Source organism: Micromonospora sp. NBC_01699 (genome assembly GCF_036250065.1).
Classification (GTDB): Bacteria; Actinomycetota; Actinomycetes; order Mycobacteriales; family Micromonosporaceae; genus Micromonospora_G.
This window is the reverse complement of the sequence record NZ_CP109199.1, coordinates 1,553,968-1,610,839: the sequence shown is the minus strand read 5'-3', so window position 1 is coordinate 1,610,839 and position 56,872 is coordinate 1,553,968. Positions and strand designations below refer to the sequence as shown.

Below are 56,872 nucleotides of genomic sequence, written 5' to 3'. Positions count from 1 at the left end.
ACCGCCATTCGGCCGAGGGTACGGGCCCAGTCGATCACCCCGTGCCCGGTGGCGACACCGATCTCCAGCCGGCCGTCGTCCGGGCGGGCGTCGTCGAACGCCTCGATGCCGCCGGTGATCGTGCTGACGTTGCCGAACAGCACACAGCTCGCCTCGCCGTCGAACCACTTCTCCCCGTCGACCTTGATCTTCACCGGCACGACCTCGTCGCGTACGTGCCGCAGGCCGGTCCAGACGTAGGCCAGTTTCCCCATGCTGTCCTTGAGCTGCCGGTCGGCGTCCGAGATCATCTCCGCGTCGAATCCGGCGCCGGCCATCACCGCGAAGTGCCGACCGTTGACCCGACCGAGGTCGATCCGGCGGCGGTCGCCGTGCAGGGCGATCTTGACGGCCGCTTCGAGGTCCTGCGGGATGCCGAGGTTGGTGGCGAGCAGGTTGGCCGTACCGGCCGGGATGATGCCGGTGGCGCCGTCCCAGCCGGCGAGGGTGTCCACGCAGTGCTGGACCATGCCGTCCCCGCCCCAGACCAGGATCAGCTCGGCTCCCTTGTCCACCGCCTTCCGTACCTTCTTGGGAGCTTTGCGGCTTTTCGGCACCTCGTACCAGAGCAGATCGGTGACGCCCTCGTCGGCGAGCCGCGTACGCAGCTCGTCCAGCCCGCCGCCGAGCGTCTTCCTGCGGTGGGCGATCACCGCAACCCTGGTCATCGGCCTACGGCTCACCTCGGAGTACGTCATGCGTCCGGTCTTACCCAGCGCACGCCCCGATCCACACCCACCCCCGCCGGCACGGCGCCCCGAGCCGGTTGGGTTACCGTGCCGGCATGCCAGCACGGTCGGTACGCCGGGACAGCGGGTCCGTAGGCCCGAACAGCGGGTCGGTACGCCCGAACAGCGGTCAGTCGCGCGAGCGGGCGCCGGTGGAGCCCAAACGACCCGCTTCACTCGACCCGGCCACGGTGGAGGAGCACGACCTCGACCACGAGGCGACGTTCCGCCGGCTGGAGTTCGTGGACCTCGACCTGTCCGGCCGGTCGGCCGACGCGGTGGAGTTCGACCAGTGCCGGTTGCGCGGCACCGACCTGAGCGGTACGCACCTCGACGGGGCGAAGTTCGACGACTGCCTGATCGAGAGTTCGAACCTGGCCAACCTGCGGGTGGAGAAGTCGAGCCTGCTGCGGGTACGGCTGTCGACGGCGCGGATGACCGGCCTGCACTGGGTGAACGGCAGCCTGCGCGAGGTGACGTTCGCGCAGTGCCGGCTCGACCTGGCGTCGTTCCGGTTCTCGAAGCTCCAACACGTGGTGTTCGAGGGATGCAACCTGAGCCGGGCCGACTTCTCCAATGCCGACCTCGGCGGCGTACGGTTCACCGACTGCGACCTGACCGGTGCCCAGTTCAGCCACGCGAAGACGGCGGGAACCCGGTTCACCAACTGCTCCCTGGCCGGTATCGGCGGGGTGACGAGTCTGGCCGGCGCGGTCGTCGCCCGACACGACCTGATCGCGCTGTCGTACACACTCGCGGGCGCGCTCGGCATCCGGATCGAGGACGACGACGCGCCGGAGTGAACCCGTCGGGTCACTCTGACAGGATCAGCGGGTGCCAATCACCGCCTCCCGCGCCCTGGTCCGCCAGGCCGAACGCTGGTTCGTCCGCCACGGCGTACCCCAGATGATCGCCGGGTACGACTTTGACCGGCACATCCTCCCCCGGATGCTGCCGTTCCTCGCCGTGGTCGTGGTGGCCGATCTCGCCTGGGTGATCCTTCAGGCCGGCACCGGCACCGCCCGCTGGGTGCTGCTCACGATCGTGGTGGTCGCCGGACTGGCCGGCTGGTCCGCGCTGACCAGGTTCGGCCGCCGCCTGCCCCACTTCTCCCACCGCGCGATGATCACGGTCCTGGTCGCGTACGCGGTGGTGCCGGCGGTCGTACCGCCGCTGGCGCTCTGGCTGCACGACGGACAGGTGAAGATCACGGTCACCTCGGTGGCCGCGTTCGCGCTGCTGTTCGCCGGGTCCTGGCTGGCCACCAGCTATGGCGTGGTGCCGCTGCTGCGCCGGGCCATCCGGCACGCGGTCGATGACATGCGCAACAGCGTGCGGCTACAGGGCCGGGCACTGCCGCTACTGCTCTTCGTCACCCTGTTCTTCTTCTTCACCGGCGAGCTGTGGCAGGCGATGAACCGGCTGCCCTGGTACCGGTTGGGCCTGGTGCTCAGCCTCTTCACCGCGGTCACCATCCTGGCCGCCGCCGGCCGGCTGCGCGACGAGATCGGCCGGGTCGAGCAGGACCTGAGCGCCGAACGGCTCTCCTCGTCCTGCCAGCGCACCCCGCTGGCCAGCCTGCCGATCGAGGAGGTCGCCCCGGACGGTCCACTGCGTCCGGTGCCGCTCAACGCCCGCCAGGTGGGCAACCTGCTGCTCATGCTCGCCACCCGGCAGCTCGTACAGGCCCTGGTGGTCGGAATCGGGCTGTTCAGCTTCTTCCTGCTGCTCGGCCTGATAGTGGTCCAGCCGGAAACCGCCGAGCAGTGGATCGGCGAGCCGCCGGCGATGCTCGCGGCCGGGTTGCCGGTGCCGTTGGCGCTGTTGCGCAACGCCGCCCTGCTGGCCGGATTCGGCAGCATGTACTTCGCGGTCACCTCGATGAGCGACGTCGAGCACCGCCGACAGTTCTTCGCCCCGATCCTGGACGAGGTCGAACGGACGCTCGCGGTCCGCGCGGTTTACCTCGCCGTACGCGAAATCGTGCTGCCGCCCCAGCCCGGACCGCCCCGGCCGGCGCCGGTCGACCCCGCTCCGGTGGTCGAAGCGGGCCGGTAGTCACACCCGAGGGCTACTCGGCCCCCGGTCGGCGCCGACGGGGGTCGACCTCGCCGACTGCCACAGCCCCGCCGGACGAAGCTGACACCGACCGGCACTAACCCTGACGTTAGTGCCGGTCAGGGCGGTGTTCAGAGCTGCGGGGCCACCTCGGCGGCGATCAGGTCGAGCTGATCCAGGTCGGCCAGGTCCAGGAACTGTAGGAAGAAGCGGGATGCGCCGCCCTTGGCGTACTCGTGTAGTTGCTCGACCACCTCGTCCGGGGTGCCGACCACGCCGGGCCCGGCGCGCAGCTCGTCCAGATCCCGACCGATCGCGTCGGCCCGGCGACGAACCTCGGCGTCGGTACGTCCGCAGACCACGGTGACCGCGGCCGACAGCGTCAACGGGGCCCGGCCGGTCGCGTCCCGGCCCACCCGCTCGCATGCCTCGACCACCGCGGCGAAGTTCTTCGCGGCCGCGTGCGCCGGCTGGAACGGCACGTTGTACTCGTCGGCGAATCGGGCGGCCAGCACCGGCGTCCGCTTCAGGCCGGTGCCGCCGACGATGACCGGCGGTCCCGGCTGCTGCACCGGCTTCGGCATCGCCGGGGAGTCGTAGAGGTCGTAGTAGCCGCCCCGATAGGTGAACGTCTCCCCCGGCGGGGTCCCCCACAGGCCGGTAACCACCTCAAGCTGCTCGGTCAGCCGGTCGAACCGCTCCCTCAGCGGCGGGAACGGGATTCCGTACGCCCGATGCTCGGCCTCGAACCAGCCCGTACCCAGGCCCAGTTCCACCCGTCCGCCGCTCATCTCGTCGACCTGCGCGACCGAGATGGCCAGCGGTCCGGGCAGCCGGAAGGTGGCCGAGGTGACCAGGGTGCCGAGCCGGATCCGCTCGGTCTGCAAGGCGAGCCCGGCCAGGGTCAGCCAGGCGTCCGTCGGACCGGGCACGCCGTCCCCGTTCATGTGCAGATAGTGGTCGGACCGAAAAAACCCGTCGAACCCGAGATCCTCCGTATGCCGCGCCACCCGGAGCAAATCCCCGTACGTAGCACCATCCTGCGGCTCACTAAACACAACCAATCGCATCCCCCCACCCTCCCACCCCTCCCCCCGCCCGCCCCCTCCCCCCGCCCCCTCCCCCGCCCCTCTCTGCGTCGATCTAGGGCAGATGGGGGTGATCGGAGATCAACTAACACGTATTTGCCCTAGATCGCGGGAGAGGGGGTGGGGGGAGGGGGAGGGGAGGGGGGAGGGGGGAGGGGGAGGGGGTTAGCGTGGGGGTGTGGTGGGTTATGGGTGGGTTAGTTTTACTAGTGACTATGGGCTTTTTGATGGGTTTGTGGCTGCCTGTCATGGGGTGGTGGGGCGGTTGGCGCCGGGTGTACGGGTGCTCGATGTGACGCATCTGGTGCCGCCGGGGGATGTCGGGCGGGGTGCGGTCGTACTCGCCCAGACGGTCGTGGAACTGCCGCCGGCGGTGCATGTGGCGGTTGTCGATCCCGGCGTCGGTACGGCCAGGCGCGGGGTCGCCCTACAGACCCCCGGCGGGTTGCTGGTCGGGCCGGACAACGGGCTGCTCTGCTGGGCGGCCGACGCACTCGGCGGCACCACACTCGCGGTGGAGCTGACCAACCCGGCCTGGCTCGCGGCGACCGTTTCGCCCACGTTCCACGGTAGGGACGTCTTCGCCCCGGTCGCCGCCCGGCTGGCGCTCGGTGCCGAGCTGACCGACGCCGGGCCGACGGTCGACCCGACCACCCTGGTACGGCTGCCCGAACCAGTGGTCAGCAGCGGGCCGGGTTGGCTCACCGCCGAGGTGCTCTCGGTGGATCACTTCGGCAACGTGCAGCTCGCCGCCCCGGCGTCCGCGCTGGACGGGCTGCGGTCGGCGCTGCTGGTGGACGGCGTACCGGCCCGTCGGGCGGCGACATTCGGTGACGTACCGACGGGGGCTGTCGCCGTGTTCGCGGACTCCGCCGGCCGGGTGGCGCTGGCGGTGAACGGCGGCCGCGCGGATGCCGTACTTTCGCTGGTAACGGGGCAGGTGCTACGGATAGCGGACGCTAGCTGATGTACTTCCGCATCGCGGACAGGGAGCTGCGACGGATGGACCATTATGGAATGCTTAACCGGTGGGGAAGCATTCGATCGACGTACAAGCATGTCCATGCTGCGGCTTTTTCACCGGAGAAGGTGGGACCTGTCCGGTCTGTTTCTGGACCAACGACGGCCGACAGGGGGCCGAGGACGCCGTCTTCGAGGACGGCCCGAACGGCGACCTGAGCCTGGCCCATGCCCGGCTCAACTTCGCCATCTACGGCGCCAGCCATCCCCGCTACCAGGACATGGTGCGCGCCCCCCGGCTCGAAGAGCAGCCCTGACGCCGAAGAACGGACCTGACAGCACTGGAAGACCATGCCTGACGCCGTTGGAAGCACAGCCCTGACGCAGCAGAGCAGACCTGACAGCACTGCAAGACCATGCCTGACGCGGTTCGAAGCACAGCCCTGACGCAGCAGAGCAGACCTGACGGCACTCGAAGAGCAGACCTGACGTGGAAGGGCGGCCCTGACGGCGCTCGAAGAGCGGGCCTGACAGCGCGTTAGCGGGCAGGATGGAAGCGTGCCCGAAGGCGACACGGTCTGGAACACCGCCCGCGCGCTGCACCGTGCGCTGGCCGGTGGCCGGCTGACCGCCTCCGACTTCCGGGTGCCGCAGCTCGCCGGCACCAACCTGGTCGGCTGGACCGTCCTGGAAGCGGTCAGTCGCGGCAAGCACCTGCTGATCCGGCTCGCCAAACCGCCCGGCACACCCGGCGTGCCGGGCACGCCCGGCACAGCGAGCACGCCCGGCACAGCGAGCACGCCCGGCACGCCGGGCACGAGCAGTGGGGCCGCCGGTGAGGCGCGCCTCACCGTGCATTCCCACCTGCGGATGGACGGGGCGTGGCGGGTCTACCCGCCGGGCGAACGCTGGGCCGCCCGGCCGGCGCACCTGATCCGGCTGGTACTGCGTACGGCGGACGCGATCGCGGTCGGCTACCACCTGCACGAGGTCGCCGTGCTGCCCACCGCGCGGGAGGACGAGCTGGTCGGCGGGCTCGGCCCCGACCTGCTCGGCCCGGCCTGGGACCCGGACGAGGCGGTACGCCGGCTCGCCGCCCACCCGCGGTCCAGTATCGCCGAGGCGTTGTTGGACCAGCACAGCCTGGCGGGCATCGGCAACCTCTACAAATCGGAGGTGCTCTTCCTCCGGGGTGTCGACCCGTGGACACCGGTGGCGGCGGTGCCCGACCTCGCCGGGCTGGTGACGCTGGCCCAACGTCTGCTGGCGGCGAACCGGGGACGCTGGACCCAGAGCACCACCGGCTCGCTGCACCGGGGGCAGACCACCTACGTGTACGGCCGGCGCGGTCAACCCTGTCGCCGCTGCGGCATGCTGGTGGAAAAGGCCGAACAGGGCGACCGGGTGACGTACTGGTGCCCGCGCTGCCAGCCCGCCCCGGACTGACGGCGACAGCCGCGACATCGTCGGCAGCGGGCACCGGCTGGCCGCCGCCGCTGGCGTAACGAACTCGTTTCCGGCTGAACCGGGGCCGGACCGGCCGTATCCAATCGTCGCTTGGCGCGGTTAGTTGCTTACGGATCGTCAGCGATGGCCATCTTGATCGGCTCGACCGACCCACCGGCGGAACCTCCGGTCGAGCAGGTACCGGGGAGGGAGCATGGTCATGTTCAGGAAACTCGCGGCGCACCGCCTGGCCCGCCGGGCGAAGCAGGACGCCGACGGCCGCGTCGATGCCCCCACCCCGGCGCCGGAGGAGTCCCGGCCCGGCATTCCACAGCAGACCCAGACCCGACCGGTCGTCCCGACGCCGCTGCCCACCCCGGACTACTTCGGCTTCGTGCCCAACTACGCGAACAGTCCGCTGCCCCACCTCGACCCCGCCGGTCAGGTCGTGCCCGGCACCGGTCTGCGGAAGTTCGTCGACTCGCTGCCCGGCGTCGGCGAGGGGCAGCGCAACGACCTCGGCAACTATCTGCCGGTCGCCACGCCGGACACGGTCAGCTACCCCGGCTGTGACTACTACGAGATCGGGTTGGAGCAGTTCACCCAGCAGCTGCACGCCGATCTGGGGCAGACCCGGCTGCGTGGCTACCGGCAACTGAACAGCGGGACCGACGCCAACGGGCGCAACACCGTCGGCCCGCCGAAGCGGGCGTACCATCTCGGGCCGGTGATCGTCGCGGACCGTGACCGTCCGGTCCGGGTGAAGTTCGTCAACGGGCTGCCGACCGGCCCGGCCGGGCGGCTGCCACTGCCGGTCGATTCGACCGTACGGGGTGCCGGGACCGGCCCGCTCGGCGGATCGGAGCACTACCCGCAGAACCGAGCCGTGCTGCACCTGCACGGCGCGGCCACGCCGTGGATCAGCAACGGTGGCCCGGACCAGTGGCTCACCCCGGCCGGTGAGCAGACCCCCTACCCCACCGGTACGAGCCTGGCCAACGTGCCGGACATGGCGGAGCCGGAGCCGGGGGCGGTGACGCTGTACTACCCGAACCAGTCCGGCGGCCGACTGCTCTGGTACCACGACCACACCCTCGGCATCGCCCGACTGACCGTCTACTCCGGACAGCTCGGCCTCTACCTGCTGCGTGACGAGGCGGAACGGCAACTGGTCGCGGACGGTGTCGTCCCGGCCGACGAGATCCCGCTGGTGATCCAGGACAAGACCTTCGTGCCCGGCGAGGCGCAGCTCGAAGCGCAGGATCCGACCTGGGACCGGGCCAACTGGGGCGGTCGCGGAAGCCTCTGGTACCCGCACGTCTACATGCCCAACCAGAACCCGTACAACGAGTCCGGGACCAACCCGATGGGGCGCTGGGACTACGGGCCGTGGTTCTGGCCGCCGTACACCGGGACGGCGCACGGGCCGGCCCGGAACCCGTACCACGATCCGGCGGGCGCACCCTGGCAGCCACCGGTGATGCCCGGTACGCCGAACCCGTCGGTGGTGCCGGAGGCCTTCCTCGACACCCCGCTGGTCAACGGGTGCGCCTACCCGTACCTGCGGGTGGCGCCGAAGGCGTACCGGTTTCGGATCCTGAACGCCTGTAACGACCGCAGCCTGAACCTCCAGCTCTACTACGCCGCCTCGGACGGGCCGATGTGGCAGGCGGACGGCACGCTGGGCGACGGCTCCGCCGGTGAGGTGCCGATGGTGGACGCCACCGCGAACCCGGACCACCCGGGTAGCTGGCCGACCGACGGGCGGGCCGGTGGCGTGCCCGACCCGGCCAGTATCGGGCCGGACTGGATCCAGATCGGCACCGAGGGCGGCCTGCTGCCCGAGGTGGCGGTGGTACGCAACCAGCCGATCAACTACGTCTACAACCGCCGGGACATCGCCGCGCTGAACGTCTCCGAGCACTCGCTCCTGCTCGGTCCCGGCGAGCGGGCCGACGTGATCGTCGACTTCTCCTCCGCCCCGCCCGGCTCGAAGATCATCCTCTACAACGACTGTCCGGCGCCGATGCCGGCCTTCGACACCCGGTACGACTACTACACCGGCGACCCGGACCGGACCGCCGCCGGTGGGGCGCCGAGCACCCAGCCCGGTTACGGCCCGAACACCCGTACGCTGCTCCAGTTCCAGGTGGCGGGTGAGCCGGAGCCGCCGTACGACCTGGAGAGGCTGCGCGCCCGGCTGCCGCTGGCGTACGGGGCCAGCCAGCCGCCGCCGATCGTGCCGCAGCCGGCGTACGACACCGCGTTCGGTACCCGTACGCCGAAGAACACGCACGTGCCGATCCACAGCAACACGATCACGTTCACCCCGGCCGGCCGGACCGCCCCGGTGACCCTGCCGCTGCGGGCGAAGGCGATCCAGGAACTCTTCGAACCCGAGTACGGCCGGATGAACGCCACCCTCGGGGTGGAGTTGCCGAAGGTCAGCGCTCTGGTGCAGACGACAACGCCGCTGACGTACGTCGATCCGCCGACCGAGATCCTGGCGCCGGCCGACCCGGCGATCCCGATCGGGTCACCCGGTGACGGCACCCAGATCTGGAAGATCACCCACAACGGGGCCGGCACCCGGGCCATCCACTTCCACCACCTGATGGTCCAGTTGATCAACCGGGTCGGCTGGGACGGCGCGATCCGGCCGCCGGACCCGAACGAGCTGGGCTGGAAGGAGACGGTCCGGATGAACCCCCTGGAGGACACTGTCGTCGCCGTCCGACCGACCCTGCCGGACCCGCTGCCGTTCAAGGTCGGCGACAGCGTACGGCTGCTCGACCCGAACCGGCCGCCCGGTACGACCGACGGCTTCACGCAGGTCAACCCGCGTACCGGGGACCCGGCGGTGGTGACGAACCAGCTGTTCAACTTCGGCTGGGAGTACGCCTGGCAGGGGCACCTGGTCGGCCACGAGGGCAGTGAGCTGAGCCGCCCGTTGGTGCTCCGGGTCTCCCCGGCGCAGCCGACCGGGCTGACCGCGACGGCGAAGCCCGGCTCGCCGACCGTACCGCCGTCGATCGCGCTCGCCTGGACGAACAACGCCACCCGTCCGGTGCCCACGAACCATCTGGTCGAGCGGGCCACGAACGTCACGTTCACCGCCGGTGTCACCACGTTCAGCCTGCCGCCGGGGGTCGGTACGACCGCCGACTCGACCGTCACGCCGGGGACGACGTACTACTACCGGGTCCGTACGGAGACCGCCGTCGGCTACTCCGGTTGGTCGAACACCGCCTCGGCGGTGGTACGCCTGATCGCGCCGAGCGGGCTGACCGCCTCGGTGGCCCCGGCCGCCCCGGTCCGGGTCGACCTGGCCTGGCGCAACCGTTCCTTCGCCACCGGGGTCGAGATCCAGCGGGCGGTGAACCCGACCTTCAGCAGTGGGCTGGTCACCGTCTCCGGGCCGCTGACGGCCGCCTGGAGCGACGGCACGGTGACCCCGAACACGACGTACTACCACCGGGTCCGGACCAGTTACCTCGGTGCCCCGTCGCCGTGGTCGACGGTGTCGGTGGTGACCGTGCCGACCGTACCGGCGGTGCCGCACAGCCTCTCCGCGACCGCCTCGGTCTCCGCCCCGGACTCGGTCAGCGTGCAGCTCAGCTGGTTCGAGAGCGGGGGCAGCGTGGTCAGCGGCTTCACCCTGCAACGGGCCAACGACCCCTCGTTCAGCACCGGTCTGACCAGCTTCACCATCGCCGGTACGGCCCGCTCGTTCACCAACACCGGGCTGCCCCGGGACACCGTGTACCACTGGCGGATCCAGGCGTTCAACGCCGTCGGCACCTCCGCCTTCACCGGCCCGCTGGCGGTCCACCCGCCGGACTGAGCGCTCAGCGTGGGGTGGCGGTACCGGGGTCGCGCAGTTGGGCGAGGCCGCCGGCGACCCCGTGCAGCAGGTCGGTTGCCTCGACGAGCCGTTCCGCCGCCGGGTGCTCGGTGGTCGACCGGGTGTCCTCGGCGAGGTAGCCGGCGGCCGCGACGACCAACGCCTCGTAGGCGGCCACGCCCCGGTCGAGTTGCCCGAGCAGGTCCCGGTGGGCCGATTTCAGCGCCGGCCGGGACTGCTCCGGGGCGAACCGGGTCGCCTTCTCCAGGCTGGCCACCCGGTGGGCCAGGTCGTGCAGCGAGTGCTCCGCGGCGGTCGCCTCCAACACGGCGGGCTCGGCCAGGGCGGGTAGCCGGCCGGCGAGCCCGTTCATGGTGGACGAGGCGCGGGACAGCCGCTCCCATCGGGCGGCCGCCGCCGAGCCGCGCAGGGCGAGCCTGGTCCGCTGTCGGCGTACCTCGGCGACCACGCCGGGCCCGGCGGGCAGCCGTTCGACGGCGGCGACCAGCCGGGCGCGGCTCTGCTCGGCCCGGGCGACCGGGTCGGGCGGCGGCGGAGCCGGTTGCGCCGCCTGCCGGCGCAGGTCGGCCCATCGCCACAGGGCCAACACGGCGGTGCCGCCGGCACCGGCGGCCCAGGCCGCGTCCGGCAGACCCAGCCCCTGGTACGGGGTGAGGACCGCCGCCGCGCCGCCCAGTGCGCCGGCCCAGACGCTCCACCAGCGGGCGGACCGGCGCAGCACACGCAGCCGCCGGAAGTAGCGGGCTCGCTGGTCGGCCATGACCGCCCCTCCCCTGCCCCGCCCGCTCAGCCGGCGGCGCTCTGGTCGCCGGTCGGCTTCTCCTTGGCCATGCTGCGCCGGATCTCGTCGAGTCGGGCCACCCCGGCGTTGTCCGCCGCCCGGTTGGCCTGGTCGACCGCCGGCTGGTTCTGGCCGCCGAGCTGTTCGCCGGCCATGCTGGCCCGGATCTGCTCCAGCCGGGCCGAGCCGGCCAGGTCGAGGCTGCTCTTCTGGACCTCCAGCATCCGGCCCTCGACCGAGTTGCCGGCGAGTTCGGCGCGGCCCATGGCGGTGGCGTACCGGCGTTCGATCTTGTCCCGCACCTCGTCCAGCGAGGGGGTGGTACCGGGCGCCGCCAGCGTCGACATCGACTCCAGCGACTTCGCCACGGTCTCCTGCATCTTGGCCTGTTCGAGCTGGCTGAGCAGCTTGGTCCGCTCGGCCAGCTTCTGCTGGAGAATCATGCTGTTGTTCTCGACCGCGCGACGGGCCTGCCCGGCGGCGCTGAGCGCCTGGTCGTGCAGGGCCTTGAGGTCCTCGGTCGACTGCTCGACGGAGACCAGTTGGGCGGCGAGGGTCTGCGCGGTCTGCTCGAACTTCTGCGCCTCCGCCTCGTCGCCGCCGGCTCGGGCCCGGTCGGCGAGGACCAGCGACTGGCGGGCCATCCCCTGCAACCGCTCGACCTCGGACATCTGCCGGGACAGCTTCATCTCAAGCTGGTGCTGGTTGCCGATGACCGCCGCCGCCTGCTGCACCAGCGCCTGGTGTTGGCGCTGGGACTCCTCGATGGCCTGCTGTATCTGCACCTTCGGATCAGCGTGCTCATCGATCTTGGCGCCGAACAGCGCCATCAGGTAGCGCCATCCCTTGACGAACGGGTTCGCCATCTTCGCGTTATCCCCTCGGTGTCATCCGCTCCGGCCAGCCGCCGCCCGACCGGTCTGGACCGGTGGAACGCGGCATGGTCACCATCGTCCCAGTACGGCGCCACACCGGCAGACAACCGCAGGGATCCCGGCCGGAGACGCCGCTGGAACTGCCCACCCTACGCCGCAGAAAGCGGGCCGAGCAGGGCTCAGGCGGCGCGGACGATGTCGCGGGGCCGGTCGCTGGTGGACCGGACCCGTCGGGTGGTGCGCAGGGTCGCCTTGAGCGGGGAGTCCTGGCGCACCGAGACGGAGACGTTCCCGTCGGTGGCGACCTGACGTACGCCGGACTCGGTCACCGTACGCACACCGGAGTCGGTGAGCACGGTGCGGGCCGGGACGTCGACCGTCGACCTCTCCTGCACCGGTGCCAGCACTCCGGAGACCTGCTCGCCGAGCGCGACCGTGTCGCTGACCTCGCGCAACAGCTCGGACAGGCGTGCACCGAGGGCGTCACAGATGGCGGCGAGCAGTTCGCTCGACGCCTCCTTCTGGCCACGCTCGATCTCGGACAGGTAGCCGAGGCTCACGTTGGCCGCCGAGGAAACCTCGCGCAGGGTGCGGTGTTGACCCTGCCGGCGAGCACGCAACGCGTCACCGATTACCCGGCGTAGCAGGACCATCGCACCTCCCCCTCACGTGGGACCGTAGCTCCGGCGGCAGTCAGCGCAACGCCGCGTGGAGCGACTCCGACCCCCAATCCCGACCGCTGCCGGGACCTTCCCGCAACCGTACCCGTTGCCGGCCCGCACGACATCCCACCCCGCCGGTCCGGATTCCCGCCGGACCCCGTCTGCCGCCCCGCTCAGCCCCGCACCGGCGGCGGCGCCAGGCCGTGCACCTGCTCCGCCAGCAGCCGCAACGCCTCGGTGACCGTGTCCATCCGGATCTGTTGCCGCCCGCCGCGCAGACGCAGTTCCCGGACCTCGGTGCCGCCCGGTCCGGCCGCCGCGACGAAGACCAGCCCGACCGGCCGCCCGTTCTGCGGCTCCGGGCCGGCGACCCCGGTGGTGGCCAGGCACCAGTCGGCGCCGCACCGCCAGCGCCCGCCCTCGGCCAGGGCGGCGGCCACGTCCGGGTCGACCGGACCGCGCGCGGCCAGCAGTTCGGCCGGTACGCCGGCCAGCGACTCCTTCAGATCGGTGGCATAGACCACCAGCCCGCCCCGGAAGACGCTGCTCACCCCGGCGATGTCCACGATCGTGGCGGCCAGCAGCCCACCGGTGAGCGACTCCACGACGGCCAGGGTCTCGCCCCGCTCGACCAGTGGGTGCACCACCGCCGCCGCCTCGGTCGCCGCGGCCCGTGCCCCGGCATCGCCAGTCATACCGCCTCCTTACCGTCCCACCGACCAACCCCCGCCACCCGGTCCCGGTGACGCCCCGTCGGTCGGGGTCGGGCCGATCGGCCGGCGGGCGCTAGCTGGGCCGGCGGCGCAGCCGCAGTGCCCGTACGACGTAGTCCAGACCGGTGATCACGGTCACCACCAGGGCGATTCCCATGATCCACGGGCCGACGAAGGTGGCCGGTTCCGGCACCGGCCAGAGGTACCAGACGATCGCCAGTATCTGCAACGCGGTCTTGGCCTTGCCGCCCCGGCTGGCGGCGATCACCCCGAACCGGATCACCCAGAACCGGATCAACGTGACACCGAACTCACGGGCCAGGATGAGCAGGGTGACCCACCAGGGCAGCAGGTCGTACCAGGAGAGCAGGACCAGGGCGGCGCCGGTCAGCGCCTTGTCGGCGATCGGGTCGGCCACCTTGCCGACCGCGGTGACCAGCTTGAACCGGCGGGCGATCCAGCCGTCGAGCAGGTCGGTCGCGGACGCCACGGCGAAGGTCAGGCAGGCGGCGATCCGCCAGGCCGGGTGGGTCATCTCGGAGACGACCGCCAGCACCACAAAAACGGGCACCAGGACCAGCCGCAGGGCGGTGAGCGCGTTGGCCGCGTTGACGACGGGCACCGGCTCGACCATGGCGGCCGGGGCGGTGGGCTCCGACGCCTCCGTCACGTCGTCACCTCGCGCTGCCCGGCGGGCTCGCCGCCGCGGACACCAGCTCGACCGGTACGGCGACCAGGTCGACCCCCTCGGTTCCGGTGACGGTGGCCCGGACCAGGTCACCGGGGCGCAACGCGGCCAGGTCGACCCCGCCGCCGACCGGCGCCACCAGCGTGGTGGACCCGTCGACCTCGGGCGCCTGGTGCTCGGCGCGTCCCTCGACGACCCCGCCGTCGACCGTGTCGACCAGCACCTCGACGGTCGAGCCGAGCCGTTCCTCGGCACGCTGGGAGCAGAGCTCGTCGGCGAGCGCGCTCAGCCGGTCGTACCGTCGCTTGATCGTGGCCGAGGCGACCTTGCCGGGCAGGCCGGCGGCCTCGGTGCCGTCCTCGTCGCTGTAGTCGAACATGCCGATCGCGTCGAGCCGGGCCTCGGACAGGAACCGGACCAGCTCGTCCACGTCGGCGCGGGTCTCGCCGGGGAAGCCGACGATGAAGTTGCTCCGCGCGCCGGCCGCCGGGGCCAGCTCACGGGCCGAACCGAGCAGTTCGAGGAATCGGGCGGTCGACCCGAATCGCCGCATCCGGCGCAGCACCGGCTCGCTGGAGTGCTGGAACGACAGGTCGAAGTAGGCCGCCACCCCCGGCGTGGTGGCGATCGTCTCGACCAGCCCCGGCCGGGTTTCGGCCGGCTGGAGATAGCTCGCCCGGACCCGGACGATCCCGGTCACCGCGGCGAGCTGCGGCAGCAGCTTCTCCAGCAGGCGCGGGTCGCCGAGATCCTTGCCGTACGAGGTGGAATTTTCGCTGACCAGCACCAGTTCGCGTACGCCCGTGCGGGCCAGCCACTCCGCCTCGGCCAGCAGTTCTTCCGGCGGGCGGGAGACGAACGCGCCCCGGAACGCCGGGATGGCGCAGAACGCGCATCGCCGGTCGCAACCGCTGGCGAGCTTGAGCGAGGCGACCGGACCCGTGTCGAGCCGGTGGCGCAGCACCGGGCGCAGGTGCGCCGGGGTGTGTTCGTCGGTGACGAGGGCGCCGCCGGCCGGGCGTGCGGTCTGCTGCGCGTGACCGGGCACCACCACGCCGCTGCCGTGCCGGTCGACCGGGGTCAGCGGGAGCAGTTCGCGCCGGTCCCTGGGGGTGTGCGCGACGACCTGCTCACCGGCGAGGACCGCGTTCAGCCGGGCCGAGATGTCCGGGTAGTCGTCGAAGCTCAGCACCGCGCCGGCCTCGGGCAGGCTGTCGGCGAGTTCGCGGCCGTAGCGCTCGGCCATGCAACCAGCGGCGACCACCTTCGCCCCGGTGTCGGCGGCGGCGAGCAGGGTCTCGATCGAGTCCTGCTTGGCCTTCTCGACGAAGCCGCAGGTGTTGACGAGCACCACGTCGGCGCCCTCGCCGTCGGTGGTCACCTGCCAACCGTCGGCGTCGAGACGGGCGGCCAGCTCCTCCGAGTCGACCTCGTTGCGGGCGCAGCCCAGGGTCAGCAACGCCACCCGGCGGCCGGTGGTCGAGGAAGAGGAATTGGCAGACACCATCCGAGGGTACCGGGCCGCTCCGGAAGCCCCGCGCCCGCTAGGCGCGCAGCGCCCCGTCCCGGACGCCGACCCCGGCACACCGACCCGGCCGCTAGGCGCTCAGCGCTTCGACCCGGGCCAGCCGGTCGAGCAGGAAGACCTCCGCGCCGGCCAGCCCGACCGAGCAGAACAGGGTCACCTGGTCGGCGGCGGTCCGCCCCGGCTGCTCACCGGTGAGCAGCGCGCCGAGGTGGCGCAGCCGGTCGGCGTACGGCGCGACGGCGGCGAGCATCGGCGGCCGGTAGTCCATCGCCTGCTCCACCGAGTCGGTGACCAGCACCTCGGCCAGGTCGAGCAGGTCCGGCCCGAACTCGGCCCGGCCCTGCTGCTTGAAGCCGACCACGTTGACGTGGGTGCCGGGGGCCAGGTCGGCCGGGTCGACCACCGGGGTCGGGCTGTCGGTGGCGAGCACCACCACATCGCGGTCGCGTACCGCCGCCGCCGCGCTGGTCACCGCGTGTGCGGGTACGCCGAGCTCGGCCCGTACCCGGGCGGCGAACGCGTCCCGGACGGCCGGCGTACGGCAGTGGACGGTCACCTCGCGCAGCGGGCGTACCGAGGCGGTGGCCCAGATCTGGGCCCATGCCTGTCGCCCGGCGCCGAGCACCCCCACCGTGGCGGCATCGGGGCGGGCGAGTGTGTCGACCGCCACAGCACCGAGTGCCCCGCTGCCCCGTGAGCCGATCTCCTCGCCGACCGCGATCGCCCGGATCCGGCCGGATCCCGCCTCGTGCAGCACGACGAGCTGCTCCGCTTCGGGGCGGCCGAAGGTGTCGTAGGAGCGGAACCCGTACCACTCGTCGGCCAACTGCCCGGCGGCCGTGACCAGGCGCCCTCCGCGCAGGGCCGCGGACGCGCGGGGCGGCGCGACCAACCGCCCGCTGTACGCGGCCAGCAGCGCGGCGCGCATCGCGGCGACGGCGGTTAGACCGTCAAGCCGTTCGGCTACCTCGTTGTCGGTGAGAAGCAGGGTCATGGGGAAATCCTGATAGTTGAACCGGACTTGAGGTCAAGTCGGATGGGTGAGGTTCACCACATCCAGCTCGGGCGCCGATCGATGGCTAGACTGGGCCGCAGGTGGACGCTCTCGCGTACACCCCGGACGAGCGCGTGCCGTACCCGGCCAGGCAAAGACGGCGCGCAGATGGTGATGACCACACTCGACCTGATCGAGGTCCTCGGTGCCCTGCTGATCCTGGCCGCGTTCGCCGCCAATCAGCTCCGCCGGATGGACCCGCACTCCGTCCGCTATCTCCTGCTCAACGTCGTCGGCGCCGGCATCCTCGCGGTGCTGGCCGCGATCCACCACTCCTGGGGCTTCCTCCTCCTGGAGGGCACCTGGACCATCGTCTCCCTGATCTCCCTAGCCCACACCCTCCTCCCCCGCCCCCACTCCCCCGACCCCGACAAGCCCTGACCGCTCTTGTAGAGAAAGGGTGGTTGTCGCGCGTCGAATAGCCACTCTTTCTCTACACGAGTGCCTTCGGGGCGGACGAGGGCGCGGCGGGTCAGGCGTCGGGGTTGTCACCCTGGAGGGTGGCGAGGACGTCGTCCAGTTCGTCGGGCTTGATCAGGACGTCGCGGGCCTTGGAGCCTTCGGAGGGGCCGACCACGCCGCGGGTTTCCATCAGGTCCATCAGGCGGCCGGCCTTGGCGAAGCCGACCCGCAGCTTGCGTTGCAGCATCGAGGTGGAGCCGAACTGCGAGGTGACCACCAGCTCGATCGCCTGTACGAGTACGTCCAGGTCGTCGCCGATGTCCTCGTCGACCTTCTTCTTCATGTCCTTCGCCGGGGCGAGCACGTCGGAGCGGAACTCCGGCTCCCGCTGCTCCTTGCAGAACTTCACGATGTCGGCGATCTCGGACTCGTTGACCCAGGCGCCCTGGATGCGTACCGGCTTGGAGGCGCCCATCGGCAGGAACAGGCCGTCGCCGCGACCGATCAGCTTCTCCGCGCCGGGCTGGTCCAGGATGACCCGCGAGTCGGCCAGCGACGAGGTGGCGAACGCCAGTCGGGACGGCACGTTGGCCTTGATCAGGCCGGTGACCACGTCGACCGAGGGGCGCTGGGTGGCCAGCACCAGGTGGATGCCGGCGGCGCGGGCGAGCTGGGTGATCCGGACCACCGAGTCCTCGACGTCACGCGGGGCGACCATCATCAGGTCGGCCAGCTCGTCCACGATCACCAGCAGGTACGGGTACGGCCGGATCTCCCGCTCACTGCCGGGCGGCGGCTTGATCTGACCGGCCCGCACCTTGCGGTTGTAGTCGTCGATGTGGCGTACCCCGGCGGCGGCGAGGTCGTCGTAGCGCATGTCCATCTCGCGGACGACCCAGTCCAGCGAGTCGGCCGCCTTCTTCGGGTTGGTCACGATCGGCGTGACCAGGTGCGGAATCCCCTCGTAGCTGGTCATCTCGACCCGCTTCGGGTCGATCAGCAGCAGTCGTACCTCGTCCGGGGTGGCCCGGCTCAGGATCGAGACCAGCAGCGAGTTCAGGCAGGAGGACTTGCCCGCGCCGGTCGCGCCGGCGATCAGGATGTGCGGCATCTTGGCCAGGTTGGCGACCACGTAGCCGCCCTCGATGTCCTTGCCGAGCGCCACCAGCATCGGGTGGTGATCGCTGCCGGCGGCCCGGGAACGCAGTACGTCGCCGAGCGCCACGTCCTCCCGGTCGCTGTTCGGGATCTCCACCCCGACCGCGCTCTTGCCGGGAATCGGGCTCAGGATCCGTACGTCGGGGGACTTCACCGCGTACGCGATGTTGCGGGAGAGCTGGGTGATCCGCTCCACCTTGACCCCGTGGCCGAGCTCGACCTCGTAGCGGGTCACGGTCGGGCCACGGGTGAAGCCGGTCACCGCGGCGTCCACGTCGAACTGGTCGAAGACGCCGGTGAGCGCGGCGATCACCTCGTCGTTGGCCTTGCTCCGGGTCTTCGGCGCGGTGCCGGTACGCAGCAGGTTGGCCGGCGGCAGCACGTAGTTGCCGCCGAGGCCGGTGAGGGCGAGCTGTTCGGCCCGGCTCGGTGCCGGCGAGTGCTCGGGCGGCTCGGCGGCCTTGCGAACGGTGGGGACCTTCGCGGCCGGCCTGCGCGGCACCGGGACCGGCTCGTCGGGGAGCTCGTCGGCGTCGTACCCATCGGTGTCGCCGGCCCCCCCGACCCGGCTGCCGCCGCGACGGCGGGGTGGGCGGCGGCGGGCCGGGGGTTCCTCGTCGTCGGGCTCGTCGAGTTCGTCGTCCTGGTCGGACGGGGTGCCGCCGCCCCGGCCGGTGATCGCCTCGGCGAACAGGCCCAACCGTTCCGGGACCTTGTTGATCGGGGTCGCGGTGACCACGAGCAGGCCGAACAGGACCAGCAGGACCAGCAGCGGTACGGCCACCCACGGGGTGAACGCGTCCTCCAGCAGCCGGCCGATGCCGGCGCCGATCAGCCCGCCGGCGTAGTCCCGTTCGAGGTTGTTGGTCGGGTGGTGGCCGATGTGCAGCAGCCCGCCGGTGCCGAGAATCAGCGCCGACCAGCCGACCAGCCCCCGGCCCCGGTGCTCCGCCTCGCCGGGGGTGCGCATCAGCCGGATCGCGCCGATCAGCAGCAGCAGCGGCAGGACCACGGAGATGGCGCCGAGGAAGAGCCGGACGGTGTCGGCGAGTCGGGCGCCGAGCGGGCCGGCGGAGGAGAACCAGACCGCGACGGCGGTCAGGATGGACAGGCCGAGCATGAGCAGCCCGGCGCCGTCGCGGCGGTGCTCGGGGTCGAGGTCGCGGGCGGTGGCGGCCTGGCGGCCGGCGGCGCGGAACGCCCAGCCGACGCCGTGCGCCATCCCCATCCACATGGTGTTGACCGCGCGACCGACGTAGACCGCCGGTGGGGTCCGCGCGGGCTTGCGGGCCGCCGCACGGGTACGGGCAGACTGCTGGGCACGCGTGGGTTGCCGGGTACGGGAAGCGGCGGCGCCGCGCGTGGACGACCCGCTTCGGCGCCGGTTCGCCTGAGGGGTACGGCCCGCCATAAGGTCACACGTTAGCCCTGCCGTCGCGGATATCCGCGCTTTTACCGGTCGTGTCCACGCCCGGTCCGGCCGAAGTACGCCGACGGTGCGGTCGAACGTGGTGGACGGTCCGGCCGAACTATGCCGGGTCGCGTGATCCGCCTAACATCACGGGCAGACCAACCAGCCCAACTCGCCGTAACGGGGGACGTCGCATGTCATCGCCGGGTTTCCCGCACTCCCCGGATGAGCCGGATCTCCCGCACTCGCCGGATGAGCCCGTCGGGGCCGGGCAGTTGCAGACGCTGCAACCGCTGACCAACGACCTCATCGCGGCGGTGCTGAGCGCCCGTGGCTTCTCCTTCTACACCGATGGCGACGGTGACCTGGTCGGCCGGTGGGACGACAACCTGATCTACTTCTTCCGGCTCGGCCCGGACGGCGAACTGCTCCAGGTACGCACGATGGCCGCGACCACGTTCCCGATCGACCGGGTCCCCGAGCTGTACGCGTTCTGCAACGCCTGGAACCACGACCGGTTGTGGCCCAAGGCGTTCGTGCACGTCAACGACGACGGCAGTGCCCGGGTCTGCGGCGAGGTAACCGCCGACCTGGCCCAGGGGGTGACGCTGCACCAGCTCGACCAGCTGATCAACTGTGGCATCTCGACCGGCTGTCAGCTCGCCGAGTCCGCCGCCGAACTGCGGCCCTGAGCGCGGGATCCATCATGGAGCAACGTTTCCGGGTCGACCTGCGCGGCGTCGTCGACCTGCTCAGCCAGCATCTCTACAGCAGTCCCCGGGTCTACGCCCGCGAGCTGTTGCAGAACGCCGCGGACGCGATCACCGCCCGGCGGGCGCTCGCCCCGGACGCCGACCCGTCGCCCGAGCCGGGCCGGGTCGTGTTCGAGATCGACCCGGACGGCACGCTCCGGGTCCACGACAACGGCGTCGGTCTGACCGAGCCCGAGGTGCACACGTTCCTGGCCAGCGTCGGGCGTACCTCCAAACGCGACGAGTTGGGCTTCGCCCGGCAGGACTTCCTTGGCCAGTTCGGCATCGGCCTGCTCTCCTGTTTCATGGTCGCGGACACCATCGAGGTGGTGTCCCGCTCGGTCACCGGCACCCCGGCGGTGCACTGGACCGGCCACGCCGACGGGCGCTACACGGTCGAGGTCGACGACGACGCCCGGCCGACGGTCGGCACCACCGTGACCCTGCGGCCCCGGCCCGGTGGCGGGCACTGGTTCGCGCCGGAGCAGGTAGCCGACCTGGTCCGGGCGTACGGCCATCTGCTCGACGTGGAGGTGGTGCGGCACGCCCCGGACACCGCCGAGCTGCGGCTGACCGAGCCGCAGGCGCCCTGGGAGGTCGGGCACGACGACCCGGAGGTACGCCGCAGCGCGCTGCTCGACTACGGGGCGGAACTGCTCGGCAGCCGCCCGATGGACGTGATCGACCTGCGGGTGCCGGAGGCCGGGCTGGTCGGCGTCGGCTTCGTCCTGCCGACGGCGGGCGCGATCGGGCCGGGCGGGCACCGGGTCTACCTGAAGCGGATGTTGCTCAGTGAGAACGCGGTCGGCCTGGTGCCGGAGTGGGCGTTCTTCGTCCGCTGCGTGGTCGACACCTCCGTGCTGCGGCCCACCGCCAGCCGGGAGGGCCTCTACGACGACGACCTGCTCTCGCGGGTGCAGGAGTCGCTCGGCGGGCAGATCCGGGACTGGCTGCTGGACCTGTCGGTGCACCACCCGGACCGGCTGGCCGCCTTCCTCCGGGTGCACCACCTGGGGGTGAAGGCGCTCGCCGTACGCGACGACGAGATGCTGCGGCTGGTCGACGCCGGGCTGCCGTTCGAGACCAGCCGGGGCACGATGACGCTGCGCGCGTTCCGGCGCGGCGGCGCCTCGGTGCTGCGGTACGCCGAGACGGTGGACGAGTTCCGCGCGCTCGCCGCGATCGCCAGTGCCGTCGGCACCCCCCTGGTCAACGCCGGGTACGCGTACGACACCGAGATCCTGGAGCGGCTGCACCGGATCGACCGGTCGGTGACCGTACGGCGACTGGATCCGGGTGAGCTGGCCGCCCGGCTGGAGCCGCTCCCGGCCGAGCAGGAGGCGGGGCTGGCGACGTTCCTGGGTGTCGCCCGGGGCGTGCTGGCCGAGTTCGGCTGCGTGCCGCTGATCCGGCAGTTCGACCCGGTAACCGTACCGGCGTTGTACGTGGTCAGCCGGCGGGCGCACGAGCAGGAGACGGTCGCGCGGGACCTGGCCGAGGCCGACGAACTCTGGTCCGACGTGCTCTCCGCGTTCGCCGAGGTGGAGATCGACCACCGCCCGGAGCTGGTGTTCAACTGGCGGCACCCGCTGATCCGGCGGATCACCGCGGGTCCGCCGGGCGCCACCCTGCGGCACGGCATCGAGGCGCTGTACGGGCAGGCGCTGCTCGCCGGCCACCACCCGCTGCGCGCGGTCGACACCGCCGCCCTGAACCGGTCCTTTCTCGCCCTGCTCGACCGCGCCTTCGCCGGCCCGCCAGCCGGTACCGGCGCACTGCCCGCCGCGGATCCGCCCCCCGAGGAGAACCCATGACCGCCCCCCGCCTGTGCTGCGAGACCTCGGCATGAGCGAGCAGGATGAGTTGATCGAGGCGTTGGAGGACGCCCGGGACCTGCCGGACGGCGACGGCAAGATCGCCGAGCTGGAACGGATCGTGGCGCACGCCGACGCGGCCGGCAACGTACGGCTCGGTTTCGACGCCCGGTTCGCCGTGATCGACGCGTACAACAACCACACCGAGCGGTGGCGGATGCTGCCGCCGTTCAGCTGGTGCCTGGCCGCCTTCGACCGCGACCCGTCGCTGTTCGACGACTGGGACGCGGAGATGCTGCGCTGGTACCACAAGTGGGCGATCGCCGCCCTGCGCAGCACCCCCCGGGTCGGGCTGGCGCAGACCCAGGCCGCCATGGACGACCTGGAACGCCGCTTCCGGGCCGGTGGGCGCAGCCTCCAGGCGGTCTACAACCTGCGCTGCCGGATCGCCGACCATCTCGGCGACGAGGCCGGGGCGCGGGAGTGGCTGGGCAGGTGGCGCGCCGCCCGCCGGGACGAGAACAGCGACTGCGCCGGATGCGACCCGTCCCGCCAGGCCGAGCTGCTGGCCGGCTGGGGCGAGTGGGAGGAGGCGGTGAACACCGTCGAGCCGGTCCTGTCCGGTGCCCTCGGCTGCGCCGAACAACCGGAGAAGGCGCTGGTCACGGTGCTCATCGCGTACCTGCGGCTGGGGCGTTACGACGAGGCGGCCCAGGCGCACGTGCGGGCGTACCGCCGGCATCGGCACGAGCGGGACGCGTTCCCGTTCCTCCCCGAGCACCTGCGGTTCTGCGCGCTGACCGGTCAGCACGAGCGCGGGTTGGAGATCCTCGGCACCCACCTGGGCTGGCTGGACCGGCCGTACGACGAGTCCTCGGCGATGGAGTTCGCCGCCGCCGGCGCGCTGGTCTGCCGGCTGGCCACGGAGGCCGGCGTCGACCGCAAGATCCAACGCCCGGCGTACGGCGAGCGGGCCGCCGCCGAGATGTCGCTGCCGGCGCTCGGTGCCGACCTGCTGGCGACCGCGCAGGATCTCGCCGGGCGGTTCGACGCCCGCAACGGATCCAGCCACCAGTCCGGTCGGATGGCCGCCTGGCTGGCCGAGCGGCCGCTGGACGTGCCGGTGGTGCTGCCGCCGGACGAGCCGTCGGGCGACTGGGCGATGCCGGCCGCGTTGCCGCCGGAGGGGCGGCAGGACGTGGTGGCGCCGCTGCGGATCGAGGCGATCGTCGCGGTGTTGCAGGAGCGCGGGGACCACTACCTGGTGGACGACGACGGCACGGTGGGCGGACGCTGGGGCTCGGCCGTGATCCAGTTCCAGCGGATCGGCGAGCGGCAGGAGATCCTGCACGCGCGGGTGATCTCCGACCGGCGGCTGGCGGCGGACCGGTTGGCCGAGGCGTACGAGTTCTGCAACTCCTGGAACCACGACCAGTTGCTACCGAAGGCGTACGTGCACGACACCGGCGAGGGTGAGCTGATCATCGCCGGTGACGTCACCACCGACCTGGAGCACGGGGTGAGCGGCCCACAGTTGGCCGCCCTGGTCAACGCCACGGTCGCGACCGGCGCCGCCTTCGCCGACGCAGTAGCCGACCTCCCCTGACCCCCTCCCCCACCCCCCGCACCGTTGATCTTGCAGTTGTGGCAGCCGGAATGAGTCATTACTCCCGGTATGTGTACCGCCACAAGTGCAAGATCACGTGGGTAGGGGTGGGTGGGGGGCGTGGGGGCGGCGGAGGTAGAAGACGGTCCAGGATGTGAGGACGGTCAGGGCCAGCAGGGCTTGGGCCAGGGCGGTGAGGTGGGCGGGATAGAGCACGCCCTCGACGTACCGGTCGATGAAGCCCTGGGTGGTCGCGGGGCCGGACTCGCCGGCCCGGCGTCTCGACCAGTGTTCGGCGTAGGTCAGCGGACAGACCAGGCTGCCCGCGACGACCGCCACCGCCCAGCCGGCGGTGGCCAGGTGCGGCCAGATCGTCCACCGCCAACGCCAGGCCACAAACCCGCCGAGCAGCAGGTAGGCCAGAAAGCCGAAGTGCACCACCAGGATCACCGTGGTCAGCAACCGATAGCCCATGTACGCCTCCGCAGGCCAGGCTACGCAGCAACCGCCCGATGAATCCTGGGTACGCGCACTCAACCGCATACCGGCCCGGATCCGCCGGTCCGGGGGGGTTCCCCGGCTCGACGTTTCCCGCAGCGGGTCAGACCGGTTGGCGTACCTCCGGGTAGGACACCCCGCTCAGCCGCTCCGAGGTCTCCCACAGCCGGATCGCGTCCTGCCGGTCGAGAGCGGCGTCGGGGATCTTCGCCGGCGCGTGACCGCCGGTCAGTTCACCGAACCCACTCGGGCCGTAGTACGCGCCGCCCTCGGCGTCCCGGCCGGTCGCGGCGTACAGCGCGGGAAGGAGCCCGTCCGGGACCTGCTGCCACAGCCACGGGACGCGGTACAGGACCCGGTTCACCATCCTGGTCAGCCGGTACAGGACCGAGGCACCGGGCTGGGTCGGCCCGGTGATCTGAAGATTCGTCACCGTGGCACCCGGATGGGCCGAATTGCTCCGGACGCCCCAACCGCCGGCCGCGCTGCGCCGATCCAGTTCGCGGGCGAAGACCAGCGTGGCGAGCTTCGACAGGCCGTACGCGCGCCCCGGCCGATAGTCCCGCTCGCTCTGTAGATCGTCGAAGTCGAACCGGGCCCACCGGTTCGCGAGGCTGCTCATCGTGACGACCCGCGAGGTGCCGGCCGCCCGCAGCAGCGGCAGGACGTGACCGGTGAACGCGAAGTGCCCGAGATAGTTACTGCCGAACTGCAACTCGAACCCGTCCTGCGTGGCCGCCCGCGTCGGCGGCGTCATGATGCCGGCGTTGTTGATCAGGAAGTGGATCGCGTGTCCCTCGTCCTTCAGCTCCTCGCCGAGGGCGGCGACGCTGGCCAGCGACGACAGGTCGAGCCGCTTGAGCCGCAGCTTCGCGCCCGGTACGTCGCGGCGGATCCTGGCCATCGCGTCGGCGCCCTTCTGCGTGTTCCGTACGGCGAGGACGACCTCCGCACCCGCAGCGGCGAACCGGGTGCTGAGTCCGAATCCGATCCCGCTGTTCGCGCCCGTGATGACGACACGCTTCCTACTGAGGTCGGGCACGCCGACATCGGACGTACGACGAGCCATGTGTCCGCTCCATCCCTGATCGACGCCGGGCCGAGGGTCAGCTCAGGGCGTTGCCATTCTCGGCCGATGCACGCCTGGAACGGCGAGACGAATTCCCCCCGGCAGGTCGACGACCCGCCGGGGCCCCGTCAGTGGTCAGGCGTGGCTGTCCGCGGCCGTACTGGCGCTGGGACGGTTCGCGGGGGTGCCCCGAAACACGCCACGGAGCACCCGGAACATGATGCCGGGCGCGAGCAGACTGGTCGGCGGGTCGATCAGGTTCAGTACCCGCAGGAACGCCGCCCCGAGTACGGCGTCGGTGGTGGCCGCCCGGTGCAGCCGGTGGACGTACGCGTTGACGAACCGCACCTTGGCCGTCCGGGCTCCCGCCACCTCGGGAAAGCGCAGGTCGGTGCCGACCGCGATCGACCACGGCGCGTCGATCAGCCGGGCGGCGCCCCGGAAGAACCGTCGGGCCAGGCCCTCCGTGCCACCGGCGAGCAGTTGCCGCAGCAGCAGCGCCTCCAGGCTCGCCACCGTCATGCCCTGCCCGTAGATCGGATTGAAGCTGCACAGGGCGTCGGCCACCACCAGGTAGCCGTCCGGGAAGCGGCGCAGTCGCTCGTACCGCCGCCGGACGCTGGCCGGGAAGCGCATCTTCACCGGGTCGCTGGTCGGGACCGCCCGCCGCAGGACCTCGGCGACCTCGGGCGCGACCAGCGATTCGGCGAACTCGTACAGGCCCTCGTCGTCGGTGGGCGGCTCGTCGCCGAGCATGCCGGCGAGGGCGATGGCGAACTGGTCGTCCTCGCGGACCGCGACGACCGCCGCCCGTGGCCGCCCCGGTACGGCGTTCGTCAGCACACCCAGCAGGCCGCCGATGTGCTGCGGATCCCGCCGGTAGGTACGGGTGACGTAGGTGACGTCGACGCGTACCTGCTCCTCGACCGGGCGCGGGTAGCCGAGTTGGTCCAACCACACCGGCGCACGGGAGGCCCGACCTCCGGCGTCCACCACCAGGTCGGCGTCGATCGTGTACGCCTCGTCCTCGTCGGCCCCGTGCGGCAGCACCCGTACGCCGGTGACCCGACTCCGGTCCGGTGTGGTGCTGAGCCCCAGCACCTCGGTCGCGGAGAGGAACTCGACGCCCGGCAGTGCCGCCACCCGCGCCCGTACGGCGTGTTCCAGCAGTGGCCGGCTGATGCCGACCGCGAACAGGGGCAACGGTGGCGGTCGCATCACGTACCCGTCGTTGTACCAGCGCACCCGCCCGTGCAGGTCCACCAGCGGTGCACCGCGTGAGGTGAGTTCGTCGGTCAGGCCGGGGAACAGTTCGTCGAACGCCTCCCGGCCCCGGGCCAGCAGGACGTGCAACTGTCGACCCTGCGGCACCCCGCGCCGGTTCACCGGTTGGACCGGTAACCGGTCCCGGTCGATCAACACGACCCTGGCGTACGTTTCACTGAGTGCGCGGGCCGCGAGCAGCCCGCCCATGCTCCCGCCGACCACCACGGCGCTGCCAGTGGATGCCATGCCCAGCACTCTATGTGCCGAAGATGTAGCCGTCCGTCTTCGACAGTGCGCATTCCTGACCCAGGCCGCATACGGTGGCACCGGGCCGGCGGAGTCACCGGCCGGAAATGGTGGTGCGGCCCGAGCGCGAAGAGGTGGATGCTCGGCCGATGGTGATGCACCCCGACCACGTTGTCGTGCCGGTCGACGTCGTTAAGGCGCTGCTGGCGGAACAGTTCCCCGCCTGGGCGGAGTTGCCGATCCGGGCCGTGGCCTCGTACGGGACGGTCAACTCGGTGTTCCGCATCGGTGACCGGCTGGTGGGCCGGTTCCCGCTCGAACCGGGGGAGGTCGAGCAGAAGGTCCGCTGGCTCGAATCCGAGGCGGCGGCGGCTCGGGAGTTGTTTGGGCGGACCCGGTTCCCGACGCCCGAGCCGATCGCCCTGGGACGGCCCGGCCACGGATATCCGCTGCCGTGGTCGGTCCAGTCCTGGGTGCCCGGAACCGTCGCCACCGAGGCGGACCCGGCCGATTCGCCGGACTTCGCCACCGACCTCGCCGAGTTCGTCACCGGCCTGCGGGCGATCGACACCGGTGGTCGGACGTTCGGCGGTTCGGGGCGGGGCGGCGAGCTGACCTCCCACGACCGCTGGATGGAGACCTGCTTCGCACACAGCGGGGAACTGCTGGACGTACGGCGGCTGCGCCGGATGTGGGCGCAACTGCGTACGGCACCCCGGCTCGACCGACCGGACGTGATGAGCCACGGCGATCTGATGCCGGGCAATGTCCTCGTCACGGCCGGGCGGCTGGCCGGGGTGATCGACGTCGGCGGCTTCGGACCGGCCGACCCGGCGCTGGACCTCGTCGGTGCGTGGCACCTGCTCGACGCCCACCCGAGACGGGTCTTCCGCGAGAGGCTGGGCTGCGACGACCTCGAATGGGAACGGGGCAGGGGTTGGGCGTTCGTCCAGTCGATGGGGCTGGTCTGGTACTACGCCGAGAGCAACCGCACCATGGCCACCATCGGCCGCCGTACGCTGAACCGCCTCGTCACCGGGTGACCGGTCAGAAGAGGGTGAGGGGTTCGGCCGGGATCGGCTCGGGCAGCGGTGCGAGTTCGGGCACTCGGGCCCGTACCTCGTCATGGAAGCGTCGGGCGAGCACGGGCGCGTCGGCGTTGTCCGGGGTGTGGATGAACACGGTCGGCGAGCGGCCCTCGCGCAGCCAGCCGGTGACGACCTCCACCCAGTGCTGCCAGCCCTCGACCGTCAGCGTGGTGTCGTCGCGGCCGAGGTACCGGACGATCGGCCGGTCGGTCAGCGCGAGCGCCCGGAGCGGCATGCGCGGCTTCTTCATCCACGCGTCCCGTTCCGCGTCACTGGTCGGCGGGCTCCGGAAGAACGCGGTGGTGTCGAACGGAACCCATTCGGCACCGGCGGCGGTGAGCACGTTTTCGAGCGACGACGTCGCCCGTGGGTCCTCGAAGAACGCGGGATGGCGGACCTCCACGGCGTACCGGTGCGTACCGGAGGACTGGCGCAGGAAACGCGCGAGCACCGGTACGTCGGCCGGCGCGAACGATCCCGGCAACTGGACCCAGAGCGCATGCGTACGCGGGCCGAGCGGCTCGATCGCGTCCAGGAACACCCGCAGCGCGTCGTCGACGTCGGTGAGCCGGCGCTCGTGTGTGATCGGCTTCGGCAGCTTGATCACGAACCGGAAGTCGGGGTCGGTCTGCTGCGCCCACGTAACGACGGTGTCCCTCGCCGGGGTGGCGTAGAACGTCGTGTTTCCCTCGACCGCGTCGCACCAGCTCGCGTAGTGCCGCAGGCGCTCGTGCGCCGGCAGCGGATGCGCCAGCAACCGCCCCTGCCACGACCGGTGAGTCCACATGGCGCATCCCACGTGCAGACGCATGACCCGGATCCCTCCCACAGCTGAACGCGCGCCCGGGCGGCTCGACCGGTTCACCCTATTCGCGGCGGCGAGGGGCGATCACATCAGTCGTCGAACTCGAACCCGTTCGCCTTCGCCGAGGTGATCAACTGTCGGGCCCGCTCGGTGTCGGTCGCCACCGCGCGCATCAGGGTGGCCAGTTCTTCGAGTGCGTCCCGGTCCGTACCGTAGGCGACGAACATGCCGCCCTCCGGGTCGTAGCCGAAACGCCCTTCGAGTGCCGGCGCCTCGGTGCTGACCAGCAACTGGGCGATGCCCTCCCAGAAGTACCCGTTGGGTTCGTGACCGAGCTCCGCTATCACGTCGTCCACATCGGTGGATCCCGCGTTCAACAACAGCGAGTATTTGCCCGGGGTCAGCTCGTGCAGCCGTATCGCGTCCACGGCGGAAGCTTCGCAGCCACGGACCTCCGACCGCGACGCGGGGGTCAGCGCAGCACCGGACGGCAGCCGGGGTCGGACTCCAGATCCGGCCGCTGATCGCGGGCGATCCGGTCCAGCAGGGACTGGTCCAGGAGAACGGTGAGCAGGTCGAGCTCGTACCGCTCCGGTTCGACCCGCAGGCAGGTGAGCTGCGACCGGATCTCGTCGTTGCTCAGCATCTCGATGCCGCCCCGCTTGGGCAGGACCATCGTGTACCGCTCGTCCACCCCCAGGATGTGCCCACCGACCAGGCGTTCCTGCGCGTCCTGGCCGGGCTGGGCGACGGCGATCATGCTCAACGGCAGGATCGGTGTGGTGACGATGCCGTGCAGGCCGATCACGCCGAGCACGAGTGCCAGCAGGGCCGCACCCCGGGCGAACAGCGGCACCGCCGTACGCTGGATCGGTCCCCCCGCGCCGAGCACGAGCAGCAGCAGCGGTGCGGCCAGCGCCACTATCGGGAACCCCGCGCCGGCCCGCCAGGCGGACCGGAACAACGGGACGAGCAGGATCAGTGCCGCCACCGCCGCACCGGACACGATCGTGGGCAGCCGGACCGGCCGGTCCCGACGCGTCGGCCCCAACGCGACGCTGTACAGGGCCAGCGCGTACCAGGCCAGGTACATCACCGGCCAACTGATCGCGGCGAGCGCGAAGCTGATCCAACGTACGGAGTTCGGGATGCGTCGGGTCCACCGGGCGAAGGCGTACCGGGCGGTAAGAACCTCCTCGTCGGCCGGATCGGCGGCGCTGCGCAGGATCAGGCTGCCGACCGCCAGGATCAGGACCGGCACCATGGCGAGTTGCCAGAGCGCGGCGAACACCATGGTGGTGAAGAAGCTGACCGGGTTGATGTTCTGCAACATCAGCAACGTGAGCTGCATGTTGCCGCCACTCTGGATCCACACGTGCAGCGCCGATACCGTCACCGGGATACCGACGATCAGCGGCCAGGGCCCCTGCCAGTCGAACCCGCGCGTCGGCGGACCGGCGGGACGGTCGTCCGGGGCCGGGTCACTCGCCGTCCGCCGGGTCCCCCGGTCGGACGGCAGCGGTCGGAGCACTGTCCGGCGTCGCCTCGGGACGGTCCGGCGTTGCCGGGGCAGCCGGGACCGGCGTCGGGTGCCCTGCCCGGCCGGCGGCACCGAGGCGTGCCGGGGTACGCGGTACGACGTGCGACCGACGGCCAGCGCCTGCGGGTCGAGATCGTCGTACAGGTTGACACTGGACGTGACCAATGGCTGGATCGCGACCAGGCCGGACCGGCCGAGCGTCCTGTCGTACGCGACCTGCCAGGGGCTGCCCTGCCGGTCCGGGTCCAGGTAGCTGCGCTGGAGGAAGTGCTCGATCAGGGCCTGGAGGTGGACATCGCCGAGCGGCAGTCCGACGCCGAGCAGTTCGGTCGTGTCCAGCGGCAGGTCGACCAGGCTCAGCCGGTCCTCCGACCCGTACCGGACACTGGCGAGCAGGTCGCTGGAGGCGAAGAAGCCGTCGTACCGGCCGTTCTTCAGACCGTCGACGCAGTTCTGCACGGTGGCGGCGACCGCCGTCAGCACGTTGAGACGCTGTAGTTGCAGCTCGCTGGTCGAGCCGCCGGTCACGCAGATGCGCCGCCCGCGCAGGTCCGCCACCTCGCGCACCTCGTTCGCGAGTGCGGTCGGCACCAGCAGCTCCTGCGTGGCGACCAGGTACGGGCCGGCGAAACGTACCTGCTTCTGGCGCTCCCCGGTGATGGAAAACGACGCCAGAACCAGGTCGACCCGGCCCGTACGCAGGGCGGCGAGCCGATCTTCGGGGGTTACCGACACGAACAGGATCTGGTCGTCCCGGAAACCCAGTGAGTGCCCCAGGTACCTGGCTATCTCAACGTCGAATCCGGTCAGCTCGCCGGTCGGTTCCCGGTAGCCCAGCAGCGGTAGGTCGAAGAACACCCCGATGGTGATCTGCTCCTTGCCGCTGAGACTGGACGCTTCGAGGTAGCCGCTCACGGTCGGACCGCCGCCGCCTGGTGAACCGGCCTCACGCAGCCCGTAGAAGACGGTGAGGCCGAGCAGGAGCAGCGCCAGCAGGGCACCGATAGTGTCGCGGCCGAATCTCACCGATTGTCGCCGGGCGCTCACCAACATCCGCACAGTGTGTCACCGGACGCACCCGGAACGCCCACGGCTCGACGGTCCGGGCGTCATCAGCCGATCGACGACGACATCAGCTGATCGGCGGCGGCTCCACACCCCCGCACGGACTCGTGGTGAAGACCAGGTATCCGGACTGGGTGCCGAGCCGAAGCACCACCGCGTCGCAGTTGATGCTGTAGCTGCCCCTCCAGGTCGTGTGGGCGGAGTCGGCGTACCAGGTGTGCAGACACATTTTGCCGGCCGGGCAGGGATAGAGGGCCTGGGCCGGTGAGCTGGGAATAAGGGCGGTGATGCCGATGGCGAGCACCACCGCGACAAAGAGACGACGCAGCATGTTCTCACTCTCCCTGGGTCAGCCGCGCCAGCACCGCACCGGCCCACCATGGGCCTCGCGAGCGTGGCAACTGGCTGAATTTTTCACCCCCGATCGACGCCTGACAATCGATCGCCCTCTCCGTTCGGAGAGTCCTCGTGATAACCCAGATCACCTCGCGACACAGCAGACCCGACATATGACAGCCAAGTTCCACGAGGCGGATCACTTGACCTCAACATTGGTTGGGGTTCTAGGGTCGGCCCGTACCAGCACCACGCGACCCACCCGAAGGAGCCGACCCGTGCGCGTCACCGAGCAACTTCCCGACCTCACCCGTACGGACGCGGGCGTCGCCCTGTCGAGCGAGTGGCTGCTCGGCACTCCCGAGCGGCAGCGTGCCGCCGCCGAGGCGACGGTCGCCGCCTGGCAGGACGCCGACTGGCCGGAGGGCCTGCTGTCGTACGCCATCTACCTCGACACCGACGGCGAGCTGATCCGGCACTACTCGCAGTGGACGGACGAGGCGGCGGTCGACGCGTACGCCAGCAACGGTCGTGCCGCCAGGGCGGGCCGGATCGACGCCGCCGTACCCGGAATCGAACGACGCGACGCGGCCCGGTACCGCATCTATCGGGGCTCGCGGGCCGACGACGGCCGGATTCCGGGCACCGTCGTGGCCGTCCGGGTCGACACCGACGGCCCCGAACGCTCACGTATCTGGATCGACGCGGTCTTCGACGCACTCGGGGCCACCCAGAACCTACCCACCGGTGGCATCGGCGCCTTCTTCCACATCAGCGACGACGGCACCCACATCCTGAACTACGCCGAGTGGACAACCCCACAGGCACACATCGAAGCCCTGGCAGCCAACCACGGCGCCATCGCACAAGGCCCCCTCTGGACCCGAGTCCAAACCATGCAAGCCGTACGCCAAATAAGCGTAAAACGCTACCACCTACACCAAACCCTAACAAACTAACCCCCACCCGCCCACCCACCCCGCCCCACCCCCGCCCCACCCCCGCCCACTGCCGTTGATCATGAAGTTAGCGCAGATTCCAGTCCGAAATGTCCGCGTTAACTTCATGATCAACGGCAGTGGGGGGCGGGCGGGCGCGGGCGGGGCGGGTACGGTGGTGGGGGCTGAGTGGGGATGGTTGATGTTTGCGCTGGTGGTTCGGTTCGAGCTTTTGGATGATGAGGCTGCGGTTGAGTTTGACCGGCTGGCTTCGGAGACTCTGCCCCTGATCGAAAGCAGCGAACCGGGCACGCTCGTCTATGCGACCCATCGGATCGAGGACGAACCGCTCGCCCGAGTCTTCTACGAGGTCTACCGGGACCGGGAGGCGTTCGAATCACACGAGCGTCAACCGCACGTCGTACGCTTTCACGCGGAAAAGGAACGGTGCCTGGCGGGCGCACGGGTCGAGTTCCTGGAACCATCGGGAACAAAGGGCATACCGCGCGATTGAGCGCCGGCTGGTCGCTCCACCGTCGACGCACGGTTCGTCGGCCGGATCCACGATCCACCGGTACGTCGACACTCGCGCTCGATCCGCACCCCGCCCCGCCCGACTCAGACCACCCAGGCCGGCACGAGCTTGTCCCCGTCCGGTACGGCACAGTGCGCAGCCACCACCGCGGCGTCGAGCCGGTACGCCCGCATCCCGACCGGTGCCACCACGACGGCGGCGAACCCGTCCGGGGCGGCGGCTACCCGGCGCGGGGCGTCGGCCGGGATGACGAGCGTGTCGCCGGGCTCGATGACGTACGCCTCGTCGGCGAGTTCGACGGTGGCGGCGCCGGTCAGCACGGTCCAGACCTGCTCGGTGTCGATGCCGTGCAGCGGACCGGCCTGGCCGGCGCCCATGTCGACCCGCCAGACGAGCTGGCCGGCGCCGCCCTGGGCGGGTGAGGCGAGGGTGGTCATGGTCGCGTTCGGGGTCTCGGTACGGCGGCTCTCGGCGTGGCGGATGACAGGCATGGACGGATCCCCTAGATTAGACAACGTGGTTGTCGAAATAGTTAACCAGGTTGTCGACCGTGTCAAGTGAGCTGTCCGGTGAGCTGCCCGGCCACGAGATGCCCGGCGAGATGCCTGGTTATGAGCTGCCGCTGCGGCTGTTCCAGGGCTTCCGTCTCATGATTGACGAGCTGCACACACAACTCGCCCGGCAGGGTCACCCCGACCTGCGACCCATGCACGGCTTCGTCTTCCAGGCCATCGGCCCCGACGGCACCACCGCGGCCGAACTCGGCCGACGGCTCGGCGTCTCGAAACAGGCCGCCGGCAAGACCATCGACGGGCTGGAACGCCTCGGCTACGTCGTACGCGAGTCCGACCCGCGCGACGCCCGCCGCAGGGTCGTACGCCTCACCGAACGCGGCGTCGACTCGCTCGTCCGGTCGGCACGCATCTTCGACCAAATCCGCGCCCGCTGGGCCACCACACTCGGCCCCGACCGCCTCCGCGGGTTCGAAACCGACCTACGCACCCTCACCCCGTCCGAAACCTTCCCCCTGGACGTCCCCGGCTGGTTCAACGCCGACTGACGCCCCTCCGTGATCCGAAGAGTTCGGCCCGACACAGCCGGTTGATCATGAAAACGGGGTGACGCGGCAGCTGCCACGTCACCCCGGATCTCGAAACGGTTCGGGTCAGACCTCGACGACGTTGGGAACAATCATCGGGCGGCGGCGGTACGCGTCGTTCACCCAGCGCCCGACCGTACGGCGGACGATCTGCTGGAGCTGGTGCGGATCGGTGATGCCCTCCGTCGCGGCCCGGCTCAGCGCCTCGGTGATCAGCGGGATCACCGGGTTGAACGCGTCCGGGTCGTCGGAGAAGCCCTTCGCGGAGACGGTGGGACCGCCGACGACCTTGCCGGTCACCGAGTCGACCACCACGGTCGCGGCGATGAAACCGCCGTCGCCGAGCATCCGCCGCTCGGTGAGCAGCGACTCGTTCACGTCACCGACGGCGAGACCGTCGACGTAGACGTACCGGCTCTGCACGTGGCCGACGAGCGTGGCGCGGCCCTCGACCAGATCGACCACGTCGCCGTCCTCGGCGATCACCACCCGGTCGGCGGCAACACCGGACTCGATGCCCAGCCGGGCGTGCGCCCGCAGGTGCCGCCACTCGCCGTGCACCGGCAACAGGTTGCTCGGGCGTACGACGTTGAGCAGGTAGAGCAGCTCACCGGCCGGGGCGTGCCCGGAGACGTGCACCTTCGCGACGTCCTTGTGGATGACGGTCGCACCGGCGCGGGACAGCCGGTTGATCACCCGGTAGACCGAGGTCTCGTTGCCCGGCACCAGCGAACTGGCCAGCACGACGGTGTCGCCGGACGCCACCGTGATGTGCCGGTGGTCGCCGGTGGCCATCCGGCCGAGCGCGCTCATCGGCTCGCCCTGCGAACCGGTCGACATGAACACGATCTGGTTCGGCGGCAACGTGGTTGCCTCGTCCAGCCCGACCACCAGGCCCGGCGGGATCTGGAGCAGCCCGAGGTCGCGGGCGATGCCCATGTTGCGCACCATCGAGCGGCCGATCAGGGCCACCTTGCGGTTGTACTCGGTGGCCGCGTCGAGCACCTGCTGCACCCGGTGCACGTGCGAGGCGAACGACGCCACGATGATCCGGCCGCGCGCCTTGCCGAAGATCGAGCCGAGGATCGGGCCGATCTCCCGCTCCGGCGTCACGAAACCGGGGATCTCCGCGTTGGTCGAATCGGAGAGGAGCAGGTCGACGCCCTCGGCACCGAGCCGGGCGAAGCCGGCCAGGTCGGTCAGGCGCCCATCGAGCGGAAGTTGGTCCATCTTGAAGTCACCGGTGTGCAGCACCAGACCGGCCGGGGTACGGATGGCCACCGCGAGCGCGTCCGGGATCGAGTGGTTGACCGCGAAGAACTCGCACTCGAACGGACCCAGCCGCTCCCGCCCGCCCTCCCGCACCGTCAGCGTGTACGGCTCGATCCGCCGCTCGGCCAGCTTCGCCTCGACCAGCGCGAGGGTGAACTGCGAACCCACCAGCGGAATATCGGGTTTGTGAGCGAGCAGGTACGGCACCGCACCGATGTGGTCCTCGTGCCCGTGCGTCAACACGATCGCCTGCACGTCCTCCAGCCGATCGAGGATCGGCGCGAAGTCGGGCAGAATCAGGTCGACACCGGGCTGTTCGACGTCGGGGAAGAGCACCCCGCAGTCGACCACCAGCAGCTTGCCGTCGTACTCGAACACGGTCATGTTGCGCCCGATGGCGCCCAGCCCGCCGAGCGGTGTAACCCGCAGCCCACCCACGGGCAGCGGTGGGGGAAGTTGCAACTCCCGCGCCTGCGGCTGGCTCATGCCACCGCCTCGCCGCGATCGGTCAATGCCGTCGTCCTACTGTTCTGCTTGCCCATGCCGCCGACCTTACTGATTGACCCACTCATGCCAGCAACTCCAGACCCGCATCGGCGCAGTCGGCGCGCAACTGGGCGAGTTCGGCCTCGGTCGCGTCGACCAACGGTGGCCGGACCGGACCGGCCGGCAGACCCGACACGGCCAGGCCGGCCTTGACCAGGATCGTGCCCTGGGTACGGAAGATTCCGGTGAACAACGGCAGCAGCCGCCGGTGCAGCAGCAGTGCGGTGTCGTGCTCACCCCGGTCGTACGCCTCGATCAACTGCTTGGTGAGCGCACCGGTGAAGTGCGTGGACGTGCCGACCAGACCGACCGCGCCGATCGCCAGCGACGGCAGCGTGAGCGCGTCCTCGCCGCTGTAGAACGCCAGATCCGTACGGCTGATCACCCACGAGGTGTCGGCCAGGTCGCTCTTCGCGTCCTTGACCCCGACGATCCGTTCGTGCTCGGCCAGCCGGACCAGCGTCTCGGCGGCGATCGGCACCCCGGCGCGGTGCGGGATGTCGTAGAGCAGGATCGGCAGTTCGGTCGCGTCGGCCACGGCGGTGAAGTGCCGGACCAGCCCCGCCTGCGGCGGCTTGCTGTAGTACGGCGTCACCACCAGCAGCCCGTGCGCGCCGGCCTTCTCCGCCGAGGCGGCCAGTTCGATCGTGTGCCGGGTGTCGTTGGTGCCAACCCCGGCGACCACCCGGGCGCGGTCGCCGACCGCCTCCACCACCGCCCGGAGCAGGCGTTCCTTCTCCGCGTCGGTGGTCGTGGGCGACTCGCCGGTGGTGCCGCTGATCACCAGGGCGTCGTTGGCCTGCTCGTCCACCAGGTAGGTGGCGAGCCGGGCAGCGCCGTCGAGGTCCAGCGAGCCGTCCGCGGTGAACGGCGTGACCATGGCCGTGAGCAGTCGCCCGAAGGGACGGGGCACCGCCCGGTCGGCGGCAGCAGGGTGGTCGTGCGTCATACCGCTAACCTATCGGACGCCCAGTACCCGGCCGCCGGGGAAGTGCTCAGGACTGCTCGGCGTACGGGCTGGCGGCCACCTCGGTGCCGTCCGGCAGGGTGCTGATCACAAAGTCGGCGAAGACGTTCGGTGCCACCCGCTGGAGCTGACGCAGGCACTCCACCGCCAGCTCACGAATCTCGACATCGGCGTGCTCGGTGGCCCGCATCGACACGAAGTGCCGCCAGGCCCGGTAGTTGCCGCTGACCACGATCCGGGTCTCGGTGGCGTTCGGCAGCACCGCACGGGCCGCCTGCCGAGCCTGCTTGCGGCGCAGCGTCGGGTTCGTCACGTCCGCGAACCGCTGCTCCAGCCCCTCCAGCAACTCGGTGTACGCCCGTACGCTGGCCTCGGTCGCCTCGACGAACCGCTTGTGCAGCTCGGCGTCCTCGGCGATCACCGCCGGCTCCACGAAGGCGGCGTCGCGCTCCGGCACGTACCGCTGCGAGAGCTGCGAGTACGAGAAGTGCCGGTGCCGGATCAGCTCGTGGGTGAACGACCGGGAGACCCCGGTGAAGTAGAACGTCACACTGCCGTGCTCCAGCACGGATAGGTGGCCGACCTCAAGGATGTGCGCGAGGTAACCGGCGTTGGTCGCGGTGGCCGGGTTGGGCTTCTTCCAGGACTGGTAACAGGCCCGGCCGGCGAACTCGGCGAGCGCCTGCCCCCCGTCGGCATCGGTCGACCACGGCACCTCCTCGGGCGCCTCAAACTGAGTCCACGCGACGAGCTTGACCTGCGGTGACACGATCTCCGACATTCCCAAAACCTTAGTATCCCCACCCACGCCTCCCCTCCCCCACCTCCCCCTCCTCCCCCCTCCTCCCCCCTCCCTCCCCCCTCCCTCCCCCGCCGATCTAGGGCAAATGGTGGCGTGTTGATCTCCAATCACACGTATTTGCCCTAGATCGACGGGGGAGAGGGGGCGGCGCGAGGGCACGGGGAACGGGGGGGAATCGGGGGGGAAGAAGGGTTAGACGTAGAGCCAGGTGAAGGGGGGCCAGGGGAGGTTGCGGAGGACTGAGAAGGTCAGCCAGGCGGTCAGGAAGACGCCGATGGTTACCGGGCCCACGGAGAGTTGGGGGAGGCGCCAGCCGAAGAGTTGCTTTCCGGCCCAGGCGACGTAGAGGTAGACCAGGAACGGGACGGCGAAGACGAACAGGATGTGGTGCCGGGCGGCGGCCGGCAGGTCACCGTGCAGCAGGTACCAGAACGCGCGGGTGCCGCCGCAACCGGGACAGTCCAGCCCGGTGGTCAGCTTCAGCAGGCAGGTCGGGGCCGCGTCGGGGGCGCTGCGGGTCGGATCGGCGTAGAGCGTGTAACCGACCGCGCCGCCGAAACAGGCCAGTATCGCGACCGGCGCCAGCCAGCGCGGGGACCGGGCCGCGATCCGGTCGAAGAACCGCGTGATCCGGTCCGGTTCGGCAGCCACCGGATACCACTGCTGCGAGTCCACGGGATCGGGATTCCACTGCTGCGACTGCGCGGGGTCGGGGTTCCACTGCTGCGACTGTGCGGGGTCGGGGTTCCACCGAGGGTCAGCCGGGGGCAGCGCCTCGGGCGGTGTTGTCGGTCCACCCGCGCTGGTCATCGCCACCCCACTCGTCGCACCGGCCGCGCTCTCACCGTACACCGATGGTGCTTGCCAACGCGGCCGTGAGTGGGCCGGCGAGATCGCCCGCGGCGGGCGGTGCGACCGCGCTCAGGCCGAGCCAGCCGGCGAGCCGGCGCAGCTCGGCGGCGAGCGCCAACGCGGTGTCCGCCGGGTCGGCGCCGGGCTCCAGCCAGGCCACCGGGACCAGCAGCACGCCGGCCTTCCGGTCGGCCTTCAGGTCGACCCGCGCGGTGAACCGCTCCCCCTGAAGGAACGGCAGCACGTAGTAGCCGTAGATCCGCTGCGGAGCCGGGACGTAGATCTCGATCCGGTAGCCGAAGTCGAACAGCCGCTCGGTCCGGGCCCGTTCCCAGATCAGCGGGTCGAACGGGCTGACCAGCGTGTTCGCCCGGATCCAGCGGGGCAGCCGGGCATCGGCGTGCAGGTACGCCGGCAGCCGCCAGCCCTGCACCGCCACCGGCAGCAGCTCGCCCGCCTCGACGAGTTCCGCCACCGCCGTGCGCGCCGCCGCCACCGGCAGCCGGAAGTAGTCGCGCAGCTCCGGCTCGGCGGCCACCCCGAGGGACCGGGCGGCGATCGCCACCAACCGCCGGTACGCGTCCGCCGGTGCCGGGGTCGGGGTGTCCAGGACCGTTGCCGGCAGCACCCGTTCGGGCAGGTCGTAGCGGCGGGCGAAGGAATTGGTGCGGCTGGCTGCGGCAACTTCGCCGGCCCAGAACAGGAACTCCAGCGCCCGTTTCACCTCCGACCAGTTCCAGCCCCAGTTGCCGGTTTCCCGGGGCGCGTCGTGCTCGATCTCGGCGGCGGTCAGCGGACCCTTCGCCGCGACCTCGTCGCGCACCCAGGCGACGAGTTGCGGCTGCTCCTGGGCGATCCGCCGCATCCCGCCCCAGGCGGCGTCCCGGGCCGCCGCCATCCGCCAGCGCAGCAGCGGGTGCAGGTCGACCGGGACCAGCGACGCCTCGTGCCCCCAGTATTCGAACAGGTCGCGCGGCGCCCGGTAGGCGGCCCGGTCGAGCAGGTCGGTCGGGTAGGGGCCGAGCCGGCTGTAGAGCGGCAGGTAGTGGGCCCGCTGCAACACGTTGACCGAGTCCATCTGGAGCAGCCCGACCCGGCCGAGCACCCGGCGCAGGTGGCGCGCGGTGGGCACGGCGGTCGGCGCCGGGTCGGCGAAACCCTGGGCGGCGAGCGCCACCCGCCGGGCCTGGGCCAGGGACAAGGATTCGGGTACGGTCATCGGCTCGCACCCTAACCGAAGCGTCCGACAACGATCGCCGGTATCCGGTCCGGGGCGCGGCACCGAGGGCGGGATCCGGCATCCGGCACGGCGACAAGCTGGACTCGTCGGCCGGTACGGGCTAGAACGGAGACGTGCTGACCATCCGGGCGGAGGAACCCGCCGACGCCGAAGCGGTCGCCGGTGTGCACGTACGCACCTGGCAGGCGGGGTATGCGGGGATCATGCCGGACGAGGTGCTGGCCCGGCTGAACGTACGGGCGTGGGCGCAGCGGCGGCGGGACATCGGCACCGCCGACCCGGAGCACCCGTTCACCACCCTGCTGGCCGAACGCGACGACACCGTCATCGGCTTCACCACCTTCGGCCCGTACCGCAACAACCAGGACCGGGACGACCTCGACCACGGTTGCGGGGAGATCCTGACCATGTACGTCGACCCGGACCACTGGGGCACCGGCGTCGGCCGGGAGCTGATGATGGCCGGGCTGACCGGGCTGAACGAGCGCGGCTGGCGGGACATCCGGCTCTGGGTGCTGGCCGACAACAGCCGGGCCCGCCGCTTCTACGAACGCGCCGGGCTGGTCACCGACGGCGAGCAGTCGACGTACGAGCTACACCGGTCCGGCGGGCGGCCGCCGCTCGGGTTGGTCGAGCTTCGTTACGCCGCCCGTTTCGGTGGGCCGCGCGGAGCCTCCGGGCAGCCGTGACCGGTCGTTGCCGACCGGCAGGCCGACGAGCAGGGCGATGCTGATCCAGACGTAGGCGTTGCTGCCGAGGAACCCGCCCACGCCGGTGAAGTCGTGTTCCCAGTGCCAGACCAGCCGGCTGCACAGCACCGCGTACGCGACGATCGCGAAGGTCAGCAGGCCGCGTCGACGGTGGCTGCCGGCGGGTGCCGCGTACGCGTGGTCGACCAGCAGCACCAGCGCCGGGATCAGCCACACCAGGTGGTGCACCCAGGTCACCGGGCTGACCAGTGCGCCGATCACCCCGGTCAGTGCCAGCCCGGTCACCTCGTCGCCGGCCCGCACCGCGGCCCGTACCCGCCAGGCCCAGATGACCAGCGCGGCGGCCACCAGGATCGCCCAGGCCAGTTTGCTCGGCTGGGCCGGGTCGAGCCGGGCGACCATGCCCTGCAACGACTGGTTCGAGATGAACGCCAGCTCGCCGACCCGGTCGGTGTCCCAGAGCGCGCTGGTCCAGAACTCCCGGGAGGCGTCCGGGGCGATGGCGGCGGCGACGAGCGTGGCCACGGCGGCGGTGCCGCTGGCCGTGAGTGCCGCCCGCCACCGACCGGTGACCAGCAGGTAGACGATGAAGATGCCGGGGGTGAGCTTGATCGCGGTGGCCAGTCCGATGCCCACCCCGGCCCAGCGTTTGTAGCGGGCCGGGTTCCGTCGGCCGCCGGCCGGCGACCACCACGGCAGGAAACTTCCGGGTACGACCCGACCCGGTACGGCGTAGCCGGGGCGGACCAGCCAGAGCAGGTCGGCCGCGACGAGCACCAGCAGCAGCATGTTGACCTGGCCGAAGTCGACCGTTTCGCGCATCGGCTCGAACGCCGCCGCCAGCAGCGCGGCGACCACCAGGGCGAACCAGCGGGTCCAGCCGACCCGGCGGGCGAGCGGGTCGACCAGCCACCAGAGCAGCAGCAGGCTGACCACGACGGTGGCGACGACGCTGAGCACCATCGACACCGTGAACGGCAGGTACGCCAGCGGCAGCATCAGCAGGGCGGCGAAGGGCGGGTAGGTGAAGCCGTACTTGCTGTTCGGCTTGAGCCAGTCGTAGATCTCGCCGCCCTCGCGGGCCCAGTGATGCAGGGCGCCGGAGTAGACCTTCAGGTCGAAGAAACCGTGCCCGACGGCCGCGAACGACAGGAAGACGGCGACCAGTCCGGCCAGGACGAGCACGAAGAGCACCTGGTACCGGGTTCGCCGGAGGGCACCCTGCGCCACCGTCGCCTCCTTAGCGTCCGTACGCTCACCGTTCATGGCTCTCGGGTACGTCCGCCCGGCGCGTCCCTCCGACGCCGCCGAAATCGCACGCATTCAGCTCGCGACCTGGCGGGTCGCCTATCGCCGGTTGCTGCCCAGGCACGTGCTCGACCGGCTGGACGAGGGGTGGCTCGGCAAGCGGTGGTCGGCCGCGATCGAGGCACCGCCTTCCCCCCGGCACCGGGTGCTGGTGGCGATCGAGCAGGCGGAGAAATCTTATCTGGTGGGTTTTGCCGCATCCGGACCGGCAGACGAGCAGTCACTTGCCCCGGACGAACCCGCGCAAACGCTGGTCCCGGACCTGATCGGGGTGACCGACCTGCTGGTCGAGCCGCGCTGGGGCCGTCGGGGGCACGGCAGTCGGCTGCTCGCGGCGAGCGTCGACCTGTGGCGTGAGGACGGCGCCCGTACGGCGGTCGCCTGGGCCTTCGACGGCGACGAGGCGACCAGGGCGTTCCTGGCCAGCACGGGTTGGGAGCCGGACGGGGCGACCCGGGCGCTGGACGTGGACGACATGTTGGTCCCCCAACTGCGCCTGCACGTGGCCCTCGACGCCGAGCCGTCGGCCGACGCCGACGGGACCCCGGACACCGAGAAGCCCGCCGACGCTTCGTGAGCGTCGACGGGCTCCCTGGCGCAGGGCGTCAGCCCTTGTCGGCGCCCTGGTTGGCGTCGCGGACGAAGTAACGCTGGAAGACTACGAAGATGATCGCCACCGGGATGGTGGCCAGCAGCGCGGCGCCGAGCTTGAGCGGGTACTGGGTGCCCGCCCCGAGCGAGCCGCTGACCAGGTCGGCGAGCCCTCGGGGCAGGGTGAACAGGTTCGGGTCCTGGACCGCGACCAGGCTGTGCGGGAACTCGTTCCAGGAGCCCTGGAACGACAGGATGGTCAGCGTGATCAGGGCCGGTTTGGCGGTCGGCAGCACCACCGACCAGAACGTACGGAACACGCCCGCGCCGTCGATCCGGGCCGCCTCCTCGACGCTGGCCGGCACCGACTCGAAGAACTGTTTCATGATGAAGACCCCGGCGGCGTCCACCAGCAGCGGCAGGATCAGCGCGGTGTACGTGTTGTAGATGCCGAGCTGGTTGAGGACCAGGAACTTCGGGATCAGCAGCACCACACCGGGGACCGCCATCACCGCCACCACGGCGGCGAAGATCGCGTTCCGGCCCCGGAAGCGCAGCCGGGCCAGGGCGTAACCGGCGAGCGAGTCCAGGAACACCCGGCCGAGCGTGACCACGACCGTGACCAGCAGCGAGTTGCCCAGCCAGAGCGGGAAGTTGGTGCCCTCGAAGATCCGCTGGAAGCTGTCCAGGTCGACCGGGCTCGGCACCGGGGAGAGCGGGTTCGCCGCCGCGTCCGGCTCGGTCTTGAACGAGCTGGCGATCTGGATCACGAACGGGTAGAGGAAGACCAGCGCAAAGAAGATCAGGATGGCGTACCCGACGAAGCTGGTCACCAGACCGCGCGGCTCCCGCCGACGGCCCGGCCTGACGGCGGTGCTCGGCGCCCGAGCCGCCGGTGGCGGCGGCGGGCTGCCGGCCGGCGCGTTCCCCCTGGTCGGGGGGTCGGTCACGATCGACATCTCACGACCTCCGCTCGGACCGGCGCCACCAGCGCAACGAGCGGCCGGTGTCCCGGTCGCGCATCAGCCGCCGCTGCGCCAGGGTCAGCACGATGATGATCAGGAACAGGACGAACGAGATCGCCGCACCGCTGCCGTAGTCGAAGTCCCGGAACGCGGTCCGGTAGGACAGGTACGCCGGGGTGAGCGTGGTCTTGGCCGGGTTGCCCTGGCTCATCACGTAGATCTGGTCGAAGACCTGCCACGATCCGATCAGGCCGAGGGTCAGTACCAGGAACAGGGTTGGCTTGATCATCGGCAGGGTGAGGTAGCGCAGCCGCTGCCACCGGGTCGTGCCGTCCAGCACGCTGGCCTCCTCCAGCGCCACCGGCACACCCTGGAGCGCGGCGAGGAACATCAGCATGAACGTGCCCGAGGTGGTCCAGATGACCAGCGCGATGATCGCGGTCATCGCCACGCTCGGCCCGGACAGCCAGTCCCACCAGCTCAGCCCGAGCGGTCCGCCGCTGCTCAACGCGGCCGGCGGTTGATCCACCCCGAACAACCCGAAGAACAGGTGCAGGGTGCCACGCGAGTCGGCGAACCACTGCGGCCCGTCGATGCCGACCATCCCCAGCAGTCCGTTGATCGCCCCGGAGTTGGCGAACATGAACAGGAAGACCACGCTGATCGCCACCGAGCTGGTGACCGACGGGAAGTAGAACGCGGTCCGGAAGAACGCCTTGCCCTTGAGCATCCGGTGGTTGACCACCAGGGCGAGCAGGAGGGCGAGCGCGGTCTGCACCGGTACGACGATCGCCACGTAGTACAGGTTGTTCCGGATCGAGGTCATGAAGTCGCGGCGGGCCAGCCCGTCCTCGGTGAACAGGTGGGTGTAGTTGTCCGCGCCGACGAACGGGGTCTTGCTGGTGAACGGGCTGCCCTGGCCGTTCCAGGAGGTGAGGCTCACCCAGAGCGCCATCAGGATCGGCAGCAGCAGGAAGATGCCGAGGATCACCACGACCGGGGCGACGAAGACCCAGCCGGCGATCCGCTCGTTGCCGCGGATTCCGCCACGTGAACGGCGGGGAGCGGCCGGGACTCCGGAAGCCATGCTTCCTCTTTTCAAGGGGAAACTCTTCGAGGGGGGAAGGTGTCGGGCGAAGGGCCCCGGTCCGGTGACCGGGGCCCTTCGTCACGGCGTCAGCCGCCGAGGGTGGCGGTGGCGTTCTTTTGCAGGTTCGCCAGGATCGTCTTCGGGTCGGTGCTGGCCAGCGCGGAGAGCTGGGCGTCGAAGTCGACCAGGACGCTGTCCATCTTCGGCGCGTTCACCGGGCCCTGGGCGTACTCGGCGCCGTCGATGAACGGCTTGTCCGCCGGGAACGCCTGGGTGTACTGGTCCCGGGCGGCCTGGCGCGACGGCATGACACCGAACGCCTTGGCGAAGGCCATCTGCTGGTCAACGCTGGTCATCGCCTCGACGAACTTGATCGCCTGCTCCTTGTGCTGGCTCTTGGCCGCGATCCCCCAGCAGTTGGTGAAGGAGAGCGTGCCCTTGCCCTTCGGGCCGGCCGGCAGCGGGTGCACCGTGTACTTGACGTCCGGGAAGTCGTTTTGCAGACCGCCCTTGATCCAGTTGCCCTCGATGGTCATCGCGACCTTGCCCTTACCGAAGGCCTCACCGGCCCAGCCGGCGTCGAGCTGCTTCGGGTACTGCGCCAGACCACCGGCGAGCAGGGTCTTGACGTACTCCAGGGCCTGGAGGTTGGCCGGGCTGTCGGCGGTGGCCTGCTTGCCGTCCGGGCTGGTGATCCAGCCGCCGGCCTGGGCGAGGAAGGCGCCGACCCGGTCACGGGTGTCACCGATCGCGAGCGGGGTGATGCCCTTGGCCTTGATCTTCTGGGCGGTGGTGGTGAGCTGCTCCCAGGTGGTCGGGATGTCGGCGTCGGTCAGCCCGGCCTTGGTCCACAGCTCGGTGTTGATCTGGAGGGCGAGGGTGGAGAAGTCCTTCGGCGCGCAGTAGAACTTGCCGTCGTAGGTGAACGTCTTGCGCAGGCTGTCGTAGAAGTCACCACCGTCGGCAAGCTTGTCCCCGTACGGCTCCAGCGCGCCGACGCTGGCGTAGTCGGCGAAGCGGCCGGCGTCGACGTAGAAGACGTCCGGCGGGGTGCCGCCGGCAAGCGCCTGGCCGAGCTGCTGGGTGAGGTCCTGCGCCGGGGTGACCGTCGCGGTGTTGCCGGAGCTGGTGGCCCACGCGGTCGCCGCGTCCTGGACCGCCTTGGTCTCGGCCTCGCCGGACGAGCCGATCAGGATCTGGATGCTGGCCGGGCCACTGCTCTGGGGGCTGTCGGACTTGTCGTCCTCGAAGCCGCCGCCACAGGCGGCGGAACCGAACAGCGCCGCCACGGCGACGCCCGCCACAGCCGAGCGCCGGATGAATCGTCGTGCCATGTCAATCTCCTGGTGGGGGGTGGGTTGTACCGGTGGTACGTCGTACCGGGGGTGTGCGGTAGGGGGTGCGGTCAGCCGGAGTGCCGGATGACCAGCGACGGCGTCAGCAGCACCTGGGCCGGGCCGGTGGCGTCGTCCGGGCTACCGCCGCCGTCGAGTACGCCGGCCAGCAGGTCCACGCAGCTCGCCGCCGCCTGGGCCAGCGGCTGGCTCACGCTGGTCAGCCCGATCGCCTGGGCGACCGGGGTGTCGTCGAAGCCGGTGACCGCGACGGACGCGCCACGGGCCCGGACCGCCTGCACCGCGCCGAGCGCCAGCGAGTCACTGGCGCAGACCACCGCGGTCGGCGGTTCCGAAAGGTCGAGCAGTTGGTGCGCCATCGCCTCACCCTGTGTGATGCCGTCTGCGGTTTCCCGGTCGAGTTCGGTCGGGTCGGCGCCGGTCGCCCGTACGGTCGACGCCCAGCCGGCACGGCGGTTGTCGCCCACCCCGGAACCAGCCGGCCAGCCAATGAAGGCTATCCGCTGGTGACCGAGAGTGACCAGGTGAGTGGTGGCTGCGGCGGTGCCGGCGGCCCCGTCCACGTCGACCCACGGGTAGCGCTCGGGCGCGTCCCAGGATCGGCCGAAGGTGACGAAGGGCACCTTCCGCTCGGCCAGCCAGGCGGTCCGGATGTCGCCGTGGTCGGTGCCGGTGAGCACGAACGCGTCCAGGTCGTACGCGCCGAGCAGGTCGTCGTAGGTGGCGATCTCGGTGGCCGGGTCCTCGGCGGTGTAGAGCATCACCCGGTAGCCGGCCTCGCCGGCCGCCTCGGTCAGCCCGTGCAGGAAGCGGTCGAGCACCGAGCCGTTGATCCCGTCGCGGGTCGGTTCGATCCGCACCGCGATCAACTGCGAGCGCCCGGTACGCATCTGCCGGGCCGCCTGACTGGCCCGGTAGCCGAGGGTGGAGATGGCCTCCCGGACCCGTTCCCGGGTCTCCTCGCGAACGATCTCCGGGCTGTGGATCACGTTCGAGACGGTCTGGCGACTCACTCCGGCGCGCCGGGCCACTGTCGCGATGGTCACTTTCTGTGTCATGAATCCCTCCTCCCGTCTTGAACGTTCAAACTGTGATGGGGCATTATTGGATCGTTCAAGTTTCTGGAATGTTTCGCATGTTGCACCGCCCGGAACGACTTGTCAAGGGTCGTCAACGCCCTGCCCCCCGCTCAGGAGCTCCTCGTGACCAACCGCCACCTGCAACCGTTGCTGCACGATCTCGTCGGTGTCGTACTGGCTCCGACCAGCACCCTGAGCGGCCGGGACGGGCAGATCCGGCCGGCCGGCGTACAGGGCGTGTTCCACGCCGACGCCCGGGTGCTGGCCCGCGCCGAACTCCTCGTCGACGGCCGCGAACCCGAGTCGATCACCCACGGGACCGACAGCCCGCACGGCGCCCGGTTCGTCTCGCTGGTCCGCTGGCTCGGCGACGGAACCCCCGACCCGACCGTACGGATCGACCGGATCCGCCGGATGACCCCGCGCGGGCTCACCGAGGAGATCCGCGTCTTCTCCACCGCCACCGCACCCGTCCGGGCCGAGATCAGCCTCGACCTCGGCTGCGACCTGGCCCCGATCGAGGTGGTCAAGTCCGGCGGGGCAACCGTCGATCTGGAGGCCAAGAGCGGCGCGCCCGGCCAGCTCAGCTGGACCGGCGACGGGATCACCGTCCTGGTGACCGGCGAACCGGCGGTCACCGGCGCAACGATCGGCGCGTCCGCCGGCGAACCGGCCGTCAGCGGCGCAACGATCGGCGCGTCCGCCGGTGCGACTACCGGCACGGTGAACGGCACCGGCGGGGGTGCGCCGGACGGGACGGTGGCCACCGTCGTCGGTGACGGCACCGCCCGGCTGGTCTGGCCGATCGAACTGGCCCCGCGTACGTCGGCCGTACTGCGCTGGCGGCTGCTGGTCGACGACCCGCGCGCCGTCGTCGTCACACCGCCCGCAGAACCGGCCTGGTCCCGCCCCGAGGTGCGGGCCGACGACCGACGACTGACCCGACTGCTCGACCGTTCCCTGGACGACCTGCGCGGCCTGCGGCTGGCCGAGGCCGGCAACCCGCAGGACGTCTTCCTCGGCGCCGGGGTGCCCTGGTTCCTCACCCTGTTCGGCCGGGACAGCCTCTGGGCGGCCAGGATGATGCTGCCGCTCGGCACCGACCTGGCCGCGAGCACGCTGCGGGTGCTCGCCCGCCGGCAGGGAACGAAGATCGACGCCAACTCCGGCGAGGCCCCCGGCAAGATCATGCACGAGCTGCGCCGGGACGAGTTCACCGTCGCCGGCAACGGCCTGCACCTGCCCGCCGCCTACTACGGCACCGTCGACGCCACCATGCTCTGGGTCAACCTGCTGCACGACGCCTGGCGCTGGGGCCTGCCCGACAACGAGGTCGCCGACCTGCTGCCCGCCCTGGAGGCGGCACTCGGTTGGCTCACCGACCACGCCGACGCCGACGGGGACGGCTTCGTCGAGTACGTCGACACCAGCGGCCGGGGCCTGGCCAACCAGGGCTGGAAGGACTCCTTCGACTCCGTACGCTTCCGCGACGGCTCGCTCGCCCACGCCCCGATCGCCCTGGCCGAGGTGCAGGGCTACGCGTACCAGGCGGCGGTCCAGGGCGCCGCCCTGCTCGACGCGTTCGGCCGACCCGGCGCGCAGCGCTGGCTCGACTACGCCGGCACGCTCGCGGCACGGTTCCGCGACCGGTTCTGGGTCGACGGCCACGACGGCCCGTACCCGGCCCTGGCGCTGGACCGGGACAAGCGCCCGGTCGACTCGCTGACCAGCAACATCGGCCACCTGCTCGGCACCGGACTGCTGACGGCGGACGAGTCCGCGCAGGTCGCCGCCGCCCTCGCCACCCCCGGCCTGGCTGGCGGGTACGGGCTGCGCACCATGTCCGCCACCGACGGCGGCTTCAGCCCGTTGTCGTACCACTGCGGCTCGATCTGGGCGCACGACACCGCGATCGTCATCGCCGGGCTGGCCCGGGAGGGCTACACCACGCCGGCCGCACACCTCGCCGAGGGGCTGCTCCAGGCCGCCGAGGCGTTCGACTACCGGCTGCCCGAGCTGATCAGCGGCGACGACCGGGCCACCCTGGGCCGGCCGGCGCCGTACCCGGCGGCCTGCCAGCCGCAGGCATGGTCCGCGGCCGCCGCCGTGGTGCTGCTCCAGGCGGCGGTCGGCCTCTACCCGGACGTGCCGGCCGGCGTCGTACGACTCCGTCCGCTGCACGGCGCCCCGCTCGGCGCGGTCAGCGCCCGGCGGCTGCGGGTGGCCGGCGCCCCGGTCGACGTCTCGGTGGACCGGGCCGGGGTCGCCACCGTCACCGGGCTACCGGCCGGACTCACCGTGCTCGACGAGCGCTGACACCCACCGGACGACGCAACGTCCCGGCACCGGATCGACCGGTGCCGGGACGACGTCGTATTCGAGATTGCCCAGTGTCCGGGCCTGCCCAGTATTCGGGATGGCCAAAGCCCGGAAATTCGGAGTTTTCCCTGCTCAGTCGAGCAGGGCGTCCAGGCCGAGGGTCAGACCGGGCCGCTGCGACACCGACCGGATGGCGAGCAGTACGCCCGGCATGAACGACGCCCGGTCGTACGAGTCGTGCCGGATGGTGAGCGTCTCGCCGCTCGTACCGAACAGGACCTCCTGGTGCGCGACCAGGCCGGTGGCCCGGACCGAGTGCACCCGTACCCCGTTGATCTCCGCCCCGCGCGCACCCGGCACCTCGTCCTTGGTGGCGTCCGGTACGGGCCCCAGACCGGCCTCGGCCCGCGCCTGCGCGATCAGCCGGGCGGTGTGCGTCGCGGTGCCGCTGGGTGCGTCGACCTTGGCCGGGTGGTGCTGCTCGATCACCTCGACCGACTCGAAGAACCGCGCGGCCCGAGCGGCGAACTGCATCATCAGCACCGCGCCGATGCCGAAGTTCGGGGCGATCACCACGCCGACCCCCGGCTTGCGCGACAACCAGTTGCGCACCCGGTCGAGTCGCTGGTCGGTAAACCCGCTCGTGCCGACCACGACGCTGATGCCCTGGTCGACGCACCAGTGCAGGTTGTCCATCACGACGTCCGGGGTGGTGAAGTCGACGATCACCTCGGCACCCGCGTCCGAGGCGTTGAACAACCAGTCACCCTGGTCGATCATCGCGACCAGTTCGAGGTCGTCGGCGGCGTCCACCGCCCTGCACACCTCGATGCCCATCCGGCCCCGGGCGCCCAGCACCCCGACCCGGAGCGGCTCCGCCGACGTCTCGGCCAGTGCTTCAAGTCCGTCACTCACGGGGCACAACCTATCCCACCCGGGCCGAAGACACCCGCGGACGTCCCACCCGCTGGCTCACCGGATGGCGCACCGCGTGCCGCGCCGGGTCGGACGGTCGGCACCGCCCAGCGGTCGTCACGGTCAGCCGTCGTCACGGTCAGCCGTCGTCAGGGTCAGCCGTCGTCAGGGTCAGCGGTCGGCACGGTCAGCCGTCGGCACGGTCAGTGGCTGGCCGCGAAGTCGTCCGCGCCGAACGGGCCCACCACCGCGAGCGACATCGGGCGGGCGAGCAGGTCGGCGGCGAGCGCGTTGACCTCGTCGGCCGTCACCGCGTCCACCCGGGCCAGCAACTGGTCCACCGAGAGCAGGTCACCGAAGAGCAGCTCGCCCTTGGCCAGCCGGCTCATCCGGGAGCCCGTGTCCTCCAGGCCCAGCACGTACGAGCCCTTCGCCATGCCCTTGCCCCGGGCCAGCTCGGCGGCGGTGACGCCGTTCGCCGCGACCTCGGCCAACTCGGCCCGGACCAGGCCCAGGACCTCCTCGACCTTGCCCGGAGCGCAGCCGGCGTAGACGGCGAACACGCCACTGTCGGCGTACTGGCTGGCGTAGGAGTAGACCGAGTACGCCAACCCGCGCTGCTCCCGGACCTCCTGGAACAGTCGGCTGGACATGCCGCCGCCGAGCACGTTGTTCAGTACGCCGAGCGCGAACCGCCGGTCGTCGACCCGCCCGATGCCGGCGCAGCCGAGGATGACGTGCGCCTGCTCGGTGTCCTTGTGCTCGACCGCCGTACGCCCGGCCCTGGTCTTCGCGGCCGGGGTGGCCCGACGCGGCGCCGCCGGCTCGGCCGCCGGGGTGTCCAGCGGGGTGCCGCGCAGTGCCTGCCGGACCAGCTTCACCACTGTCGCGTGGTCGAGGTTGCCGGCGGCGGAGATCACGATGTTCGGCGCGGTGTAGCGCTTCTTGTAGAACGTCTGGATCTGCCGGCGGGTCATCGGGGAGATGGTCTCCTCGGTACCCGAGATCAGCCGGCCGAGTGGGTGGTCGCCGTAGATCGCGGTGGCGAACAGGTCGTGCACCTCGTCGCCGGGCTCGTCGTCGTGCATGGCGATCTCTTCGAGGATCACCCCGCGCTCGGTCTCCACGTCGGCCGGGTCGAGCACCGAGTCGGCGACCAGGTCGCACATCACGTCGATGGCCAGCGGCAGGTCCTGGTCGAGCACCCGCGCGTAGTAGCAGGTGTACTCCTTGGTGGTGAAGGCGTTCGTCTCGCCGCCCACCGCCTCGATCTCGGCCGAGATCTCCAGCGCGCTCCGCTTGTTGGTGCCCTTGAACAGCAGGTGTTCGAGGAAGTGCGAGACACCGGCGGACGCCCCGGTCTCGTCCCGCGAGCCGACCGACACCCAGACCCCGAACGACACACTGCGTACGGTCGGGATCGCCTCGGTCAGGATGCGCAGCCCACTGGGCAGCACCGTACGGCGCACGGTGCCGCCGAGCGGATCGGCGCTGAGCGTACGGGTCACGGCCCGACCGGCCGACGTCCGGTGTACGCCGACGGTCCGGCCGGGTCCCGACCGAGTCAGGAGAGATGGTGGTTGCGTATCCCGCTTCAAGGAACCAGGACTCCTAGCTCGGTGGAATTGGACGGGCCGTGTCCCATCGACATGATCGACAGGACACGGCCCGGTGGGTCAAACCCTTTGATCAGCTACGGCGGTCCCGGCGACGACGCTCGCCGCCACCGCCCTCGCCGCCACCCTCGCCGTCACCACGGCTCGGGCCACGGTCGCCCCGGTCCCGGTCGCCACGGTCACGCGGGCCACGGTCGCCACCCCGGCTGGCCGGACGGTCGGCGCCGTCCGCGTCGGCCGGAGCCTCCTCGCCCTCGGGCCGCACCTTGTCCAGGTAGATCTTGCCGCGGGCGTCGATGTCGGCGATCGACACCTCGACCCGGTCGCCGACGTTGAGGAAGTCCTCGACCCGCTCGACCCGCTTGCCGTCCCCGACCTTGGAGATGTGCAGCAGACCGTCCCGGCCGGGCAGCAGCGAGACGAAGGCGCCGAACGGGGCCGTCTTCACCACCGTGCCGAGGAACTTGTCCCCGACCTTCGGCAGCGTCGGGTTGGCGATCGCGTTGATCCGCTCCACCGCGGCCTCGGCCGACGGGCCGTTGGTCGCGCCGACGTAGATCGTGCCGTCGTCCTCGATCGAGATCTCGGCGCCGGTCTCGTCCTGGATCGCGTTGATGGTCTGGCCCTTCGGCCCGATCACCATGCCGATCTTGTCGACCGGGATCTTCACCGTGGTCACCCGCGGCGCGTAGTCCGACATCGTGGCCGGGCCCTCGATCGCCTGCTGCATCACGCCGAGGATCGTGGTACGGGCCTCGTGCGCCTGCTGCAACGCGGCGGCCAGCACGTCCGACGGGATGCCGTCGAGCTTGGTGTCGAGCTGGAGCGCGGTGACGAACTCGGGCGTGCCGGCGACCTTGAAGTCCATGTCACCGAACGCGTCCTCGGCACCGAGGATGTCGGTCAGCGTCACGTACTGGGTCTTGCCGTCGACCTCGTCCGAGATCAGGCCCATGGCGATGCCGGCGACCGGCGCCTTGAGCGGCACACCGGCGGACAGCAGCGCCAGGGTGGACGCGCAGACCGAACCCATGCTGGTGGAGCCGTTCGAGCCGAGCGCCTCGGAGACCTGCCGGATGGCGTACGGGAACTCCTCCCGCGCCGGCAGCACCGGGATGAGGGCCCGCTCGGCGAGCGCCCCGTGGCCGATCTCGCGGCGCTTCGGCGCACCGACCCGGCCGGTCTCACCGGTCGAGTACGGCGGGAAGTTGTAGTTGTGCATGTAGCGCTTGTGCTTCTCCGGGGAGAGGGTGTCCAGCGCCTGCTCCATCCGAAGCATGTTGAGCGTGGTGACGCCGAGGATCTGCGTCTCGCCGCGCTCGAACAGCGCCGAACCGTGCACCCGCGGCAGCACCTGGATCTCGGCGGTCAGCGGCCGGATGTCACGCGGCCCCCGGCCGTCGATCCGGATCTGCTCGCGCAGCACCCGGGTCCGTACCTCGGACTTGGTCAGCGACCGGAAGGCGGCGCCGACCTCGCGCTCGCGGCCCTCGTAGTCGGCGGCGAGCTGCTCGCGCACCCGCTCCTTGATCCGGTCCAGGGCTTCCTCACGCTCGGCCTTGCCGGCGATCTTGAGCGCCTCGGCGACCTCGCTGCGGGCCGCCGTGGCGACCGCCTCGAAGACGTCGTCCTGGTAGTCCAGGAAGATCGGGAACTCGGCCACCGGCTTCGCCGCGACGTCGGCCAGCTCGCTCTGCGCGCGGCACAGCTCGCGGATGGCCGGCTTGGCGGCCTCCAGGCCGCTCGCCACGACCTCCTCGGTCGGTGCGGTCGCGCCGCCCGCGACCAGGGCCACGGTGTGCTCGGTCGCCTCGGCCTCGACCATCATGATCGCGACGTCGCCGTCCGGCAGCGTCCGACCGGCCACGACCATGTCGAAGGTCGCCCGGCCCAGTTCCTCGTGGGTCGGGAAGGCCACCCACTGGCCGTCCACGTGCGCCATCCGGGTCGCCCCGATCGGCCCGGAGAACGGCAGGCCGGAGAGCTTGGTGGACATCGACGCGGCGTTGATCGCCACCACGTCGTACGGGTGCTGCGGGTCGAGCGCGAGCACGGTCTCGACGACCTGGACCTCGTTGCGCAGGCCCTTGACGAAGGACGGGCGCAGCGGCCGGTCGATCAGGCGGCAGGTGAGGATCGCGTCCTCGCTCGGGCGCCCCTCGCGGCGGAAGAACGAGCCGGGGATCCGGCCCGCGGCGTACATCCGCTCCTCGACGTCGACGGTGAGCGGGAAGAAGTCGAACTGCTCCTTGGGCTGCTTGCCCGCGGTGGTCGTGGAGAGGACCACCGTCTCGCCGAGTTGGGCGATGACGGAGCCGGCGGCCTGGCGGGCCAGCCGGCCGGTGGAGAAGGTGATCTCACGGGTGCCGAACGCACCGTTGTCGATCACGGCCTTGCTGTGCTCGGTGCCGAGAATGTTCTGCTCGGTCATGAGTGTGTTGCACTCCTTCGGTCGTGGGGCTCACGACCGACCACTGCGCCGGTAGGTTCCGGCACGCGCCCGGTTGGCACTGGGAAACTGTTCGAACGGCCGGTCTTCGATCGAAGCGCCCGGGGTGCCGGCTCGTGCCGGGGGCCCGGGGGCCACTACCGAGGACCGGTGCCGACCCGTTCCCGTTGGGTGGTCGCGCTGGCCCCTGTTATTCGTTGGTGACGGGTCGGGGGAGCGGTCGTCGTCGGGGCTGACCCGACGTCGCGCCACTCCCCCGCTCAGTCACCTCCGCAGGCCGAGCCGCTCGATGAGCGTCCGGTAGCGGCTGATGTCCTTCTTCTGCATGTAGTTGAGCAGCCGGCGACGACGGCCGACCAGCAGCAGCAGACCACGACGGCTGTGGTGGTCGTGCTTGTGCACCTTGAGGTGCTCGGTGAGGTCGGCGATCCGCTTGGTGAGGACCGCGACCTGGACCTCCGGCGAACCGGTGTCGCCCTCGACGGTCGCGTATTCCTGCCGGATCTTGCTCTTTGCTTCCTGGTCGAGCGCCATTTTCTCCCTATTTCTGGTGGGTTTCAGTGAATACCTCGCACCCGCGGCGTCGTGCAGGCGCGCGAGGACCCTCGTCGGTGACCCGACGTCTCCGCCACATTACCAGCCCGTGGTACGTCAACCCCCCGAAGGGCCGGCCGCGCCGCTCAACCGAGCAGCGCACGGACCTGCGCGACGTCCTCGTTGATCTGCGCCACCAGTGGTTCGATGCCGTCGTAGTGGCGGGTCTCGCGCAGCCGCGCGACGAAGTCCAGCGCCAGCCGCTCGCCGTAGAGATCACCGGCGAAGTCGAGCACGTACGCCTCGATCCGGCGCTCCCGGCCGTTGAACGTCGGATTGGTGCCGATCGACACCGCCGCCGGCAGCACCTCCGGGTGCTGGCCCGGCCGCCCGCCGTGGCGGACCAGCCGGGCGGCGTAGATCCCGTCCGCCGGTACCGCCGCGTAACGGTGGCAGAGCAGGTTCGCGGTCGGGAAGCCGATCTCCCGCCCCCGCTGGTCGCCCCGGACCACCACACCGTCGAGCCGGTGCGGTCGGCCGAGCGCGGCCGTAGCGGCGGTCACGTCGCCCGCCGCCACACAGGCCCGGATGTACGTCGAGGAGAAGACCGTGTCGTCGCGGGCGACCAGCGGCGCCCCCTCAACGGCGAAGCCGAAGGTACGGCCGAGCCGCTCCAGCAGCACCACGTCACCGGCGGCCCGGTGCCCGAAGCGGAAGTTCTCCCCCACCACGACCAGCGCCGCGTGCAGGTGCTCCACCAGTACGTTGTGCACGAACCCCTCGGCGGTCAGCCGGGAGAACTCGGGCGTGAACGGCACCACCCAGAGCACGTCGACGCCGAGTTCCTCGATCAGCTCCGCCCGCCGGGTCGGCTCGGTCAGCACCGCCGGGTGCGTACCGGGCCGGACCACCTCGGACGGGTGCGGGTCGAAGGTGACCACCACCGACTGGACGCCGAGCTCGCGGGCCCGCTTCGCGGCGTACCCGATGATCGCCTGATGCCCCTGGTGCACCCCGTCGAAGACGCCGATGGTCACCACCGACCGGCCCCAGCCGCCCGGCACCCCGTCGTACCCTCGCCAACGCTGCATCCGCTCCCCCTTCCGCTCATTCCCCGCCGACCCGGACCACCGCCCGGTCAGGCCGGGGCGAGCACGATCTCCGCGCGGGCCCGGCCGTCCCGCTCGCTGACGATAGCGATCAGGCCGCCGTCCGGGTCGAACACCGCGTACGGCCCGTCGATGCCGGCCGGTTCCAGCGGACCTCCGTGCGAGAGCACCTTCGCCTCGGTGGCGTCGGCCTGCCGGGAGGTGAAGAACCGCCGGGCGGCCGCCTCGACCGGCAGGCTGACCACGTCCTGCGGCTCCCGTTGCGCCAACTCGTCCAGGGTCACCGCCTCGGCCAGGTCGAAGCCGCCCACGGCGGTACGCCGCAGCGCGGTCAGGTGCCCGCCGACCCCGAGCGCCACCCCGAGGTCCCGGGCGATCGCCCGGATGTACGTCCCGGAGGAGCAGGTCACGTCGACGTCGAGATCCACCAGTTCGGGGGTCGGGCGCCGCACCTCGATCAGGTCCAGCCGGGAGATGGTGACCCGACGGGCCGCCAGCGTCACCGCCTCGCCGTCACGCACCCGCTTGTACGCCCGCTGCCCGTCCACCTTGATCGCGCTGACCGCGCTGGGCACCTGGTCGATCTCGCCGGTCAGCGGGAGCAGGCCGGCGCGGACCTGCTCGTCGGTGACACCGCTCGCGGACGCCTCGGTGACCACGTCCCCCTCGGCGTCGTCGGTGATCGTCGACTGGCCGAGCCGGATCGTGGCGGTGTACCGCTTGCCCGCGCCGATCACATAGGTCAGCAGCCGGGTCGCCCGGTTCACGCCGATCACCAGCACCCCGGTCGCCATCGGGTCCAGGGTGCCGCCGTGCCCGACCCGGCGGGTTTTGGCGAACCGGCGGATCCGCGCCACCACATCGTGCGACGTCATGCCGCTGGGCTTGTCCACCACGATCAACCCGTCAACACTCACGGCCGCCAAGCCTGCCAGACGCCGCCCCAACCACCACACCCACCCGCCCCGAACAAGACGCCCGCCGATCTTGCACTTGTGGCTGTACGCAAACAACAATGAGTCACGCAATTCGGGCGCCAC

General features: G+C 71.1%; 51 protein-coding genes and 1 riboswitch (1 of these 52 cut by a window edge). Of the genes, 17 read left to right on the top strand and 34 right to left on the bottom strand.

From position 1 onward, the window contains the following. On the bottom strand, nucleotides 1-707 hold the 5' portion of the coding sequence (locus tag OG792_RS07290; RefSeq protein WP_329108458.1) for a diacylglycerol/lipid kinase family protein. It extends 199 nt beyond the left edge of the window; only the first 707 of its 906 coding nucleotides appear in the window; it begins with the start codon at nucleotides 705-707; its stop codon lies off the left edge, out of view. A gap of 116 nt (nucleotides 708-823) precedes the next feature. Between OG792_RS07290 and OG792_RS07285 the strand changes: the two genes are divergently transcribed. Then, entirely contained in the window at nucleotides 824-1,570 is a 747-nt protein-coding gene (locus tag OG792_RS07285; protein WP_329108457.1) for a pentapeptide repeat-containing protein, read from the top strand. Nucleotides 1,571-1,601: 31 nt separating this feature from the next. Further along, nucleotides 1,602-2,825 (top strand): hypothetical protein, encoded by a 1,224-nt coding sequence (locus tag OG792_RS07280; protein WP_329108456.1) that lies wholly within the window; start codon nucleotides 1,602-1,604, stop codon nucleotides 2,823-2,825. A gap of 131 nt (nucleotides 2,826-2,956) precedes the next feature. Here OG792_RS07280 and OG792_RS07275 read toward each other — a convergent pair whose 3' ends face one another. Next, nucleotides 2,957-3,895, bottom strand: coding sequence for an LLM class F420-dependent oxidoreductase (locus OG792_RS07275; RefSeq protein WP_329108455.1), 939 nt, complete (start codon nucleotides 3,893-3,895; stop codon nucleotides 2,957-2,959). Between the two features lie 196 nt (nucleotides 3,896-4,091). On the opposite strand from OG792_RS07275, the gene OG792_RS07270 reads away from it, so the two are divergent. The 4 genes from OG792_RS07270 (at nucleotide 4,092) to OG792_RS07255 (ending at nucleotide 10,163) form a co-directional block, all read left to right on the top strand. After that, nucleotides 4,092-4,880, top strand: coding sequence for an SAM hydrolase/SAM-dependent halogenase family protein (locus OG792_RS07270; RefSeq protein WP_329108454.1), 789 nt, complete (start codon nucleotides 4,092-4,094; stop codon nucleotides 4,878-4,880). Between the two features lie 61 nt (nucleotides 4,881-4,941). Beyond that, entirely contained in the window at nucleotides 4,942-5,190 is a 249-nt protein-coding gene (locus OG792_RS07265) for a CPCC family cysteine-rich protein (protein ID WP_329108453.1), read from the top strand. 241 nt (nucleotides 5,191-5,431) lie between these two features. After that, nucleotides 5,432-6,319, top strand: coding sequence for a zinc finger domain-containing protein (locus tag OG792_RS07260; protein ID WP_329108452.1), 888 nt, complete (start codon nucleotides 5,432-5,434; stop codon nucleotides 6,317-6,319). Between the two features lie 214 nt (nucleotides 6,320-6,533). Next, nucleotides 6,534-10,163, top strand: coding sequence for a fibronectin type III domain-containing protein (locus OG792_RS07255; RefSeq protein ID WP_442932386.1), 3,630 nt, complete (start codon nucleotides 6,534-6,536; stop codon nucleotides 10,161-10,163). Between the two features lie 4 nt (nucleotides 10,164-10,167). On the opposite strand, the gene pspM is transcribed toward OG792_RS07255, so the two are convergent. The 7 genes from pspM to OG792_RS07220 form a co-directional block, all read right to left on the bottom strand. Beyond that, nucleotides 10,168-10,944: a phage shock envelope stress response protein PspM gene (gene pspM / locus OG792_RS07250; protein ID WP_329108450.1), complete on the bottom strand. Its 777-nt coding sequence runs from the start codon at nucleotides 10,942-10,944 to the stop codon at nucleotides 10,168-10,170. A 26-nt stretch (nucleotides 10,945-10,970) separates the two neighbouring features. After that, nucleotides 10,971-11,831, bottom strand: coding sequence for a PspA/IM30 family protein (locus OG792_RS07245; protein WP_329108449.1), 861 nt, complete (start codon nucleotides 11,829-11,831; stop codon nucleotides 10,971-10,973). A gap of 188 nt (nucleotides 11,832-12,019) precedes the next feature. Continuing rightward, on the bottom strand, nucleotides 12,020-12,493 hold the full coding sequence (locus OG792_RS07240; RefSeq protein ID WP_329108448.1) for a helix-turn-helix domain-containing protein: 474 nt from the start codon (nucleotides 12,491-12,493) through the stop codon (nucleotides 12,020-12,022). A 182-nt stretch (nucleotides 12,494-12,675) separates the two neighbouring features. Then, nucleotides 12,676-13,197 carry a CinA family protein gene (locus OG792_RS07235; protein ID WP_329108447.1) on the bottom strand — a complete coding sequence of 174 codons (522 nt, stop codon included), beginning with the start codon at nucleotides 13,195-13,197 and terminating at the stop codon, nucleotides 12,676-12,678. A 91-nt stretch (nucleotides 13,198-13,288) separates the two neighbouring features. Then, on the bottom strand, nucleotides 13,289-13,849 hold the full coding sequence (gene pgsA, locus OG792_RS07230) for a CDP-diacylglycerol--glycerol-3-phosphate 3-phosphatidyltransferase (protein ID WP_329111144.1): 561 nt from the start codon (nucleotides 13,847-13,849) through the stop codon (nucleotides 13,289-13,291). 40 nt (nucleotides 13,850-13,889) lie between these two features. Next, complete coding sequence (rimO, locus tag OG792_RS07225; RefSeq protein ID WP_329108446.1) at nucleotides 13,890-15,410, bottom strand: 30S ribosomal protein S12 methylthiotransferase RimO; 1,521 nt, start codon at nucleotides 15,408-15,410, stop codon at nucleotides 13,890-13,892. A gap of 91 nt (nucleotides 15,411-15,501) precedes the next feature. Next, nucleotides 15,502-16,425, bottom strand: a complete 924-nt coding sequence (locus OG792_RS07220; RefSeq protein WP_329108445.1) for an ornithine cyclodeaminase family protein — start codon at nucleotides 16,423-16,425, stop codon at nucleotides 15,502-15,504. A 98-nt stretch (nucleotides 16,426-16,523) separates the two neighbouring features. After that, a riboswitch (guanidine-III (ykkC-III) riboswitch) is annotated at nucleotides 16,524-16,592 on the top strand. 1 nt (nucleotide 16,593) lies between these two features. On the opposite strand from OG792_RS07220, the gene OG792_RS07215 reads away from it, so the two are divergent. After that, a complete protein-coding gene (locus OG792_RS07215; protein ID WP_329108444.1) occupies nucleotides 16,594-16,866 on the top strand; it encodes a CBU_0592 family membrane protein in 273 nt (90 codons plus the stop codon). Nucleotides 16,867-16,957: 91 nt separating this feature from the next. Here the strand turns inward: OG792_RS07215 and OG792_RS07210 are convergent, their stop codons facing one another. Next, nucleotides 16,958-19,456 carry a DNA translocase FtsK gene (locus tag OG792_RS07210; protein WP_329108443.1) on the bottom strand — a complete coding sequence of 833 codons (2,499 nt, stop codon included), beginning with the start codon at nucleotides 19,454-19,456 and terminating at the stop codon, nucleotides 16,958-16,960. 194 nt (nucleotides 19,457-19,650) lie between these two features. Here OG792_RS07210 and OG792_RS07205 point away from each other — a divergent pair, with 194 nt between their 5' ends. Genes OG792_RS07205 through OG792_RS07195 form a run of 3 tightly spaced genes read left to right on the top strand, consistent with a single transcriptional unit; the run spans nucleotide 19,651 to nucleotide 23,628 of the window. Beyond that, nucleotides 19,651-20,148 (top strand): YbjN domain-containing protein, encoded by a 498-nt coding sequence (locus tag OG792_RS07205; protein ID WP_329108442.1) that lies wholly within the window; start codon nucleotides 19,651-19,653, stop codon nucleotides 20,146-20,148. A 14-nt stretch (nucleotides 20,149-20,162) separates the two neighbouring features. Beyond that, nucleotides 20,163-22,022, top strand: a complete 1,860-nt coding sequence (locus tag OG792_RS07200; RefSeq protein WP_329108441.1) for an HSP90 family protein — start codon at nucleotides 20,163-20,165, stop codon at nucleotides 22,020-22,022. 31 nt (nucleotides 22,023-22,053) lie between these two features. Beyond that, nucleotides 22,054-23,628, top strand: a complete 1,575-nt coding sequence (locus tag OG792_RS07195; RefSeq protein WP_329108440.1) for a YbjN domain-containing protein — start codon at nucleotides 22,054-22,056, stop codon at nucleotides 23,626-23,628. Between the two features lie 93 nt (nucleotides 23,629-23,721). Here the strand turns inward: OG792_RS07195 and OG792_RS07190 are convergent, their stop codons facing one another. The 3 genes from OG792_RS07190 to OG792_RS07180 form a co-directional block, all read right to left on the bottom strand. Continuing rightward, a complete protein-coding gene (locus OG792_RS07190; RefSeq protein WP_329108439.1) occupies nucleotides 23,722-24,102 on the bottom strand; it encodes a DUF2784 domain-containing protein in 381 nt (126 codons plus the stop codon). A gap of 127 nt (nucleotides 24,103-24,229) precedes the next feature. Next, on the bottom strand, nucleotides 24,230-25,195 hold the full coding sequence (locus tag OG792_RS07185; protein ID WP_329108438.1) for an SDR family oxidoreductase: 966 nt from the start codon (nucleotides 25,193-25,195) through the stop codon (nucleotides 24,230-24,232). Between the two features lie 135 nt (nucleotides 25,196-25,330). Then, entirely contained in the window at nucleotides 25,331-26,707 is a 1,377-nt protein-coding gene (locus tag OG792_RS07180) for an FAD-dependent oxidoreductase (RefSeq protein ID WP_329108437.1), read from the bottom strand. A 149-nt stretch (nucleotides 26,708-26,856) separates the two neighbouring features. On the opposite strand from OG792_RS07180, the gene OG792_RS07175 reads away from it, so the two are divergent. Further along, nucleotides 26,857-27,750 (top strand): aminoglycoside phosphotransferase family protein, encoded by an 894-nt coding sequence (locus OG792_RS07175; RefSeq protein WP_329108436.1) that lies wholly within the window; start codon nucleotides 26,857-26,859, stop codon nucleotides 27,748-27,750. Nucleotides 27,751-27,754: 4 nt separating this feature from the next. Here the strand turns inward: OG792_RS07175 and OG792_RS07170 are convergent, their stop codons facing one another. The 4 genes from OG792_RS07170 to OG792_RS07155 form a co-directional block, all read right to left on the bottom strand. Beyond that, the gene (locus OG792_RS07170; protein ID WP_329111142.1) at nucleotides 27,755-28,582 is read right to left on the bottom strand and encodes a DUF72 domain-containing protein; all 828 of its coding nucleotides are present in this window, start codon (nucleotides 28,580-28,582) and stop codon (nucleotides 27,755-27,757) included. Between the two features lie 107 nt (nucleotides 28,583-28,689). Further along, nucleotides 28,690-29,028 carry an Imm51 family immunity protein gene (locus OG792_RS07165; RefSeq protein WP_329108435.1) on the bottom strand — a complete coding sequence of 113 codons (339 nt, stop codon included), beginning with the start codon at nucleotides 29,026-29,028 and terminating at the stop codon, nucleotides 28,690-28,692. A 44-nt stretch (nucleotides 29,029-29,072) separates the two neighbouring features. Beyond that, a complete protein-coding gene (locus tag OG792_RS07160) occupies nucleotides 29,073-31,193 on the bottom strand; it encodes a transporter substrate-binding domain-containing protein (RefSeq protein WP_329108434.1) in 2,121 nt (706 codons plus the stop codon). Between the two features lie 79 nt (nucleotides 31,194-31,272). Beyond that, the gene (locus OG792_RS07155; protein WP_329108433.1) at nucleotides 31,273-31,536 is read right to left on the bottom strand and encodes a hypothetical protein; all 264 of its coding nucleotides are present in this window, start codon (nucleotides 31,534-31,536) and stop codon (nucleotides 31,273-31,275) included. 283 nt (nucleotides 31,537-31,819) lie between these two features. On the opposite strand from OG792_RS07155, the gene OG792_RS07150 reads away from it, so the two are divergent. Beyond that, nucleotides 31,820-32,500: a hypothetical protein gene (locus OG792_RS07150; RefSeq protein WP_329108432.1), complete on the top strand. Its 681-nt coding sequence runs from the start codon at nucleotides 31,820-31,822 to the stop codon at nucleotides 32,498-32,500. Nucleotides 32,501-32,606: 106 nt separating this feature from the next. Further along, entirely contained in the window at nucleotides 32,607-32,993 is a 387-nt protein-coding gene (locus OG792_RS07145) for a putative quinol monooxygenase (protein ID WP_329108431.1), read from the top strand. A gap of 104 nt (nucleotides 32,994-33,097) precedes the next feature. Here the strand turns inward: OG792_RS07145 and OG792_RS07140 are convergent, their stop codons facing one another. Then, on the bottom strand, nucleotides 33,098-33,505 hold the full coding sequence (locus tag OG792_RS07140) for a cupin domain-containing protein (RefSeq protein ID WP_329108430.1): 408 nt from the start codon (nucleotides 33,503-33,505) through the stop codon (nucleotides 33,098-33,100). Nucleotides 33,506-33,564: 59 nt separating this feature from the next. Here OG792_RS07140 and OG792_RS07135 point away from each other — a divergent pair, with 59 nt between their 5' ends. Further along, complete coding sequence (locus OG792_RS07135; RefSeq protein WP_329108429.1) at nucleotides 33,565-34,074, top strand: MarR family winged helix-turn-helix transcriptional regulator; 510 nt, start codon at nucleotides 33,565-33,567, stop codon at nucleotides 34,072-34,074. Nucleotides 34,075-34,179: 105 nt separating this feature from the next. On the opposite strand, the gene OG792_RS07130 is transcribed toward OG792_RS07135, so the two are convergent. From OG792_RS07130 to OG792_RS07110, 5 genes are all read right to left on the bottom strand, one after another. Beyond that, a complete protein-coding gene (locus OG792_RS07130; RefSeq protein ID WP_329108428.1) occupies nucleotides 34,180-35,871 on the bottom strand; it encodes a ribonuclease J in 1,692 nt (563 codons plus the stop codon). 82 nt (nucleotides 35,872-35,953) lie between these two features. After that, entirely contained in the window at nucleotides 35,954-36,880 is a 927-nt protein-coding gene (gene dapA / locus OG792_RS07125) for a 4-hydroxy-tetrahydrodipicolinate synthase (RefSeq protein WP_329108427.1), read from the bottom strand. Nucleotides 36,881-36,926: 46 nt separating this feature from the next. Beyond that, on the bottom strand, nucleotides 36,927-37,679 hold the full coding sequence (gene thyX, locus OG792_RS07120; protein WP_329108426.1) for an FAD-dependent thymidylate synthase: 753 nt from the start codon (nucleotides 37,677-37,679) through the stop codon (nucleotides 36,927-36,929). A gap of 213 nt (nucleotides 37,680-37,892) precedes the next feature. Beyond that, a complete protein-coding gene (locus OG792_RS07115) occupies nucleotides 37,893-38,510 on the bottom strand; it encodes a DUF2752 domain-containing protein (protein ID WP_442932448.1) in 618 nt (205 codons plus the stop codon). Nucleotides 38,511-38,541: 31 nt separating this feature from the next. Continuing rightward, nucleotides 38,542-39,771, bottom strand: a complete 1,230-nt coding sequence (locus OG792_RS07110; RefSeq protein ID WP_329108424.1) for a winged helix-turn-helix domain-containing protein — start codon at nucleotides 39,769-39,771, stop codon at nucleotides 38,542-38,544. Nucleotides 39,772-39,905: 134 nt separating this feature from the next. Here OG792_RS07110 and OG792_RS07105 point away from each other — a divergent pair, with 134 nt between their 5' ends. Beyond that, nucleotides 39,906-40,481: a GNAT family N-acetyltransferase gene (locus tag OG792_RS07105; protein ID WP_329108423.1), complete on the top strand. Its 576-nt coding sequence runs from the start codon at nucleotides 39,906-39,908 to the stop codon at nucleotides 40,479-40,481. Here the strand turns inward: OG792_RS07105 and OG792_RS07100 are convergent. Then, a complete protein-coding gene (locus OG792_RS07100; RefSeq protein WP_329108422.1) occupies nucleotides 40,386-41,732 on the bottom strand; it encodes a glycosyltransferase 87 family protein in 1,347 nt (448 codons plus the stop codon). The two genes, OG792_RS07105 and OG792_RS07100, sit on opposite strands and share 96 nt — an antisense overlap. Before the next feature lie 34 nt (nucleotides 41,733-41,766). Here OG792_RS07100 and OG792_RS07095 point away from each other — a divergent pair, with 34 nt between their 5' ends. Next, nucleotides 41,767-42,387, top strand: coding sequence for a GNAT family N-acetyltransferase (locus tag OG792_RS07095; RefSeq protein ID WP_329108421.1), 621 nt, complete (start codon nucleotides 41,767-41,769; stop codon nucleotides 42,385-42,387). 28 nt (nucleotides 42,388-42,415) lie between these two features. Here the strand turns inward: OG792_RS07095 and OG792_RS07090 are convergent, their stop codons facing one another. The 4 genes from OG792_RS07090 to OG792_RS07075 all read right to left on the bottom strand — a co-directional run bounded on the left by OG792_RS07090 (nucleotide 42,416) and on the right by OG792_RS07075 (nucleotide 46,869). Then, nucleotides 42,416-43,351: a carbohydrate ABC transporter permease gene (locus tag OG792_RS07090; protein WP_329108420.1), complete on the bottom strand. Its 936-nt coding sequence runs from the start codon at nucleotides 43,349-43,351 to the stop codon at nucleotides 42,416-42,418. A gap of 10 nt (nucleotides 43,352-43,361) precedes the next feature. Next, nucleotides 43,362-44,453 (bottom strand): carbohydrate ABC transporter permease, encoded by a 1,092-nt coding sequence (locus OG792_RS07085; protein WP_329108419.1) that lies wholly within the window; start codon nucleotides 44,451-44,453, stop codon nucleotides 43,362-43,364. A gap of 89 nt (nucleotides 44,454-44,542) precedes the next feature. Continuing rightward, nucleotides 44,543-45,790, bottom strand: coding sequence for a sugar ABC transporter substrate-binding protein (locus tag OG792_RS07080; RefSeq protein ID WP_329108418.1), 1,248 nt, complete (start codon nucleotides 45,788-45,790; stop codon nucleotides 44,543-44,545). Nucleotides 45,791-45,861: 71 nt separating this feature from the next. After that, nucleotides 45,862-46,869 (bottom strand): substrate-binding domain-containing protein, encoded by a 1,008-nt coding sequence (locus OG792_RS07075; RefSeq protein WP_329108417.1) that lies wholly within the window; start codon nucleotides 46,867-46,869, stop codon nucleotides 45,862-45,864. A gap of 144 nt (nucleotides 46,870-47,013) precedes the next feature. Between OG792_RS07075 and OG792_RS07070 the strand changes: the two genes are divergently transcribed. After that, the gene (locus OG792_RS07070) at nucleotides 47,014-49,206 is read left to right on the top strand and encodes a glycogen debranching N-terminal domain-containing protein (RefSeq protein ID WP_329108416.1); all 2,193 of its coding nucleotides are present in this window, start codon (nucleotides 47,014-47,016) and stop codon (nucleotides 49,204-49,206) included. Between the two features lie 135 nt (nucleotides 49,207-49,341). Here OG792_RS07070 and dapB read toward each other — a convergent pair whose 3' ends face one another. The 6 genes from dapB to truB all read right to left on the bottom strand — a co-directional run bounded on the left by dapB (nucleotide 49,342) and on the right by truB (nucleotide 56,749). Beyond that, nucleotides 49,342-50,103 (bottom strand): 4-hydroxy-tetrahydrodipicolinate reductase, encoded by a 762-nt coding sequence (gene dapB / locus OG792_RS07065; RefSeq protein ID WP_329111141.1) that lies wholly within the window; start codon nucleotides 50,101-50,103, stop codon nucleotides 49,342-49,344. Nucleotides 50,104-50,327: 224 nt separating this feature from the next. After that, nucleotides 50,328-51,692 (bottom strand): M16 family metallopeptidase, encoded by a 1,365-nt coding sequence (locus OG792_RS07060; RefSeq protein WP_329111140.1) that lies wholly within the window; start codon nucleotides 51,690-51,692, stop codon nucleotides 50,328-50,330. Between the two features lie 121 nt (nucleotides 51,693-51,813). Continuing rightward, a complete protein-coding gene (locus OG792_RS07055) occupies nucleotides 51,814-54,171 on the bottom strand; it encodes a polyribonucleotide nucleotidyltransferase (protein WP_329108415.1) in 2,358 nt (785 codons plus the stop codon). A gap of 282 nt (nucleotides 54,172-54,453) precedes the next feature. Further along, nucleotides 54,454-54,723, bottom strand: coding sequence for a 30S ribosomal protein S15 (gene rpsO, locus OG792_RS07050; RefSeq protein WP_121159027.1), 270 nt, complete (start codon nucleotides 54,721-54,723; stop codon nucleotides 54,454-54,456). 146 nt (nucleotides 54,724-54,869) lie between these two features. Then, complete coding sequence (locus tag OG792_RS07045; RefSeq protein ID WP_329108414.1) at nucleotides 54,870-55,814, bottom strand: bifunctional riboflavin kinase/FAD synthetase; 945 nt, start codon at nucleotides 55,812-55,814, stop codon at nucleotides 54,870-54,872. Between the two features lie 47 nt (nucleotides 55,815-55,861). Beyond that, nucleotides 55,862-56,749: a tRNA pseudouridine(55) synthase TruB gene (gene truB / locus OG792_RS07040; protein WP_329108413.1), complete on the bottom strand. Its 888-nt coding sequence runs from the start codon at nucleotides 56,747-56,749 to the stop codon at nucleotides 55,862-55,864. Between the last annotated feature and the right edge of the window lie 123 nt (nucleotides 56,750-56,872).

Bases quoted from the DNA above. Each gene is read 5' to 3' on its own strand.
- OG792_RS07075 (WP_329108417.1), bottom strand. From the start codon at position 46,869: ATGACACAGAAAGTGACCATCGCGACAGTGGCCCGGCGCGCCGGAGTG.
- OG792_RS07155 (WP_329108433.1), bottom strand. From the start codon at position 31,536: ATGCTGCGTCGTCTCTTTGTCGCGGTGGTGCTCGCCATCGGCATCACC.
- OG792_RS07185 (WP_329108438.1), bottom strand. From the start codon at position 25,195: ATGGCTCGTCGTACGTCCGATGTCGGCGTGCCCGACCTCAGTAGGAAG.
- OG792_RS07115 (WP_442932448.1), bottom strand. From the start codon at position 38,510: ATGACCAGCGCGGGTGGACCGACAACACCGCCCGAGGCGCTGCCCCCG.
- OG792_RS07160 (WP_329108434.1), bottom strand. From the start codon at position 31,193: ATGTTGGTGAGCGCCCGGCGACAATCGGTGAGATTCGGCCGCGACACT.
- OG792_RS07180 (WP_329108437.1), bottom strand. From the start codon at position 26,707: ATGGCATCCACTGGCAGCGCCGTGGTGGTCGGCGGGAGCATGGGCGGG.
- OG792_RS07240 (WP_329108448.1), bottom strand. From the start codon at position 12,493: ATGGTCCTGCTACGCCGGGTAATCGGTGACGCGTTGCGTGCTCGCCGG.
- OG792_RS07190 (WP_329108439.1), bottom strand. From the start codon at position 24,102: ATGGGCTATCGGTTGCTGACCACGGTGATCCTGGTGGTGCACTTCGGC.
- OG792_RS07130 (WP_329108428.1), bottom strand. From the start codon at position 35,871: ATGAGCCAGCCGCAGGCGCGGGAGTTGCAACTTCCCCCACCGCTGCCC.
- pspM (WP_329108450.1), bottom strand. From the start codon at position 10,944: ATGGCCGACCAGCGAGCCCGCTACTTCCGGCGGCTGCGTGTGCTGCGC.
- thyX (WP_329108426.1), bottom strand. From the start codon at position 37,679: ATGTCGGAGATCGTGTCACCGCAGGTCAAGCTCGTCGCGTGGACTCAG.
- OG792_RS07245 (WP_329108449.1), bottom strand. From the start codon at position 11,831: ATGGCGAACCCGTTCGTCAAGGGATGGCGCTACCTGATGGCGCTGTTC.
- rpsO (WP_121159027.1), bottom strand. From the start codon at position 54,723: ATGGCGCTCGACCAGGAAGCAAAGAGCAAGATCCGGCAGGAATACGCG.
- pgsA (WP_329111144.1), bottom strand. From the start codon at position 13,849: ATGGTCGAGCCGGTGCCCGTCGTCAACGCGGCCAACGCGCTCACCGCC.
- OG792_RS07055 (WP_329108415.1), bottom strand. From the start codon at position 54,171: ATGACCGAGCAGAACATTCTCGGCACCGAGCACAGCAAGGCCGTGATC.
- OG792_RS07200 (WP_329108441.1), top strand. From the start codon at position 20,163: ATGGAGCAACGTTTCCGGGTCGACCTGCGCGGCGTCGTCGACCTGCTC.
- OG792_RS07140 (WP_329108430.1), bottom strand. From the start codon at position 33,505: ATGCCTGTCATCCGCCACGCCGAGAGCCGCCGTACCGAGACCCCGAAC.
- OG792_RS07045 (WP_329108414.1), bottom strand. From the start codon at position 55,814: ATGCAGCGTTGGCGAGGGTACGACGGGGTGCCGGGCGGCTGGGGCCGG.
- OG792_RS07275 (WP_329108455.1), bottom strand. From the start codon at position 3,895: ATGCGATTGGTTGTGTTTAGTGAGCCGCAGGATGGTGCTACGTACGGG.
- OG792_RS07095 (WP_329108421.1), top strand. From the start codon at position 41,767: ATGGCTCTCGGGTACGTCCGCCCGGCGCGTCCCTCCGACGCCGCCGAA.
- OG792_RS07085 (WP_329108419.1), bottom strand. From the start codon at position 44,453: ATGGCTTCCGGAGTCCCGGCCGCTCCCCGCCGTTCACGTGGCGGAATC.
- OG792_RS07175 (WP_329108436.1), top strand. From the start codon at position 26,857: ATGGTGATGCACCCCGACCACGTTGTCGTGCCGGTCGACGTCGTTAAG.
- OG792_RS07145 (WP_329108431.1), top strand. From the start codon at position 32,607: ATGATCAACGGCAGTGGGGGGCGGGCGGGCGCGGGCGGGGCGGGTACG.
- OG792_RS07080 (WP_329108418.1), bottom strand. From the start codon at position 45,790: ATGGCACGACGATTCATCCGGCGCTCGGCTGTGGCGGGCGTCGCCGTG.
- dapA (WP_329108427.1), bottom strand. From the start codon at position 36,880: ATGACGCACGACCACCCTGCTGCCGCCGACCGGGCGGTGCCCCGTCCC.
- OG792_RS07195 (WP_329108440.1), top strand. From the start codon at position 22,054: ATGAGCGAGCAGGATGAGTTGATCGAGGCGTTGGAGGACGCCCGGGAC.
- OG792_RS07170 (WP_329111142.1), bottom strand. From the start codon at position 28,582: ATGTGGACTCACCGGTCGTGGCAGGGGCGGTTGCTGGCGCATCCGCTG.
- OG792_RS07285 (WP_329108457.1), top strand. From the start codon at position 824: ATGCCAGCACGGTCGGTACGCCGGGACAGCGGGTCCGTAGGCCCGAAC.
- OG792_RS07220 (WP_329108445.1), bottom strand. From the start codon at position 16,425: ATGACCCTGCTTCTCACCGACAACGAGGTAGCCGAACGGCTTGACGGT.
- OG792_RS07210 (WP_329108443.1), bottom strand. From the start codon at position 19,456: ATGGCGGGCCGTACCCCTCAGGCGAACCGGCGCCGAAGCGGGTCGTCC.
- OG792_RS07205 (WP_329108442.1), top strand. From the start codon at position 19,651: ATGTCATCGCCGGGTTTCCCGCACTCCCCGGATGAGCCGGATCTCCCG.
- OG792_RS07235 (WP_329108447.1), bottom strand. From the start codon at position 13,197: ATGACTGGCGATGCCGGGGCACGGGCCGCGGCGACCGAGGCGGCGGCG.
- OG792_RS07110 (WP_329108424.1), bottom strand. From the start codon at position 39,771: ATGACCGTACCCGAATCCTTGTCCCTGGCCCAGGCCCGGCGGGTGGCG.
- OG792_RS07255 (WP_442932386.1), top strand. From the start codon at position 6,534: ATGGTCATGTTCAGGAAACTCGCGGCGCACCGCCTGGCCCGCCGGGCG.
- rimO (WP_329108446.1), bottom strand. From the start codon at position 15,410: ATGGTGTCTGCCAATTCCTCTTCCTCGACCACCGGCCGCCGGGTGGCG.
- OG792_RS07215 (WP_329108444.1), top strand. From the start codon at position 16,594: ATGGTGATGACCACACTCGACCTGATCGAGGTCCTCGGTGCCCTGCTG.